The organism is Pseudoalteromonas sp. 2CM39R, from assembly GCF_023161845.1.
This window is the reverse complement of the sequence record NZ_JALNTM010000011.1, coordinates 1-57,671: the sequence shown is the minus strand read 5'-3', so window position 1 is coordinate 57,671 and position 57,671 is coordinate 1. Positions and strand designations below refer to the sequence as shown.

Below are 57,671 nucleotides of genomic sequence, written 5' to 3'. Positions count from 1 at the left end.
CTTTCAGCTTTATGAGTGGATTTTAAGCAAAATCACGATTTTAAATAAGATTAAAGTATTGTTTGTAGTAGTGATTGTATTTATTTATACGTTCTTAATGAACTAAATCAATTATTAATTGGACAAACTATTTATCCAAGACAATACTCTATGGGCATCTAATATAACAACAACAAAGTAACCTCTTAAGATGTAACAATCCTTTTGTGGTTAGCTTTTACATACATTTAGAATCACATACATTAGATAGCATCACTTAATGCCTATGCATTTATTTTTTCATTTGGGCTTAAAAAGAGAACTATTATGAAGCAGTTGGTAATAACTATTTTAGGGGAAGATCGCCCCGGTTTAGTAGAAAGTATTTCATCGGTTATATTAGAAAACCATGGCAATTGGTTAAGCAGTAATTTGAGTCACTTACTCGGGCACTTTGCAGGCATTATACAGGTTGAAGTGGCTGAAGAGCATTTACAGACATTTCAAAATGCGCTCAATGGGCTTCCTAAGTTAGATGTTCGCATTGAAAAGGGCAACACTGAAATTGAGCCTGTAGAGCTTGAGCAACTTAATTTTGTGATCACCGGTAACGATCGCCCTGGTATAGTGCAAGAGCTAGCAAGTGTTATTCGCCATAAAGGCGCGAACATTACAAACTTAAACTCTAGGCAGCAAAGTGCGCCAAACTGGGGAGTGCCTATATTTAGTGCTGTTGCCACCGTGAGCCTGCCTAACGGATTGAATAAAGAAGAAGTTATTAATGCACTTGAGTCAATTACGAGTGACTTAGTGGTTGATGTAGAGCAAAGTTAAATCAGCTCTATTATCATGAACACGAAAAAGGCGCTAATTATAGCGCCTTTTTTATGCATAACACCCAGTGTTACATGTCTGCATGACGATTAATACTTTGCATCATCTGCTTCAAACCTTGCTCTTCGAGCTGCAAGATCTCCCCTAGCTTTTCTTGAGCCTCTGGTGACTGCGCTTTATCTGCCAAATAACTGTATGCATTTAATACTTTTTGATGCTGCTGAGATAAATACTCTTGAATCGCTAGTTCATCTAGCTCATTACTGCGATCTAAATCAGTAAAGCTGATGATTTCTGAGTGCTCTGAAAAATATTCATAGCAGTATGTATCTAAAGTATTTATTTCAGTGATTGCTTTAAAGCCAATTAAATCCTCAGCGAGTTTTTTTTCATACTCAACACAATAATCGATTAACTGTTTGTTATGCTCTCCAAGTAAATCCCTTACGCTAAAAAAATTAGCCGCCATTTGTGTATGAAACTGAACGGTCCAATCGAACACTTCTTGAATTGTTTTAACTTGCATGTGCGTTCCTTACTTTTTAAAACCTATTGATTAAATAGAAGCGTGAATCATGCCAATAAGAAATGCAATAAAATCAGTAGATAAAGAAAGGATTGCCTAACTTGTACTGATATTTTCAGTACAAGTTACACAATCAGTGTAAATATTATAGGTTGCGCTTTCGCCACAATAAATACACAGCAGGCAATACCAGCAATGTTAAAACAATGGCGCTAAACATACCGCCAACCATGGGGGCGGCTATTCGGCTCATTACTTCACTACCCGTGCCTGTGCCATAAAGCACCGGTAATAAGCCAATCACTATGGTTGCCACTGTCATCATTACCGGACGTACTCGTAGACCCGCACCTTCTAGTATCGCCTGTTTAAGCTGCTCTATACTCAAGCTTTTACCCATTTTAGAAGCAGCCTCTACCTGCGCTTTATAGGCTTGGTTTAAATACACCAACATTATAACGCCTATTTCTACGGCCACCCCAGCAAGGGCAATAAAGCCGACCCCCACAGCAACAGAGAAGTTAAAGCCTTCTAAGTACATTAGCCAGATACCTCCTATCATCGCCAGTGGTAAAGTCGCCATAATAATAAATACCTCAGTGAAACTTCTAAAGTTAAGGTAAAGTAGCACTACAATAATGGCTAAGGTAAGCGGTAACACATAACTCAGTTTGGCTTTGGCACGCTCCATATATTCGTATTGCCCTGCCCAAGTTATAGAGTATCCAGCAGGTAAAATTAGCTGCTCGTTTAGTAATTGCTGAGCATTTGCTACATAACTACCAATATCTGTATCTTTAATATCAATAAAGCTCCAACCATTTAAACGGGCATTTTCACTTTTTATCCCAGGAGGGCCATCACTAATAAATACATCCGCCACATCAGCAAGTGCGATACGTTGACCCGTTGGAGTAACAATAGGTAAAAGCATCAGTTCTTCAGGGGAGTCACGGTACGCTTGCGGATAACGAATATTTACTGGATAGCGCTCTTGACCCTCAACCGTTTCAGTCACATTCATGCCGCCAATCGCGGTTGCGACTACTTGTTGCACATCAGCAATATTTAAACTGTAGCGCGCTGCTTTTTCACGGTTAATATCTACCTTAATATAACGTCCACCCGCTACACGCTCTGAGTAAACAGACGCCGTACCGGGAAGTTCTTTAAGTAACACCTCTATTTGTTGACCTATTTTTTGAATTTCATTCAAATTAGGGCCCGCGACTTTTATACCCACAGGGGTTTTAATCCCTGTAGCCAGCATATCTATCCGCGTTTTAATTGGCATTACCCAAGCGTTCGTCAGTCCAGGAAACTTAACTAAAGCATCCAGCTCTTGCTTGAGCTTTTCAGTTGTCATGCCTTCGCGCCACTGATCCTTAGGCTTAAACTGTATAAAGGTTTCAATCATGGTCAGTGGTGCCGGATCGGTTGCCGTTTCCGCTCGTCCAATTTTACCAAATACGGTTTTTACCTCGGGCACACTGGCAATCAATTTATCGGTTTGCTGCAATAGCTCGCGCGCTTTACCTATTGAAATTCCTGGGTAAGTAGTCGGCATATACATTAGATCCCCCTCATCAAGAGGTGGAATAAATTCACTGCCTATTTTATTTACCGGATAAAAGCCCACTAAAGTGATAACTAGCGCAATCAGCAAGGTGCTTTTTGGAAATTTTAGTACTAGGTTTAACAGCGGCTTATAACTATTTACCAGTAAACGGTTAACTGGATTTTTATTTTCAGATATCAACTTACCACGAATGAAATAACCCATCAGTACGGGTACTAAGGTAATTGCTAATCCAGCAGAAGCTGCCATTGCATAGGTTTTTGTATACGCCAATGGCGCAAACATTCGCCCTTCCTGAGCTTCTAAAATAAATACCGGCATAAAACTCACGGTAATTATTAATAAGCTAAAAAATAACGCAGGCCCAACTTCACTGGCAGAATCAATCACCACTTGCCAACGGTTTTCATCTGTTAGTGGCTTTTTCTCCATGTGCTTGTGCATGTTTTCAATCATCACAATCGCACCATCGGTCATAGCACCAATCGCTATAGCAATCCCGCCTAATGACATGATATTGGCGTTAATACCCTGCCAGTACATAATAATAAAAGCGGTGAGTATGCCTAACGGTAAGGTAATAATAGCCACCAATGATGAGCGTACATGGAATAAAAACACCACACACACTAAAGCCACTACAATAAGCTCTTCTATCAATTTAGAAGTGAGGTTATCAACTGCGTCTTTTATTAAATGAGAGCGGTCGTACACAGGTACAATTTCAACCCCCTCTGGTAGCCCTTTTTTAAGTGACTCTAATTTAGCTTTAACGAGCTCTATGGTTTTTTGCGCGTTTTCACCAAAACGCATAACCACTACGCCACCTGCCACCTCGCCTTCGCCGTTAAGTTCGGCAACACCGCGGCGCATTTGCGGACCTAAACGCACATTAGCAACATCACGTAACTGTAGTGCAGTACCGTTAGCGTTTATACCTAAAGGAATGGCTTCTAAATCAGCAACACTTTTTACGTAGCCAGTACTGGTGACCATGTATTCAGCTTCTGCCATCTCAACTACCGATGCACCCATTTCTTGATTGCCTTGCTTAATGGCAGTTTGAATAAGACTTAGCGGAATACCATAAGCACGAAGCTTATCGGGCTGAACGTTTACTTGGTATTGTTTGACCATGCCGCCTACCGATGCCACTTCGGACACACCGGGTACAGTTTGCAGTTCAAATTTTAAAAACCAATCTTGTAAACTGCGTAATTGGCTGATGTCATGCTTACCGGTGGTATCAGTGAGTGCATATAAATACACCCAGCCAACGCCGGTGGCATCGGGGCCAAGCTCTGCAATTGCCGTACTAGGCAAACGGGCAGATACTTGACTGAGATATTCCTGAACACGACTTCGTGCCCAGTATAAATCGGTGTCTTCGTCAAAAATAACGTACACGTAGGAGTCGCCAAAGAAAGAAAAACCGCGTACTGTTTGCGCCCTAGGTACCGATAGCATTGCCGTGGTAATCGGGAATGTAACCTGATCTTGCACTACTTGCGGCGCTTGCCCAGGATAAGATGTTTTAACAATAACCTGTACATCTGATAAGTCGGGTAAGGCATCTACAGGCGTGTTTTTTGCAGCAAACAAGCCGCCACCAACCAGTATTGCGGTCAGTAATAAAACAAAAAAACGGTTAACAACAGACCAGCGAATAATTGCAGTAATCATAACCACTCCTAGTGATGCTGACTGTGCGTAGCATGCACAGGCGTTATTGTATGAATCACAAATTCACCTTGCTCAATGCTAAAGGTAAAAGTAACTTCATCATTAGGCTTAAGCATCTCAGTCATTACATTTTTTGCTAGTATAAAGTCCATTGTTGCAGGTCCTCGGCCCCACTTTTCAATTGCCTCACGGCTGATATTCACAATACGATTATTAGCATCAATACTATTAATTACTCCATTCACAGTTGCCGTATTTGGGTTGGCATCACTCATTTGCATACTGTTATGCGCAACTGCTTGCATACGTTTAAAGTCAGAGTTTTTACTCGACTCTGAATCAATTAAAAACTGTGCTGAAGTAACCACTTCATCGTCTGCCATAACACCTGATAAAATTTCGGTATTAGCCGCATCACTTCGCCCTAAAGTTACCTCGACCGATTTAAAACGACCTTCCCCAAGTGCAACTACAACACGGTTTTGGCTACCAGTGCGAATAACAGCTTCTTTAGGTACGATTAACTGTTTTTCAGCTACTTGACTATGAATACTGACTTGAGCAAACATATTAGGCTTTAACTGATGGCCTTGGTTATCAAAGCGCAAACGCACTCTTAAAGTACGATTTTTAGCATCTAAGGTAGGGTAAATATAATCCACTTGCCCTTGCCAACGTTGACCACTTAAATAATCGAGTGTCATGGTTACAGGCAAGCCAACACGAATAAGTTCTGCTTGGCGCTCAAATACCTCAGCCTCAACCCATACTTCATCAAGCTGAGCAATACTCATCATTGAGGTATCAGGTTTAACATAAAATCCTTCACGAATATTAAGCTCATCAACAACACCACCTTGGCGAGCATAAAATGTTATGTTTTGCAGTACTTGCTGACCTTTTTGCAGACGTGAAATGAAGCCATCAGACACATTGAGCGATTTTAATCTGGCTTTAGCTGCACGAATTAGCACCGGATTATTACGCTTCAACGCTAAAACAAACTCTTCTTGTGCATTCACTAACTGTGGTGAATATAAGGTATAAAGTGGCTCATCTTGTTTAACCTGATCACCCGCGGCTTTAACGTATAAGGTTTCGACCCATCCTTCTACGCGCGGATGAATATGAATTAGCTGGTCTTGGTTGTATTGCACATAACCTACCGTGTTAACTTCATTTTCAAGTGCAGCAAACGCAACAGGGGCGGTACGCACACCTAAATTATTAATCACTGTGGGTGAAATTTGAATACTGCCAGGCCCTTCATTTGCGCCACTGTCTGACTCTTCGTAAACAGGCACTAAATCCATGCCCATGGGCGATAAACCAGGTTCATCTCGGCGATAATTACTATCCATAGGTGCCACCCAATAAAGCGGCTCTTTTTTGCTACTGGCTTTACTATCAGTTGGCATAGAGTGCTCACTAGGTAAGCTTAATAAAACCCCCGCAGTTAATGCCGCACTGCATATAGCCACCAGTGATAATTTTAAATTAGTATTCATAGCTCGGCTCCTGCTGTGGTGTATTTTTTAAGCTGGTATCATCAGCACTGGCGTAATAATTTAACCTCGCAATAATAATCTTTTGATCAACATGAATGTTTAGTGCGTCTATCTTGGCATTTAATTCACTAATACGCGCTTGCATCACATCTGAGAAATTACCATCATCGCGGGTATAGGCATTCAGGGTCGCTTGAGCTTGCTCAGCCATTTGCGGCAGTAGCTTGGTTTGATAAAGCTCAGCACGCTGATGAAGCCGTGCTAACTGACTAACTTCCTTAAAATACATTCCTTGTAGCTTTTTAAGGGCAATTAATTTTTGTGTTTTAGCTTCTTCGCTATCGGCAATGGCAGCATTTACAAGTTGATCTTGGCGATTATCGGTAAACAGCGGTAAATCAATACTTATACCCACAGAGAAAAGGTCTGCTCGCGAGCCACCCATTGGCATGTCATCACGATAACCGTACCCCATATTAACGCCAATTTGCGGTTTATAGCCTTGCTCAGCCACACTAATTTGAGTTTGCTTTGCCACTATTGCATTATCCATTGCCATAATTGCAGGGTGCTTTAATAGCATGGTCATTAATTGCTGATACTCTAACTCGGTGTAGTTTTTTAATGCTGTAAGCTCTGAAAAGTCATCACTGACAGGCTGGCTCAGCATATCGATAGGCAGCCATTGTGTTAGCCGCTTTTTAGCTCCTTGTAGCTGTTGCTCCAGTTGCATTAATTTATCTTCAAGGCGGGTTAACTCTAATTGCGCTCGAATAATATCTTGTTGGCGTGTTTTGCCCACCGAGCTTACATAGCTTGATTCTGTAATATCAATGAGCTGGGTAAACAAAGCTTTATCTTGCTCAATTAGTGCAATGCTTCGTTGCGCTCTATAAGCATTGAGCCATGACTCAGTAACTATGGTTTTTACTTGCGCGAGTCTATCTTTACGCAGCCAAGGCTCTGCTGCAGTTGACTGAGAAAGGGCCTTTTGTTGAAGTGCTAGGCTATCGCCTCGGCTCAGTGATTGGCTAATTCCCACCTTAAATTGGGTCATATTTTCTTGATCAAAAGCAAAACCATTAGTTGGTAGGTTCATTAACCCTAATGTAAGCACTGGATCAGGTAAGGTTCCTGCGGCAATACTTTTTGCTTCAATTGATGATTGTTTTTGCTTGCTAGCTTTAAGCCAGGGCTCATGGTTTAAGGCATAGTTAATTGCCTCATTTAAACCTAATTCAGCACTGTGTACAGAGACACTAATACTCAACAAGCTACTTATACACACGGATTTTAATACTGCGAAGTGATTCATCACTTGCTCCACTGAAATTTAAAAATAACGAATGAAAACGATTAAATTTATAAGCAGATAGATGACAATAAGCTAAATAACTAAATTTTAAATACACCTACCCTGCGATTATGCAGGCATAGGAGGACGGTAAAGAGAACGTGCAAAGTTAACTTGATGCTGTATTACAGCATGTTGCACTTTTTCAGAGGGTAATTTGGAGGCTATAAATAGTGAGTTTACATGCAAGGCTGAATGCGAACTACAAGCACTCATCGGGCAACTGCAATCTTGGGTTAACGTGCTTTGCTCACTACAGCAATCCATAGACATGGTTGTTGTATCAGCGTCGTCACTCATTGCCATCTTACTATGCTGCATCGATGCATGGGTTGCCATGTTCGTATGCGGCATATCACATACCATAGATACAGACGCAACGGCTTGACCCACAAAAGTGAGTAACAAAGTTAGCGTGAGTAAAATACAGTAAATACGTTGCAATGAATTAACCTAAAAATAAATAGACGTTTAAAGTTTATGGGAACTGTGTTTAAAACTCAATAATTAACTGGTTTTTACTACTGGCTTTATGAAGCTACTGGCCGCAATGGCGAACAAGCAATAGCCGGTAAAATACCAAAAACCAGTACCAAACTCAGCATGCATATTAAGTAAATCTTCTGAGTTCGCGTTTGCATTACCAGCCATGTAAGCCACTATTAATGCAATAACAAACACATCCACCATACTCCATTTACTTAAACCGATAATCACCTTACCAAGATTGTGCTTAAACGAAGTCTCCTTCAGCACACAATACAACAATTGAAGCAGCAGCTTAATTGTTGGGATCACCATTGAAAAAAACGCCACTAATATCGCCACTAAGTAGTTTTTGTTATCGGCCAGTTCGTTAACGGTGCCCCAAATACTGCGCGTTTTTTGATAAGCGCTGATCTCGCCTTCAAGTTTATCTAACCCCAACATACTCGAGATCATCATTAGCATATTACGGGTGTTTTGATTCCCTTCATCTGCCAACATTTCAATGCCCGCCTCAGCAAGTTTAGACTTATCAATTTTACCTTCCATACTCAGTACGGGCTGAGTCACCCCGGGAATTAATAAAGCTAAGGCAATTAAAATAGTGGTAATAGGTAAAAATAAACGCATGGTGTAATACTAAGTAAAATCAATATGTGCCAATCATACCCAAACGTTTTGCGTTAGTCTTGCTCAATAATGGTGGCTAATAACTCATCCGCATATTGGCGTGCATCCAACATGGCGCTAAATACGGTCTCAATATTCGAGGCTGGGCGAATAGTTTCTAACAACTTTTTAGCCAATTGCCAATTATCTTCCTCTACCGCTTTTATTAAATGTAAAGAATTACCCATCATGCCTTCAAAACTTAATAGTGCACCAGATAACTCAGCCCCTAAACTAAACTCTTTAGCAATAGCTTCCAGCTCCATATCTAAAATAGCATCAAGCACCGACATTAAGCCGACTAAATAACCTTGTTCTGCAATGACTTTTCCGCCTGGTTCTAAAATTATTTGCATGAACTGCGCTCGACATAAGCCTAAACGAGTAAGTTCACTGGGCTTGTCTGAGCCAAGTTCGCTTAGCGCCAATACTCGTACAAACTTTCTAATAGAATCTTCCCCTAAATACACAACCGCCTGAGGAATAGACGTTATCACTAAATTTTTATTAGCAGAGCGAGCATTCACTAGTTTTAGGACGCGTGCAGTCAAACCGACATCTTTAGAAATGCGTAGATTAATTTCATTAAAGTCTAAATCTGTGCGGGATGTGCAACGCAGTAAGTCTAAAACAGCCATTTTTAGAGGTTCGATACTGTTGTAACTTAACATTTCTGGATGTGCAAAAAAGAACCCTTGAAAATAATCGCATCCAGCCTCTTTAAGCTGCCTAAATTCATCATAGGTTTCAATTCGCTCTACCACTATTTTAATATTAGGAAAATTGCGTTTGAGCTTTTTCAGCAACATGCTGGTTTTTATTACGGGCTCTTCAACTTCAAGCTTAATATAATCAACCAAACTGAGTAATGGTTGCCATTTTTCATGTGAGTCGTAGTCATCTAATGCAAATACATATCCTGCTTTTTTTAACTCTGTCACTCTCTCAACAACAAGCTCTATATTTTCAGTACGCTCAACAATTTCAATTACAGTATTCTCAGGCTGTAATAATTTAGGCAAATCCTCTAAAAGCCCCTCGCTCGATAAATTAATAAACGCAGTTTGATTGAGCGTTAGCTTTTCTATGCCAACCAGCATTAGCGCATTAAAAAAAAGTCGCCCAGTGGCTTGCCCGTCAGTTGTTCCTACAGGAAAAGCATTATTAAATGAATCGCGATAGAGCAACTCATAAGCAAAAATACTTTTATCACCGTCAAAAATTGGTTGCCTAGCAATATATTGAGTAACCAAAATAGATGAATTTTTTACCTCTAGATTATTTGGCATTAACCTTCCTACTTAACAGTGATGTCATCATTATTTTTTATTATTTAACCAGTATAGTGAAACTTTAAAGACTTGCTGCAATTTTAATTAGATTAAAAACAAACAAATAAGACTAAATTTATAACCCTAGAGCAGAATTATTAGTATCCTCATTTTTTATAGGGTTTTTGAGTTTACAACTGCTCTAAGCATACCCAAAGGTTATGGTTATAAGGTATAATGCGATTATTAATTTTTTATAAACTCACAAAAAAGAGTCCCTTATATGAGCATTGAACAAGCCTTAATAGAACGTAGCAGTAACCAATGTGAACTCTGCGCAGCAACAGACAACCTAACTGTATACGAAGTTCCTCCTGTTACCGAAGCTCATTCAGATAAATGCATCTACACCTGTCAAACGTGTAAAGATCAAATTGAAGGCAATAGCGATTTAACCCCGACCCATTGGCATTGCTTAAATGACAGTATGTGGAGTCAAACACCTGCGGTACAAGTTGTTGCTTATCGCATGCTGACTCAGTTAGCAGCTGATAACGGATGGGCACAAGACGCGCTAGATATGATTTACCTTGAAGAAGACACATTAACATGGGCGCAGCAAGCGCTTGCTGAAGATGATGATATTAAACACATTGATAGCAATGGTGTAGTACTACAAGCTGGCGACACCGTCACGTTAATAAAAGATTTAGATGTGAAAGGTAGCAGCTTAACAGCAAAGCGCGGTACAGCCGTGCGCAATATTGGCTTAACCAGCAACCCTGAACATATTGAAGGACGTGTTGATGGACAGCGTATTGTAATTTTAACTAAATACGTAAAAAAATAAGTAATAAATCAAGGCGCCTAGCGCCTTTTTTATATCTCGACTTTCTTTATTTGCTAGTTAAGCAATGATTAAGCAATTCAACCGTATGCTAGCGACCTTATACCATACTCCATCAAGGAACTCTTATGTTCTCATCGAAGCCAAATTCAATGTTAAAGTCGATTGCAGGCTTGTGTTTTCTAGCAAGTGGCACACTTATGCTGAGCGCATGTAACGATGACACAGCGCAGCAAAATAGTGCTGTGGCGCAAACAATGACCACCTTACCTGTGCAAGTTAGTTACTTAGATCGCAGCCTAATTGCGCCTAATTCACAGCTAACCGTTACCTTGGTTGATGTGTCAAAAATGGATGTGGCAGCAACGGTTATCTCTGAGCAGGTAATTGATTTAGTAGGCGCACCGCCTTATAAAGTAGAGCTTGAGTATAACCTTGAAAAGATTGACCCAACTCACCGCTATAGCGTGCGTGCAACCATTAATAATCAAGGAAACTTGCTATACACCAGCACAACGAGTAACCCGCCTTTTGATAATACGGCCTCATCAGAGCCTTTAGAGATTATTGTTTCAAAAGTAGCGCCAAAGCCAGACGTTGACTTAGTAAACACCTATTTCAAAGCCGTTTCAATCGATGGCAACCCCGTTGTAGTGAATACTAAAGAGCCATTTATTCAGTTTAATAGTGATAACACTGTACACGGCTTTTTAGGATGTAATAACTTTAATGGCGGTTATGAAGTATCGAAGCAAGCAGTAACTTTTACGCAGTTAGCTACCACGCAAAAAATGTGTCATGACAATATGGAACAAGAAAGCGCGATGGCGGCTGTGCTTCAGGCAGCAACGCAATGGCAAATTAATGGTGAAAAATTAGTATTACAAAATGAGGCAGGCAACCAACTTGCTACCTTTAACGCTATTTACTTTTGATTAAGAACGTAACAATACCCCACATATAAGCAAATAAATAAGCCCAGTTAAACTAGGGTCTGTTGATTTTTCAAGGTTAAATTTGCAGCAGTCTGTTTGGTATTTAGGCAAGGCAGAGCCTATGTGGTGTGGTTATTCCCCATTAAATAGGCGATAACGCAGCATCAATGCCAAACAGGCGCTGCCCGAAGGGTTCTGCCTAGGGGCGATTTACTCTTTGTTGCTCGGTTTTTACTTAGCCCACTAGGTTACAAACCTCGCGCCGCGATTAAACCGCCCCTAGTTTGAACAAATTTTAATCCGCAAAGGTCAACAGGCCCTAGGCTTATTTATTTTTATTCGGCGACTAGCTGCTCGCTACGGTAAAAACCACTAGGCTTACTCAACAAGCTTACTAGTTCAGGTAACACGTCATCCATAGTTTGTTTCAGCTTCCATGGTGGATTTATCACTATCATTCCAGAGGCGGTCATACCATGTACTTCTGTGTCTGCTTCGGTACCTAATTCAAATAATTGAATATTTTTAATTCCCGCGTCAATTAAACCCTGCTCCATATTATCAATACGTTCTCTGTCCACAACCGGATACCAAATCATATATGTACCCGTCGCAAAGCGTTGGTGGGCTTTGACAATGGTTTGTACTACCGTATTGTAATCGTCTTTTATTTCATAAGGTGGGTCTATTAACACACAGGCTCTGCGCGAAGCTGGCGGTAATAAACCAATTAAGCCCGCAAACCCATTTTCGCCGCGTACTCGAATAGAGCGCTTACCTTGCATGTTTTCTTCAAGTAATACCAAATCTCGCGGATGCAACTCAAAAAACCAGCCCTTATCTTCGCGGCGCAAAAAGTGTTCGGCGATTTTTGGTGAACCTGGGTAAAACGCCAGAGACGAACTTTCATTAAACGATTTTATTAACTCAATGTAGTCGTTTAAGGCACCGTGCTGACTGGTATGTTGCCAAAGTTTTTCTATGCCATCTTGGTACTCTTGGGTTTTTTGCGCGTCTGGTGCTGCCAGCTCAAAAAAACCAGCACCCGAATGCGTATCGATATAGTCAAGCGGCTTATCTTTTATTGTTTGATAACCCAGCACTTGCGCTAACACTAAATGTTTAAGTACATCGGCAGGGTTACCCGCATGAAAGGAGTGTCTGTAACTAAGCATTATTTATTTTCGCCATACGCTGTTTAATAAAATTAGTGAACCATAAAGCACACTGCTTTGGCAATCGTCACAGCAAAAGCGGGTGTTTACGTGAACCATTTCTGAATGAAAAAGCCAATAGCATGAATTATCCCTTAACATAGAATAAAAATCACCTAAAACCAGCGTAAATGCTGGCAAATAAACACACTTTGCTTTACATTTGCATGACATTAATTACAGTTATATGAGCGCATTTATGAACAACAATACTCTTCAACAACTCGAACAACTGATCGACCAACTAATTACCCGTAATAATCAGTTGCAAACTGATATTACAGAGCTTAAAGAGCAAAACAGTAAACTGCTTGATGAAAATGAGTTATTACAGTTAGAAGCCCTTGAAAATGAAGAAAAACAAAAAGATGCAAGCACCACCTTGTCGTCATTATTAGATAAATTACAAAGCGCACAACAGGCAAGCTAATGTCTGAGCTGCAAAACCAGCGAGTCACTGTTGAATTGCTTGGTAAAGAGCAGCAATTTGCTTGTCCGGCTGGGCAAGAAGAGGCACTAAAAGCGGCCGCCAAAAATCTGAATGATTTAGTTGAACAAATGAAACAACGTTCAACTGTCAGAAACGATCAAAAAGCATTACTTATGGCTGCTTTGAATTTAAGCCACGAATTGCTTGAAGCAAAAACTCAAAAATCAGTTGAGCTTGAGCATCAAGATCAATTGATTGATAAGTTAAGTCAATACTTAAGCTCAAACTCTGAACACACTAAATAAAAGCGCATTTTGCGCTTTTATTGTTTTTACCGTAAAAATATAGCTAGAGAAAAAGATGCAACCACTTTTAACTAAAGCTCAAAAAATAGGTAAGTGCTTACTGCCTTTAATCTGTCTATTTATACATACAAAAAGCAATGCAGCAGTTGAGTGGCAATCGTTATCGGCTAATATTCAATTTATCAAGCAGCCAGATAGGTTACGTTTTTACGACTCTAATCAAGTGTTAATTCAGGGCAGTGAGTGTGCCTTACTGGTAGATGCCAGTGGTAACTTTGCAGCAGTAGAACAACTGGTTACCGAACTAAAACAACAGCTAAAGACGCCTTTATGTTACTTAGTTGCCACTCATTTTCATGACGATCACTTGCTGGGCATGGCGGTTATGCAGCATTACTTCCCAGACGCAAAACTGATTTCTCACCAACAAGTCGCTAACGACTTTTCGCGTTATCAGCAAGCATTAACAGATAAGCTAGAGGGGTTCGAGAAAAGCATTGAGCTGAGCTATCAGCGATTAGCCACCTTACCCGATGCAGAGCAAGCTCAATGGCGAGAAAAGCTCACTCGCGCTAAAACACGCTTATTTCGCTGGCAGAATTATCAACTAACACCACCAAAAATGAGTATTAGTGAGCCTAAAACATTAGATTTAGGAAATTATGTATTAACTATCAACCCGCATCAGGCACATACTAATGGCGATCTAACACTGCTTGCCGACAAAGGTAAAACCTTAATAGGTGGTGATATCATTGACTGGCTTCCCTACCCTGGGCATGGCGAGCTTAAACAATGGCAAAGTTTATTAAAAAAATATATAAATAATAATTCGCTGTCACTTTTTGTTCCTGGCCATGGCAATTTAGTCGATAAAGTTAAATTAAAACAGTCACTCACGTTTTTAGAAGCAATTACGGAGCAGGTTAAAAATAACCCTGAAGCCAGTATTGAGCAATTACAAAAAAAATTCCCAAGTGAAGTACTAAAACCTTACCAACAAGAACCACTTGATATAAAATCAAGTAACTTATTTTTGCAATCGGGATTACTTCGCGCTAAAAACAGTCAATAACTGAACACAATGGATTGTGTTAAAATATGGAAATATATTTTTTAAAAAGGAACAAAATGCGTCACCTGATCTTATGCTTTGCCATTGTATTGCTATGTAGCTGTAAAATCACACAGCCAGAGATCATTGCGCCTGTAGTCCCTGCACCTGTAGAGCAAAAAACCGCACAATCAAACACGCCGAACTCTACAAACACCAAAAAAATCATTAATAAAAAAACAATACCTAAAGCCCTAAAAGTAACTCAACCAACTGACTTATGGGCACATATTGCTGATAATTTACATTTACCGGTTGAGCAAAATCAGGCGTTAAAGAAACGCATTAACTGGTATTTAAAACAACCGAATTATTTAAAAATAGTGTCTCGCCGTGCAGAGCCTTTTTTATATCATATCGTAAAAAAAGTAGAGCAAAAGCAGCTCCCTATGGAACTGGCATTACTGCCATTTGTAGAAAGTGGCTTTAGACCTACCGCCCGCTCAAGTGAGCACGCTGTGGGTGTGTGGCAACTGGTTGCAGCAACTGCACATCATTTTGGGGTTAAATCAGATCAATGGTACGACGGACGCCAAGATGTATTGGCCTCAACCGATGCAGCACTAGATTACTTAAGCTATTTACATAAACGTTTTGATGGTAATTGGTTGCATGCACTTGCGGCCTATAACACCGGTGAAGGCCGAGTTAAACGTGCTATAAAACGCAATCAAAAACGAGGGAAGTCAACTGACTTTTGGGCACTAACCCTACCAAAAGAAACCGCTGACTATGTACCAAAACTATTAGCATTAAGCTATTTAGTAAAACACCCTAAGGCAAAATTTAAACGCCCAAAGCTTCCTTATAAAGCACTGACCACCTCGTTAAATGTGGCAAAACAGTTCGATTTTTCAATTATGGCCAAGCTCTCTGGTATGGGTGTAAAACAGCTACATGCTCTTAATCGGGGTTATTTAAAAAACCAAAGTTCCCCCCATGGCCCGCATACTTTATTGCTTCCTATTGAGCAACAAGCTTTACTAAAAAACCGTTTTTTTAAAGCCAATTTTGCAGGCGAATACATAGTCAAAAAAAATGACACACTATACGGTATTGCTAGGCATTTTGGCTTGCCTTTAAAGGCACTAAAACAGCTCAATAATAAGCAAAATAACTTTATTGGTGTTGGCGAAAAACTTATTTTAGGAGAGCCTCAAACGTTACCTGAATCGCTCACTATTAACTATAAAATAAGCCCTTATCTGGAACAAAAAGAGCCCGTCATTCCAACCATCGAGGTAGATTACCACGTTAAACCCGGTGATAACCTGTGGAATATAAGTCAGTTGTATGGCGTTGCTCATAGCGATTTAGCACGTTGGAATAAGTTATCAGCATCTAGCGTATTAAAGCCTGGGACTCAGTTAGTTTTATTTATACCCCAAGCTGCGACACCTAAAACCACACCGGCTAAAAAAGATCTGTTACTCGACTTACAAAATACATTAAATCATCCCCGTTAAGTTTCTAAAGCGCAGTATTTCGCGTAAAATTGCTTTTTAATTTATTTAAATCTTAAAGAGACATGCATGCAAATCAGTAAAAATTCGGCCGTTGAATTTCATTACACCCTTAGCGAAGCCGGTGAACAAATAGAAAGTAGCCTTAACGACGCGCCATTAAGTTACATTCACGGCAGCGAAGGCATGCTACCCGGTTTAGAAACCGCACTTGAAGGTAAAACTGCTGGTGATAAATTTAGCGTAACGTTATCTCCAAGTGAATCATACGGCGAGCGTGTTGATGATTTAATTCAGCGCATTCCGCTTAAGCATTTACAAGGCGATGTAAAAGTGTGGAAGCCAGGTATGACTGCAATGGTGCAATCAAATCAGGGTCGCCATCAAGTGACTATCGTAAAAGTAGGCCGCTTTAATGCTGATTGTGATTTAAACCACCCATTTGCTGGTAAAACGCTGACCTTTGATGTTGAGGTTGTATCAGTTCGTGAAGCAACAAGCGAAGAAATCTCTCATGGCCACGTTCATGCTGAAGGTGGTTGCGGCCACGCACATTAATTGCTAATTAGAGGAACAAGTATGTCAAAAGTTGCAATAGTAACCGGTGGCTCTAAAGGCATTGGCTTTGCTGTGGTACAGCGATTATTAACTAACGGCTATCAGGTTCATAACTTAGATATTGAGCCAAGTGAGAGTGGTGTTTTTCATCAATGTGATGTTAGTGATGTAACCGCCGTACGCCAGTGTATACAGGCTATTATTGAAAAAACACAACGTATTGATGTACTTGTTTCAAACGCTGGTAAGCATCTAAGTGCCACAATTGAGCACACCGATGAAGCGACATTCGATGCGTTAATGGCACTGAATGTTAAAGGTGCGTACGCGGCTATACAAAGCGTATTACCAACAATGAAAGCACAAAAAAATGGCGCTATTGTGTTAATTGCCTCAGATCAGGCCATTATAGGCAAACAAAATTCATTTGCTTATAACTTAACTAAGCACGCATTGGCTTCAATGGCTAAAACCACCGCCTTGGATTACGCAAGCTTTAATATTCGCGCTAATGCAGTGTGCCCTGGCACCATAGAAACGCCGTTATTTCATAATGCAATTGATGCATATTGTAAAAGAAGTGGTGCTAACAAAGCCGATATTGTTGCAGAAGAAGCCGCCTTACAACCGCTCAACCGTTTAGGTCAAGCCGATGAAGTTGCTGCACTGGTAAACTTTTTAGTAAGTGCAGATGCCAGCTTTATTACTGGTAGCTTACAACGTATTGATGGCGGCTACACAGCACAATGAGCACTAAAATTATTGACCCGCATCTGCACTTTTTTAATTTGCTGGAGGGTCAATACACTTGGCTACAAGGTGCGAACCCACCAGCTTGGTCTAACTTAGATAAAATAAAGCAGCCCATCAGCGTTGCTGAACTGATCAAAAGTACTAACTTTGAACTCGCAGGTTTAGTGCACATAGAAGCTGGGTTTGATAATAACCAGCCAGTTAAAGAATTAAACTGGTTAGCCAAACATATTAAAACTATACCTTATAAAGCAATTAGCTTTGCAACAATTAACCAGTCAAATAACGCATTTAAACTAGCACTTCAGCAGCTAGATCATCACTCTCTTGTAGGCATTAGAGATATCACTGAAGGTCATGATGCCGAGCGCTTATTGAGCCCTCATTGTCTCGATAACCTGCGGCACTTGAGCCAATTAAAGCTGCATTTTGAAGCCCAATTTGAAGTAGAAAACCTCAACATCACTGAGCGGCTCATTTCTTATGCCAACCAAGTTAGTGGTTTACAAATAATCATTAATCACGCAGGGCTTGCACACAACCTTGCTAACTGGGCAACTGCAATTGAACTACTTGCAAAACAGCCTAATGTTGCGATTAAGTTTTCAGGTTTTGAATTACTCATGCTTAATAGCGAGCAGCAAAACCAATGTTTTAAACATATTTTAAAGCATTTTGGTTTGCAAAGAGTGATGTTTGCTAGCAACTTCCCCGTGTGCCAAATTAATATTAACTACAACGAGTTATGGCAACATTATCGCAGCCTGTGTAGCGACGATCTTACATGGCAATATTTGAGTTACAAAAATGCTGCAAGCCTCTATCAACTCTAAATGAAAACCGCTATATTTAGCTCAACAGTTTAAAAAACGAGCATGCGTATGGCCATTTTTAATTCATCTTCTCTTAAATACACATTACTCCCTTTTTCACTAGCCGCTTTATTAACAGGTTGTGGTGGTGGAGGTAGCGACAATGCGACCAACCCAACAACTGATAATAGCGGCTGGACCTCAGGTGTATTTGCCAGTTCAGGGCAATTTAAAGGTCAATGCCAAGCAATTAATGAAAAAAACTGGCTACGCTCTTGGAGTAACGAAACCTACCTATGGTATGACGAAATTATTGATACCAACCCTGCATTAACGTCAGGGGTTATTGATTACTTTAATACTTTAAAAACGGAGCAACTGACTGAGTCAGGTGCGAAAAAAGATAACTTTCACTTTAGTTTGCCGACCGATGAGTGGCAAAGACAAAATCAATCCGGCCTAAGCTTTGGTTATGGCTTTAATATAAAAATAATTGCCGGTAGCGCGCCACGCCAAGCAGTTGTTAGCTACACCGAACCAAATACCCCAGCTAGTAATCAAAATATTATTCGTGGTTTTGAGCTTTTAGAAGTTGATGGCGTTGATTTTATTAACACCACCTCATCGAGCGAGGTAGGTATTATCAATGCAGGTTTATTCCCCGAGCAAACCGGTAAAGTTACCGAATTTGTATTTAGGGATATCAGCACTAATGAAAACCGCACAGTGACACTCACGTCTCAAAACATCGAATCGCAACCAGTAATGAATGTTCGTACCGATTTAGTCGCTGGTGATGTTGGTTATTTTCAATTTAATAGCCACAACGCCATAGCCGAAACACAGCTTTACAACGCCTTTAACCAACTCGCTGCCAGTAGCATTAAAGATTTAGTCATTGACGTGCGCTATAACGGGGGGGGATTATTACAAATGGCTAGCCAAGTAAGCTACATGGTGGGGGGCAGTAACACTCAAGGTAAAATATTTGAACGAACCATATTTAATGATAAATACCCTAATACCAACCCCGTCACAGGCCAAGCACTGACGCCGATGCCTTTTACAAATCGTTTTATCGGCTTTGAAAATAATCCTGCAATTGTAGCGGGCACGCCGTTACCCACCTTAAACTTAGAACGGGTATTTGTACTTACCACCAGCAGTACCTGCTCGGCTAGTGAGGCTATCATTAACGGGCTGCGCGGAGCAGATGTTGAAATTATTCAGATAGGCGCAGGCACCTGCGGTAAACCGTATGGTTTTTACCCTACCGACAACTGCGACACCACTTATTTTACTATTCAATTTACTGGCGAAAATAACAAAGGTTTTGGTGAATATTCAGATGGCTTTGCACCGCAAAATACCATTGATGACGCACGCCAACCGGTTCGCATTGCTGGGTGCGCTGTTGCCGATGATTTTACTAAGCGCTTAGGTGATGCTAGTGAAAGCTTATTAAGTACAGCGCTGAGCTATAGAGAAAACGGCAGTTGCCCTGCCCCAAGCTCAATAAATAGTGTTCTTGGTTTTGCCCCCACTATCGCCACCGATATGCCCGAAGTAAAAGATATGCGAGTTCAAACCATGCTAGAACAAAATATTATTCTTAGTGATAACATGAGATAAGCAATGAACATATTATTAGCAATAAGCATGACTGCAGCGACATTAGGGTTAACGGGTTGCTTAGCGCAAAGCTCAGAACCGACACCTAAGCTACAGCATGCGTTACTAATTGAGCCGAATAGCGCTAAAGTAGCCGATGCGATTACGCAACTGCTACATAGCTCACAGGTTCAATTAACCGACGACGTTTTTGTAACCTCAAGCACAGTTACCCTTGAGCAACTTAATCACAAAGATCCTCAGGGAAATCCGATTATGGGCAAGCAGCTTAATATGCCGGATCAGTTTGAACTGATGATTAAGGGAGAGCGCTGTTTTGTTCGCCATCTTGATAGCAAAGCAACCATCGAACTAAAACAGGTACTTTGTAAAATAAATCCACAGCGATAAAAAAGCCGGTCAGTGAGTTATCACTTACCGGCTATTCTTAAATAGGGCTATTTATTTTATTTCTACACGTTGTGAACGCATTACAATTTCATCGTTAAGCTCAATCCCAAGACCTGGTTCTTCTGATACTTCAAAAAAGCCATTTTTAGGTTGTGGATCTTGTAAGCACAGCTCTCTGTTCCACTTTTTAATCGCATAAGTATGATGTTCATGAATTAAAAAGTTAGGGATTGCTGTTTCTAAATGTAATGCTGCCGCGGTTGCAACCGGCCCACCACACACGTGTGCCTGAATACGCACGTCAAAAATATCTGCGTAATCACATACTTTTTTAGTTTCAGTAAAGCCACCACATAAACCAATATCTGGCTGTAGTACATCAATGCTTTGATCTTCTAAATATGGACGCACGCCCCAACGGTTATATAAGCGCTCGCCGCCTGCAATAGGCACAGCCACTTTATCAGCCACTTTGGCATGTAATGAGTGGTTTAAATAATTCACCGGCTCTTCAAAATACATACAATCAAATTCTTCTGCAATCTCACCAATTTGAATTGCTGATGTCGCACCAGGTAAACTGTGGCATTCAAAAATAATGTCAACTTCATCACCCACAGCTTCACGAATAGCCTGCATACGAGCGCGGTATAGTTTCATTTCTGGGCGAGAAATAATATTTGTGCGATCGTAATAGGTGTTGCCATCTTTATCGTATTGAATTGGGTCAACCTTTACCGCGTCATAACCTTCAGCTACTGCTTTTAGTGCCGCTTCGGCATATTCTTGTGGCTGGACCAGCGCTTTAAACTCACTGTCCCAGTCAAACTGCAACTGCGATGCATAAGTACGTAGTTTGTCGTTAACTTTACCACCAAGCAACTGATAAACAGGTAAACCCAATGCTTTACCTTTTATATCCCAAAGCGCAGTATCAATCGCACTCATTGCAGCATAAACCACCGGCCCACCGCCTAAACCCCAAAAGCTTTCACGCAACATACGTGACCATAGTTTTTCAGTTTGAAACGGGTCATGGCCAATTAAAAAGGCATCTGCCATTTCTTTGATCATCGCAGCGGCAGCACTGTGACCTAAGTCATACGCAAGACCGGCTTCACCTACACCGCTAATCCCTTCATCGGTATGAATGCGAACAAATACCGGCGTCCATGCAGGACGCTCAGGACAATGAATGTCAAAGACTTCAACGCGATTTACTTTCATAAAAAATTCCTTATTAACCTCTATCGGTTATTTTGCAAAACTTGGGTCAAGACGATACGCTTTTCGTAACATGGCAGGCCATGCTAGCTGCCCCCCAGTACTGCCGCTGTGAACAACGTTCGCTTGATTATAAATGTTATCAATAATAGCTTGTGGTACTGCAATCGCTTCTTGTGCACTTGATTGAATAGCTAACTGTATTTCACAGGCACGTTGAAGGTCATAAAAGCGCATAAACGCATCACCAACTGTTGGCCCTACCGTTAAGCCGCCATGATTCACCAATAGCATATGATTGGTGCTACCTAAATCTGTTTGCAGGCGTTTACGCTCATCATCATTCACCGCTAGGCCTTCATAACCATGGTATGACAGAGAGGGTAATGAAAACATCGAATACTGACTTAACGGTAACAGCCCTTCTTTTTGTGTTGCAACTGCAATGGTTTCTTTAGTGTGTAGGTGTATTACACAATGGGCATCCTCGCGTACTTCATGAATGGCACTGTGAATGGTGAACCCCGCAGGGTTAATATCAAATGGAGTATCGTCAATAATGCGGCCATTTAAATCAACTTTAACTAAGTTAGATGCAGTGATCTCATCAAACGTTAAACCGAACGCGTTTACTAAATAATGATCCGTACTTGGTAGGCGAGCAGAAAGGTGCGTATAGATTAAATCCCCCCAACGAAAATGGTCAACTAATCGATAACATGCAGCTAAATCAACACGTAGTTGCCACTCTTGTTCTGACACTTTATTTTTTAAATCGAGCTGGGGTAAATCAAACATAACAAGCCTTTTAAAACACAGCATAGCGCTAGTGATTGTAGATGTTTAGAAGTCTAAATGAGTATTCGCATGATGGCAATCACCAAATAAAAAAGCCACACAAAGGTGTGGCTCTTTTAAGGTCTCGTTAGCGATTATTGTACTTTTGATAGGTAATCGGCAATCGCTTCAAACTCTTCATCAGTCACAGTCGCAACCATTGCTTTCATTGCCATAGACATACCGTTGTTACGAGCGCCTGACTTAATGTCTTTCATTTGCGCTACTAAATACTCTTTGTTTTGACCATTTAGCTTAGGGTACATCGCCATGATAGGTGCTTTACCATCTGCACCATGACATGTTTGACAGTTTTTAGCGGTATAAAGTGCTGCGCCATCAGCAGCGGCGGCTGAAAATGAAAAACTTGCGGCTAAACCAATACCCGCGCCTAATAAAAGTGTTTTTATCTTGCTCATTGTATTTACTCTTCTTTTTTACGGTTAAAAAAAACGGTTGTGATAATTGTAGTCAATAAATCTTTAAAAAGCATACGTCCTTGATAAGGTTTGACGATCAATCAGAACAAATACGTGTATCCCTCATAAAACAAATATTAGCTTGCCTTAGCTGAGCAGATACTTAATAACACCTTACCAAATAAGATCGTCTGGTACTTCAAAATCAGCGTACGGATCGTCTTCGTCCTTGGCTTTGTTCTCAGGTTCAACATGAAACACAATATACTTTTCATCAACCTCAGCCACTTTGCGTGCAGGCTCGTCTTCTAACACGTAAAACTGGCCTTCTAATACACAAATTGCTAAACGTCCGCCCGAGAGCGCCTTTTGCGTTTGCTCATTCACATCAAGGCCCTTTACTTTATTTTCATAAGTAAAGTTAAAGGTACGCTCACCACGAATTGACTCTTGATTGTGATGCTCTAAAATTTGCTTAACACGGGCTACCTGTTCACGTTGCTTTAATTCTTCTTGGCGCGTTTTGTTAAGCTCTTCGGCTTTTTGCTGCTGCTCAAGCTTGGTTTGCTGAATATGCTTTTGCAAATCATTTGGGTTGCTTGTCGCTCCCTTCTTTTGCTTTTTCTGTTGCTTGCGCTTTTCTGATTTAGCAACTTTGGCTTTATGTGATGTTGTTAAACCAGCTTGGAGCAATTGCTCTTGTAGTGACCCCATGGCGTGTTCCCACTAAAAACGAATATTAATGCTATTTTAATCACCAACGAGCGTAAATAACAGCGCTATTGGTATTAATCTAACAAACTACTGAAAACAAAGCATGATTTAGCGCAATAAAGGTTAATTTATGAAAACCCTAGCAGTTTTGTATATAATGCGACTCAACTAATAAGCAATGTTAACGGCAGTCAATGCGCTTATCTCACTTACTCCTTTGTTCTGTTTTTATTTTTTTTGTCTTATACGCACCACAGCCATTATTAAGTTTATTTGCCACCGAATTTAATGTAGCGCCTGCCATTGCAGGCAGCTTAATGACTGCCACTATGCTGCCTTTAGCCATTGCCCCTTTGGTGTATGGGTTGTTTCTAGCCAAGCGAAACCCATTATTAATTTTACGCATCGCAATGTTATTACTCGGTGTCGGCTGTTTATTATTTATTTATGCCCCTAGTTTTGAGCTACTGTTACTTGTTCGGTTTTTACAAGGGCTGACTTTACCTGCCGCTTTAACCGCAATGACCAGTTATATTGGTATGAGCTATCAAGCCGATACATTACAAAAAAATATGACTCTTTATATTGGTAGTACTATTGTCGGTGGTTATTTTGGCCGAGTATTGGCTGCGCTCTTTAGCGACTTGTGGTCATGGCAAAGTTTTTATTACTTAATTGCTGCCATGTTGATAATACTCGCGCTTAGCATTCCCCATAAACGCTTTGTCCTGAGTAGCTCTAGTGAGGTGTTATCACCTTTAGATTATATGAAACAACTTAAAGAAGGCTCGGTACTTAAACTTTATGGTGCCATATTTTGTATGTTTTTTTGCTTTGCCGCATTATTAAACTACTTGCCTTTTATTTTAAAAAATACCTTTTTAATTAATAACACCCGCGACATTGGCTTAGTTTATAGTGGTTATTTAATTGGCGCGTTAGCCTCTATTTTTACCCCGTGGTTATTAAAAAAAATGACCTCAGCTTGGCGCTTATTGGCATTGGTATTCCTGTTTTATAACCTCAGTATTGTGTTATTAATGAGTCATTCACTGATGTTGTTTTTAATTGCATTCACACTCTTTTGTGGCGCTATGTTTGTAATTCATTCAACAGCGGCACCATTGGTTAATAAAATTAGTCACGCTCCACCGAGTGTTACTAATGGTTGTTACGTGTCATTTTATTATAGCGGTGGCGCACTAGGATCGTTATTACCTGGGGTGGTTTATCAAGCACACGGGCAAACCGCATTTATGGCAACACTTCTTGCGGTTTGCTTATGTGGGCTGGGTCTTATTTTGTGGGCTCAGCGCGAGGGTAAAAACATCACCCGCGGCTGATGTTCAGTAAAATCAAAAAAACGCAGTAAATCAGGCTTAGTTAATAACCATGTTTGGGTGTTTTCAAATGGATGGCAATGAAATAAATCGCCAAACCAAATATCCTGATCAAGCCAAAGCGTTACATCTCGTTGCTTATCGTTCATTAAGCTGAGCATTGACACACAACCTGGTGCAACTTTTAAGTACTTAGCCAAGCGCTCATTAGAGGCAAACCCTAAACGCGATAGCCCTTGCTGTTTAGACAACGATTTTAAATCGAGTTGTTTATCATGCGCGGTGATCACTAAAAAATGGCGCTTACCTTCGTTATCTCGCAAAAATAGATTTTTTAAACGTGTTCCTGGGCGATTCACCATCAGCTCGTCAGCATCTAAGCTACCATGCAACGCTGGATGCTCAATCACATCATAGTTAATATCAAGTTGGGCTAACACCACCGCTAATTTTTGTTTATCCGCTAACATACTACAAACAACGCCCTCTTAATTGCACACTTAAATCTCGCCATAGCACTTCGTTTATTTCATGCTTATCTGCACAATAGTTACGTTGTGCAAGCTCTTTATTAAGAAACTCTACCGCTTGATCTTCTAATTGTAACTTAAGCACGCTCGACTCTTCAAAATGCTCTTGTTCGGCAAAACGCTTAACATCGCTTCGGGTTAGCTTTTTATTAATATTAATTTGCTCGCGGCTCTTAGCCTTTACAGAGACCACATAGGCAAAAAGCTTATTACCTTGATCATCAACGGTGTCATAAAATTGTTGATTATTAATTTCATAGGGAGGCTCATCTACCGAGCTGGCACAGCCAAAAAGAAAAATCATGAAAACTAAAGCGTATTTTTTCATTATGTATTGTCGTTTTAGTAAATATTGAGGCCGAGTTTAACAAAAATTAGTTAAAACGGAAAAATTTGTGAAAAAATACTTGACCGAAAACGTAAAAATATTTAAAGTTCACCCCGCTTAAGACTCAGCACTTAAGCATTTACAGTACATGTAAATTAGGAATGTGGGGCTATAGCTCAGCTGGGAGAGCGCCTGCCTTGCACGCAGGAGGTCAGCAGTTCGATCCTGCTTAGCTCCACCACTTTCCTACCCTCTCCTTTAAGTAATATCCTTATTTTTATATTCTAAATAAACTTCTCTGTTAATAATGCTTTGTATTTTTTAATCTCTTTGTTTGCTTAAGTGTTTAATTTTGCTAAATCGAGATCAAAAATGCCGAGCAAAGCCCGGCATTTTTATTATTTATTGAGTTGGGTTAGTTATTCGCGAACTTGACCAACACCATTAACTAAATATTTTTCAGTGGTTAATGACTCAAGTCCCATAGGGCCATAAGCATGTAACTTAGTCGTTGCAATACCAATCTCTGCACCTAAGCCTAGTTGTGAGCCATCAGAAAAGCGTGATGACGCATTAACCATAACAACCGACGCATCAACACTACGTTGGAATAACTCTGCCGCCGCATCGTCCTTAGTACAGATAACTTCAGTATGATTTGAACCGAATTGAGCAATGTGCTCAACGGCTGCATCAAAACTTGGCACAATACGAATTGCTAACTCTAAGTCTAAGTACTCTTCACCAAATTCGTTATCAGCAAGTACAGTGGCATTATCAAAATATTCAGCCGCTTTGGCGTCAGCATTAATTTTTACACCTTCTTGACGAAGTACAACTGCACACAGATTTAAAAACTCATCAGCTACATCTTGGTGTACCACTAAACCCTCAAGTGCATTACATACACCAGTACGCTGAGTCTTACCATTAAGCAGTAAATTTAGTGCTACTTCTAAATCAGCATCTTTATCTACATATAAATGACAAACGCCTTTAAAATGCTGAATAACAGGGATTGTGCTGTTTTCAGTAACATAGTTAATTAGGCCTTCACCACCACGAGGGATGATTAAGTCAATGCTATCGCGTTGTTGCATCAACTCCATTAGTAAAGCACGGTCAGGATCAGGAATCACTGAAATTAGCGCAGTTGGTAGACCATGTTTTGTAAGCACGCTATGCATTACACTGGCAATGGCTTGTGAGCTTTTCAGCGCTTCTTTACCACCGCGTAAAATAACACCGTTACCTGACTTAAAGCACAATGCACCTGCGTCAGCCGTTACATTAGGACGCGCTTCATAAATCATACATACTACGCCAAGTGGTACACGCATTTTACGAATTTTAATACCATTTGGGCGTTCAGTAATGTCACGTAACTGGCCAACAGGATCATCTAATGAAACAATCACTTCGATACCCTCAGCCATGGCTTCAATACGCTCATCATTCAATGTTAAACGGTCAATCATTGATGCTGCTAAATTATTGTCGCGAGCTGCGCTTAGGTCACTCTCATTTTCTTTGATTATAAATTCTTTTTGCTCTCTTAATGCCGCTGCCATATCGGTTAACACTTTGTTTTTAGTCTCGGTATCGAGTAAAGCAAGTGTATGTGCAGCCTTTGCTGCCTGGCGTGATATATCCGTAATTAAACTCATGACTTCTCCAATAATGCGATATCTTTTTCTGAAATAATTGGTCCAATTGAATCCTGCATTTTTTCGCTGAATTCACTCTGCTCGTTATCTGCAATAAAGTTTAACAAGCAGCTACTGTAATTTGCTGTGGCTTTAGCTAAACGCGTACCATCTTCACTGCGAACTAAGATAGTATCGCCCACAGCAAACTCGCCATGTACTTCTCTGATCTCATCGCCACGTAAGCAACCGTCTTCACCTTCTAATGAGTCATCAAATGACCCTTCAACAACGACTTCCCCCTGCTCATTGGCGGTATGTGTCATCCAGTGAATAGAATCTTGCATTGGTTTTTCATAAGGCAAGAATACGCTACCTGGGTTTTCACCGGCTAACAAGCGAGTAAAGGTTTCTTCTTTAAAGCCATTAATAATGTAAGTTGCAATACCATGTGAAGTGGCTTTCTCTGCCGCTTCAATCTTGGTTTTCATACCACCTGTACCTACCGCACTGGTAGCACATCCTGCCATAGCATAAATAGAATCATCAATTGATTTTATTTCAGGCAATAATACGGCATCGTCATGCAGATTTGGGTTTTTATCATACAAGCCATCTACATCAGAGAAAATCATTAATGCATCTGCATCAGCGGCTGCTGCAACCATGGCTGATAAATTATCGTTATCACCCACTTTTAAATCATCTGTTGTTACTGCATCATTTTCATTAATGATAGGTAGCACGCCGTGTTCTAGCAATGTAAATACGGTTTCACGGATACTCTGGTAACGCTCACGGTCACGTAAATCACCATGAGTTAATAATAGCTGTGCTGATGGAAAATCAAAGAAACGATCCCACATGGCCATCATTTCTGTTTGCCCTGCTGCAGCCATCGCTTTTTTCATTACCACTGAACGAGGTTGGTCTGATGGAAATAAATGTGAGCCAGCCGCTACAGAACCAGATGAAACTAAAATAACCTCAATTCCACGTGCGCGACAGCGAACAATAAACTGTGCGATGGTTAATAAATAACGTGAACGACAGCCATCTTGATCGGGTGCAATTAAGGCACTGCCCACTTTAAGTACGATACGTCGCCAATTTAACTTTTGCATAAGTGCTCAACTTTCCATTTAATTTGTATTCATCACATAGATGAATGAAACCAGGTCGCCATGTTTATAAACACAGCGTCGAATTTATTTATCATTGCCCACACTTTTTACACACACGTACACCGTCTCTAAAACTAGCGTTTTAAATTGAGATGCAAAAAATAAATAGTATTAACCCAATAAATAAATCGGATCGTACTAACTAAAAAAATATAAAGTGTTGTTTATGTATCGCTGTAAAAAGCTGTGTGCGGCCTTTTTATTAACAACATACATAGAGCCTCTTAAGTCTGGTACACCAACAGATAGGGTGATGACTTAAGGACCGAGATTTAATCGCCACGATGGGGATTAAATATTGAAAGGTAATAGTTCAACTCAAACTTTTATTTATCTGCATTGAGCAAATAAACACTTTGAGCAAAACCATACCAAAGAGTACGGTAAATGATATTGTGTGTTCAAATATAACAAAACAAAGCAAAAACAATCAGTAAGAGAGTTAAGATGTTTATATCTAACATAATCTATGTATTTAAACTACAAACTTGATTAGATAACTAATTATTCGAACACGAAGTATAATACGTTAAAGTAGCTGCTTAGATCAAGGCTAAAATTCAAGCTGAATAGGTCGACACTACTAAAGCTAGTGTTTTTTGTATTAAGTATCATGTGGTTAGACTACTATAAATATGAATTATATAGACTATAAATTTGATAACATTTTAGAGAATGACGTTAACACTAAATAAATAAGTATTATTTATTAGCTAAATTGAATTTACACGTGTATACCCACTGTATTACTGGTAGGTAACAGTTATACTTTTAAACATTATTAATATTAAGGAGTTTTTACTCTATGTCAGCAATTTATATAGCCGGTATTGCATTGTGTTCGGTGCTAGCCCAATGGGTCGCCTGGGCGTTCAGAGTACCCGCTATTCTGTTTTTGTTGCTTACTGGGCTTTTATTAGGGCCATTTAGTGGCGTATTAGACCCAGATGCCTTATTAGGCGATTTACTTTTTCCTGTGGTGTCTTTAAGCGTTGCTGTGATTTTATTTGAAGGGTCTTTAACACTGCATTTTCGGGAGCTTAAAGGGATCAGTAAAGTCGTAAGAAACCTCTGCTCTATTGGTATGCTTATGACCTGTGTCGTTATCAGCTTAAGTGCCTATTGGTTATTAGAGTTAAATTGGCGAGTCGCAGCAGTACTTGGCGCTGTGCTTGTTGTAACGGGACCAACGGTTATTGCGCCACTGCTTAACTCAATGCGACCCACTCAAGATATTGACCGTATTTTACGCTGGGAAGGCATAGTCATAGATCCTATTGGCGCTTTATTTGCGGTATTAGTATTTGAAGCTGTGATGTTAGTTGGCCAAGGTGAAGTACTTAGCCACACTATAATTGCACTAGTTAAAACCGTTGGGGTTGGTTTAAGTATTGGTGTGGTTTCGGGTTGGATCACAACGCAACTGATGCGCCGCGAATGGTTGCCATTTGAGCTACATAAATTTGGCATTTTAGCGTTAGTGTTAATTAGCTTTTCGATTTCAAACCATTTAAGTCATGAGTCAGGATTATTGGCCGTAACTGTATTTGGTATTTGGTTAGCTAATCAAGATGACCTAGAAATAGATTCGGTGCTTGAGTTTAAAGAAGATCTGTCGATGATTTTGATCTCAACCTTGTTTATTTTACTCGCTGCCAGATTACAACTATCTGACTTAATGATGCTAGATAGCGACGTGTTTATATTTTTAGCTATTGTGCTATTTATTGCGCGCCCGTTGTGTATTGCTATTTCAACCTTTGGCACCGATTTACCAATGAAGTCTCGCTTGGTGCTGGCTTGGATTGCGCCTCGCGGTATAGTTGCTGCAGCCGTAGGCTCTGTATTTGCGTTAAGTATGATAGAAGCCGGTGTAGCCGATGCTGAGAAAATGGTGCCATTGATATTCACGGTTATTATCGTCACTGTGGTACTGCAAAGCTTAACGGCTATCCCTGTTGCTAAGTTGCTAGGGGTGCGCCAGCCCTCCCCTAATACTATTTTAATTATTGGTGCCAACCATGTATCTCGTGCTATTGCTCGTGGTTTAAAGGAACAAAACATTCCCGTTCACTTATCAGATCCTGCTTGGGAAAACTGTAAAATGGCACGTATGGATGGTTTGCCTTGTTATTACGGTAATCCACAATCTGAGCATGCTGAACGCTATTTACCTTTAACCACTATTCGCAGTGTTTTAGCGCTTTCACCTAATCGTCATCATAACGCATTAGGGGTGCAGTATTTTTCTCATTTATTGAATGAAAAAAATGTATTTTCACTTCGCTCATCGTCATCACATGCTAAAGCAAATAAAGACAGCGCGACGTTCTTATCACGACAAATTCTGTTTGGTGAAAACGGAGCATATGCACGCTTAAGCAGCGTTATTGCCAAAGGCGGTAAAGTGAGTGCAACACGAATATCTGAAGAATTTAGCTGGCAGCAGTATTTAGAAATGAACCCTGAAGCAATTCCACTGTTTATTCTCAAAGGGGATAAAGACAGTGATGAAGACGCTCCAGTGAAAATGAGGCCTTTTACTAGTGATATGGAAAAGCCACCACAAGAGGGTGAACGAGTAGTTGCATTGCAACCGCCTAAAATATCGCTATTAAAAGATCCTGCCAATAACAAAGTCAAAGACAATAAAAAAGACGAGTAATAACTAAAAAAAGCGAGAGTGCGGCAAAAGCACTCTCGCTTTTTTACATAGGTAAGCGCGCGCGGGTAACGACACTGGCTGGCATTTTTTCAGCAAGTTTAGTTAATGCTCTCTCTATTTTTTTATGTGTCGCTTTATCAGCTACCGTGGTGTTAAACAGCCAACGATAAGCATCTTCGAAATCTCTTGGACTTCCATAACCTTGATTAAACAAACCAACTAATCGTAATTGCGCTTTTAAGTTGCCTTGCGCTGACGCCTCACGTAAGTAGGTTATTGCCATGGTTTTGTCTTTTTGGACCAACTGCCCAACGTCGTAGTAGCGACCTAGTTGCTCTAATGCAGCCGCTAAGCCCTGCTCAGCCGCTTTTTTCATGTAATACACACCTAAAGCAACATCGCGCTCAACACACACTTTATAAGCGAGCATATCACCGTATAGGAATTGATATGATGGCAATGCCATTTTATTGGCTCGCGCTTCTATATCTTGCACTAACTGGCAATTATCTGCCTTTACGCGCGCTAGATGAGTGTTCTCATTAATTAAAGCTATTAACTCAGATTCAGTATACAGCGGCACAGCTGCAGGACTTTCTTCAGCTAAGCTATTGCTTATATTGAATAAAGTAAGTGTAAGTAGTGATAATGACCACACTGAGCAACGAGAAGATAAACGCATATTAACCACTTTAAAAATAAACTTACCAAATAATATACAAAGATCGTTCCACTATTAATAGCGTCACTTTTCTGCAGACATAAAAAAAGCTGCGCATGGCAGCTTTTTTTCAACATAAACCCAATTATGCAAATGGGCTACGAAGTATCATCGTTTCAACACGATCAGGACCTGTAGAGATAATATCAACAGGTACTCCAGTGATTTCTTCAATACGTTTAATGTAATCAATTGCCGCTTTAGGTAAGCCTTCAAGTGATGTTACACCCACTGTATTTTCAGACCAGCCAGGCATTTCTTCGTATACTGGCGTTACTTTATCGTAACCTTCAGCTGCTAATGGCGTCACGTTAGTCACAGTACCATCTTCAAGCTTATAACCAGTACAGATTTTAAGTGTTTCTAAACCATCTAAAACGTCAAGTTTAGTTAAACAAAATCCTGAAATGCTGTTGATTTGGACTGCACGGCGCATAGCCACGGCATCTAACCAACCTGTACGACGTAAACGACCTGTAGTAGCACCAAACTCATGACCTTTGTCACCTAAATGCTTACCGACTGGGTCTTGCTTATCAAGACCGTCGTAAAGCTCTGTAGGGAAAGGACCTGAACCTACACGTGTTGTGTACGCTTTAATGATACCTAGCACATAATCAAGGTGTAATGGGCCAAAACCCGCACCTGTAGCAACGCCACCAGCGGTGGTGTTTGAAGATGTTACATAAGGGTAAGTACCATGATCGATATCAAGTAGTGTACCTTGAGCACCTTCAAATAAGATGTTGTCACCGGCGTTACGCGTTTGATCTAAAAGCTCAGTTACATCAACTACCATTGCTTTTAAAATGTCAGCAACAGCCATTGCATCATCAAACGTTTTTTGGAAGTCAACAGCGTCTACTTTGTAGTAGTTCACTAATGTGAAGTTGTGGTATTCCAATACTTCTTTTAACTTAGTAGCAAATAATTCAGGATTGAATAAATCACCAACACGTAAACCACGACGTGCTACTTTATCTTCGTACGCTGGACCGATACCACGACCCGTTGTACCGATTGGTTTATCGCCACGCGCAGTTTCGCGAGCTACATCTAATGCAACATGGAAAGGCAATATTAGCGGACATGCTTCACTGATTAAAAGACGTTCACGTACAGGTACGCCACGCTCTTCAAGCATGCCAATTTCTTTCATTAGCGCTTCTGGTGATAAAACAACACCATTACCAATCACACATTTAACATTGTCACGTAATACACCCGATGGAATAAGGTGTAGAACTGTCTTTTCACCGTCGATCACTAAAGTATGGCCTGCGTTATGACCACCTTGATAACGAACTACTAAAGATGCTTTATCTGTAAGGAGGTCAACTACCTTACCCTTACCTTCGTCACCCCATTGGGTGCCTAGTACAACAACGTTTTTACCCATTGCAAATTCACTTAGAGAAAATTAGGACGAGATTTTACCAGAAAACTAAAGCAATGTTCACCCCGTTTAGCTTATTTTTTCCTCGTGCGGGTAGTAAACATCAGTGTTTCGTTAATAATCACATAAATAACAGTCATTTATAAACTTAAAATTCAGATAACAAAAAGCCCTGCAATTGCAGGGCTTTCAAGTTTAACTAAAGCTATGATTACTGAGCTTTCGCGCCTTTCATGTATTGGAAGAAGTCGCTATCCGGTGATAACACCATCACGTCTTGCTTGCCTTTGAAAGTTTGCTTATAAGCTTCTAAAGAGCGAACAAAGCTAAAAAACTCAGGGTCTTTATTGTAAGCACTAGCGTAAATCGCAGCAGCGTCAGCATCACCTTGACCACGAACAGAACGAGCATTACGTTCGGCGTCGGCAAGCATTACTGTTACGCGACGGTCAACACCTGCACGAATTGTTTCTGCTTTTTCCTGACCTTCAGAGCGGTGCTCTTTAGCAACTGCAGTTCGCTCAGCGCGCATACGTTGGTAAATAGAGCTACTCACCTCTTGTGGTAAGTTAATTTGCTTAACACGCACATCAAGTACTTCAATACCCAGCTCACTAGCACTTTCAGATGCTTGTACTAACGCTTCTTCCATCAGCTCGCTACGCTCACCAGATACAATTTCACGAATAGTACGCGTACCAAAGTTAGTACGTAGGCCATTATTTACTTTTTGCTTAAGCAGTGTTTCAGCGTATTGCTTGTCACCACGTGCACGCAGGTAAAAAGAGCTAAAATCGTTTACGCGCCATTTTACAAACGAATCAACGATTAAGTCTTTTTTCTCGCTAGTTACAAAGCGATCCGGTGTGCCATCTAGTGTTTGAATACGTGCATCAATACGACGTACTTGACTAAAAAATGGGACTTTTAAGTGTAAACCCGGGCCATAAACTACTGCCTCATCGTCGCTGTCTTTTTGCACTTTACTAAATAAAAGTACAATCGCTTTTTGACCTTCAGAGACCACGAACACCGACGAGAAAGACATCACAATGGCGGCTAATAGGATTACTAAACTAAAGTTTTTCATTGCTCTTATCTCCCGTCGTTAAAGCGATCATTGTTAAAGCGATCGTTACCACTATTAACTGTGCTGTTGCGTGACGTATTTACCTTGTTACGTAAATCGTTGATATCGCTAGAGCTAGGTAAAGCAATACGTGTTGATGAACCCTGTTTTTCCATGATTTTATCAAGTGGTAAGTACATCATATTGTTGCCGCCTTTAACATCAACCAACACTTTAGAGCTATTACCTAGCACTTCTTGCATCGTGTCTATGTATAAACGCTCACGTGTTACTTCTTTAGCTGCTTGGTATTCTGGAAGTAATTTCTCAAAGCGAGCCACTTCACCTTGCGCTTCTAAAGTAATACGTTCTTGGTAACCTTCAGCTTCTTGCGTCATACGAGTCACTTGACCACGCGCACGCGGTTCAATTTCACGGGCATACGCTTCTGCTTCACGAATAAAGCGTTGCTCATCCTCTTGGGCCGCAATTGCATCATCAAACGCATCTTTAACTTCCATTGGTGGACGAGAGTCCTTGAAGTTAACGTCAGTTACGATTAAACCTAAGTTGTAAGGTTCGATGATTTGATTTAGCTCATCCCAAGTATTTTGACGTACAACTTCACGGCCGTTTGTCAGTACTTGGTCCATTTTTGAATGACCAACAACATAACGCAGCGCACTATCTAATGCTTCTTCAAGGCTGCTGTCAGCGTTAGTGACACTAAACTTATATAAGTAAGGGTCGATTACTCGATACTGTACTTCAAATTCAACGCTTACTACGTTTTCATCTTCGGTTAGCATAAAGCCTGATGCTGATAACGAGCGAACAGCTTCGATATCGACTGGAATAACCGTTTCAACAAAGGTCATTTTCCAACGCAAGCCAGGATCTGCAATTCGGTCAAACTTACCAAATTGAAGAACGACGCCGCGCTCAGCTTCTTTCACCGTATAAATACCGCTTAACGCCCATACAATTGCAGCGATAATAAGTACAAATGAAATACCGGCTCCGCCAAGTCCACCGCCGCTACCATTGCCGGATTTTTTACCGCCAAATAAGCCGTTAAACTTGTTACTGAATTTGCGGAACACCTCGTCTAAATCAGGTGGGCCTTGATCACGTCCGCCTTTGTTATTCCACGGATCTTTGTCATTGCCATTATTACCCGGTTCATTCCAGGCCATAGCTATACTCCATTGTTATCTAAATAAATTCGGAAATTGTGTTAAATCTAACAAATCTTCTGCGTTTCTTATACTAAAACCGACATTAATCTTGCAGTTTTTAATCTCAGCTAATAAAACTTTCAATTTCAGGGCCAAAATCTTTAATTAAACGGTTCCACTCAATCATAGGCAATCGTACATCAAGCAACCAATTACCTTGTTCATCAAACCGCTCATTGTGTACTGCACTTAAATTAAATAGTGATGCTCTTAAACGCCCATATTGTGGTGCGAGTAATAACGTTTCATTAAGCATTTGCTTAGCGAGTAAATCGCTAATAGCTTCACTAAGTAATTCACAGCCTTCGCCAGTTTTTGCAGATAGCCATACCCTTATAGGTTGGCCCTCGTCATCACGATCAATACGTGGCGTTACCTCATCCAGCGCATCAATTTTATTATAAACTAATAACTGCGGTACCTCGTCGGCTTCAATTTCTTTGAGGACTTCTTGTACCTGTTCAATATTTTCTTTTCGGCGAGGATCAGCTACATCTATCACATGCAGTTGTAAATCGGCTTCACGCGTCTCGGTCAGAGTTGCTTTAAATGCAGCCACCAAATCATGCGGTAAGTGTCGAATAAACCCTACAGTATCGGCTAAAATAACAGAACCAACATCACCAATATCGAGTTTACGCAGTGTTGGATCTAGTGTGGCGAATAGCTGATCGGCTGCATATACATCTGAATCGGTAATATAGTTAAACAGTGTTGATTTTCCGGCATTGGTATAGCCGACCAGCGACACTGTTGGAATTTCATTACGCGTACGAGCACGTCGACCTTGTTCACGCTGTACAGCGACTTTAGCAAGTCGAGCTCGAATATTTTTAATACGTGCACGCAATAAACGTCGATCGGTTTCTAGCTGCGTTTCACCAGGACCACGTAAGCCTATCCCCCCTTTTTGACGCTCAAGGTGGGTCCAACCACGAATTAAACGTGTAGACATGTGGCGAAGCTGAGCCAGCTCTACTTGGAGTTTACCTTCATGAGTACGGGCACGCTGAGCAAAAATATCAAGAATAAGTGTTGTTCTATCAAGTACCCGACATTGACAAACACGCTCTAAATTGCGTTCTTGAGACGGGCTCAACTGATGGTTAAAAATGACAACATCGGCATTGTGGATTTTGACAATTTCAGCTATTTCTTCCGCTTTGCCGGTACCGACAAATAGTTTGGGATGTGGTGCTTGACGGCTGCCTTGCACAACCGCCAAACTACTAACACCAGCAGAAGATACCAACATTTCTAATTCATGAAGATCTTCGCGATCCCCATCTTTAGGTAGGTCGATATGGACTAAAATTGCCTGTTCGCCAGATTCATAGCGGTCAAACAAGCATTACGCTCCTAATTTAAAAGTTTCCTGGTTCCGTTTCTTCAGTGTCTTCATTTCCCTGTACACCTTGGAAGTTGACTGCGCGTGCAGGTACAACTGTTGAAATTGCATGTTTATACACCATTTGATTAACAGTGTTTTCCAGTAAAATTACAAATTGGTCAAATGACTGAATTTTACCTTGTAATTTTATGCCATTTACCAAAAAAATTGATACTGGAATGCGCTCGCGGCGTAATGCATTTAAAAATGGGTCTTGTAACGATTGGCCTTTTGCCATGTTATTATTCCTTCGTTCTAGGTGTTATTATAATTAAGTGGCTGAACTAATTTAATAAAGCTAAATTTTGTCCAGCTACTACTAGCTTAGCGAACTTACTACACGATGCAAGTTTTCTTCATCACCGGTTGTTAACCACGTAACGTCAGGCCAACTTCTTAACCACGTTAATTGACGCTTAGCCAATTGACGAGTGGCAGCAATACCGCGAAAAACCATTTCATCATGGTCTATTTCACCCGCAAGGTAATCCCACATCTGTCTATAACCTACACAACGAATAGAAGGCATATTGGGATGTAAATCCTCACGTAGATATAGGGTCGAAACTTCTTTTTCAAACCCCTGTTCAATCATTATTTTAAACCTTTCTGCAATTCGCTGATGTAACTCTTTACGATCATCTGGAGCAATAGCAAATTGATGAAAAGTATAGGGTAAAGGTGGCTGTTTTTGCTTTTGCAATTCAGTCATTGTTTTACCTGTTATACGGTAAACCTCTAAAGCGCGATTAATTCGTTGTGAATCATTTTCACTCATCTTTTTCGCAGCTTGTGGATCTACTTTTAATAGCTCTTGATATAAATGTGGCCAACCGTACTGTTTCGCCTGTACTTCAAGCTCAGCTCTTATCTGCTCATCAGCCTCTGGTAGAGGGGATAATCCATCAATAAGGGCTTTAAAGTACATCATTGTACCTCCAACCAGTACAGGCACTTTACCTTGTTGATGAAATTTATCAATTTTTTCTATCGCATCGCGTCTAAAATCAGCTACTGAATAGGTTTCGCTTGGGTCGAGTAAATCAATTAGGTGATGGGGTGCACGTGCTAGTTCGTCGGCATCCGGTTTAGCGGTACCAATATCCATACCTTTATAAACCAGTGCCGAATCAACGCTGATAATTTCAGTATTTAAATGCTCACACAGTGAAATTGCCAATGCTGTTTTACCAGCAGCGGTGGGGCCCATTAAAAATATGACCGGTAAATTACTCAACACGAATACCCTAATTAAATTGCGCTAGATAAGACTTTAGATCTATTTTAACTGCTTTTTCACGTAAACGTTCAATTGTTTGCGCATTATTTTGTAAGCGAGTTTGCTGTACTGCAAAGGCTTTACTGGCATAGAACCGTGTAGGTATTACATTTACCTGCCACGCTAGCCACTGTTCAATACTTTCTAACTGAGCTTTACACCCATCAAGTAAGGCATCTACCGCGGTACTCACGTCAAGTAAGTACAAGCAAACAGGCAACTTTTTAACCATAACAAATTGTTTTTCAATTAAAAGTTCAAAGCCAAGCAAAGTAAACCATGATTGTTGCGTAGCCAGCAGTTCGGTATCTTGTTTTGAGACATTGACCCGTACGGGTAATAACAATGCTTTGCCCTCAAGGCTGCCTTGCTCCTTAATTTGTGCAAGCCAATCATCCGCTAGCGCATATTTAAAGTGTGAACAATAAAGTTGGTTTTCATCATTAAACACACAAGCGCCCTGTTCAATGGTTATTATATCGACAGTACGAAGCGCTGTATCTGATACTTGAGTCTCATCTGATTGCACAAATGGTGCTGGATTATCAAAGTGATGTGCTTGCTGCTCACTCACACCTTGATAAAACGCATTTACGTCATGGTAATTTCGACTTTCAGCACGTTGTTGATTACCTGTACCTTGAGTTGCAGCACTATAAGTTGTGCTATGCGCTGAAGATGACCGACTAGGCTGTAATGACGACTTAGGGTAATCAAACGGTTCACTACTGGTAGTAGTGTGTGCATTAAATGCAGCCACTGGTGGGCTATTATCATTAGCTTCACTGGAGTTTGAAAACTCAGCTTGCAGGGGCACAACAACTTGTTTTACCGCTTGCAAAATAAAGTCGTGTACTAAGCGCCCTTGATGAAAGCGCACCTCATGTTTAGCAGGATGAACGTTTACATCCACTTGACGTGGATCTATATCAATATAAATCACAAACCCGGGTAACTCTTGCTCACCGCTGACTTCCTCAAATGCTTGGCGAATAGCGTGCAAAATAAGTTTATCGCGCATCATACGATTATTTACATAGGTGTACTGTGTGGTATTGGCCGAGCCAACCGGCAGCACCCAGCCATGTAGTTGCAGCCCTGCTTCACCTGATTGAATATGCAGTCCCTGTTCTGCAAACGCTTTACCCGCCACTTGGGCAACTCGTGTAATCGCTTGAGCAGGATCGGTTTTAGCGCGATACTGCCGCACCACTTTTTCGTTATGGGTTAACGTAATTGATACGTCAAAACGACTCAGCGCAATCCGCTTTATAAGCTCATCAATATGGCTAAACTCAGTTTTTTCGGTACGTAAAAACTTACGCCGTGCTGGGGTATTAAAAAATAAATCTTTTACTTCAATTGTGGTACCGCTGGGATGTGCCACAGGCTTTACCTCTACGGCCATATCTCTGCCTTGCGCAAAGGCTTGCCAAGCGGCTTCTTGCTGTTCAGGCTTAGAGCTTAAGGTTAAGCGAGATACCGAGCTAATAGACGCGAGAGCTTCGCCTCTAAAGCCTAAAGAGCAAATATTTTCTAAGTCATCGAGCGACTTTAGTTTACTGGTAGCATGGCGAGAAAGCGCTAATGTGAGCTCCTCTTTTGCAATGCCTGAACCATTATCACGAATTCGAATCAGCTTATGACCACCGCGTTCAATATCTATTTGAATACGTGTCGCACCTGCATCTAGGCTATTTTCTACTAACTCTTTAACCACCGACGCGGGACGCTCAACAACTTCACCCGCCGCAATTTGGTTTGCCAAGCGCGCAGGTAATATTTCAATACTCATAAAAACCTTAAATGTTGTGCGCTTTTAAAATTAACTCTGAGGAATATCAAGTTCCTGGCCAATAAATAGCGTATTTGAACTGAGCTTATTAACCTGTTTTATTTTACTGATACTAACGCCATATCGACCTGCCAACATACTCAGTGACTCCCCCGGACGTACCTTGTGCTTTGTTGGGTATTGAGACTTTAATGACGCAAACAGTGAGTCGTCAGGCGGGTTGCGTAAATAGTAATTTTTAATTGAGGTAAACATCGCTTTCGCCAAACGCTCTTGGTGATTGGCGCTTTTTAGTAGTCGTTCTTCACGAGGATTAGAGATAAACCCAGTTTCAACCAAAATAGACGGAATATCTGGCGACTTCAATACTGCAAGGCTGGCATGTTGCGGTGCCTTTTTGTGCATTTTTGCTACTTTTTTTAATTCTTTTATCACTTCATCTGCAACACTTAGCCCTGTTTTCATGGAATGATCCATCGACATATCAAGCAAGGCTTGTGCTAAGTACTTTTCATTTGCAGCATCTTTAATTACATCGGCAGCACCGCCAAGTAACTCTGAGTGTTTTTCTTTATCCTCAATCCATTTACCAATTTCCGAATTGGCACGTCGCAGCGACAACACCCATACAGAAGCACCATTGGGTCCCGGACTGGTAAACGCATCTGCATGAATAGAGACAAAAAAATCGGCTTTTTTCTGGCGAGCGCGATTAGTTCGTGTATTAAGTTTAACAAAGTAATCGCCACTGCGAACCATACGCGAAATCATGCCTCGCTCAGCATCAATCATGCGCTCTAAACGCTTGGCAATCTGCAAAGTGATGTCTTTTTCGTAAGTACCTGATGGGCCAATGGAACCTGGGTCTTCACCACCATGGCCTGCATCAATAGCAATTACAATATCGCGCTCTTGGCTTAACTGGCGTTTTTTAGCCGCCGTTTGTGCCGGACTAACCGCCCCTTTTGATTGGCTTTTGTCGTATAAGTCGACCACCAACCTGTTTTTATAAGGGCCTGTGGGGGCAAGTGCAAATATAACCGGTTTAACTGGCCCATTTAATTCAAACACTAAACGCACGCTGCGTTTATTTTTAGGTTTTGAGTAACGTAACTTGCTAACAATTTGATGTTTTGGTGGCACACCTGGCAATTTTTTTAATTCATCAGTGTTTTCTAAATCAACCACTAAACGACTTGGGTTTTTTAGCATAAAGTAACTGAAGTCGGGTTTATCATCGAGATCAAACACCACCCGAGTGCTATCAGGTGATGGCCAGACACGCACACTATTAATAGTGTTTTGCGCCCACAATGGCAAGCTCACTGTAAAAACCATGAGGTAAATAAAAAGTTTAACTAAACCACGACTCATTTTGATAATCACTGCCTTAACTATTTTATTATCTATTATTTAGTTTTTTGACAATTGCTACACCACGCTCACTCGCACTGTTAATAACAATTTTACGCTCATCACCTACATAACTTAGCGTAGCATTTAGATCGGGAACAGGAATAAATTCTCCGCCTTTTTCCGGCCACTCAACAATACAAGTTGCCGTTTCTGAAAAATAATCGCGAATCCCCATAAATTCAAGCTCTTCTGGGTCACCTAATCGGTATAAGTCAAAGTGATAAACATTGCCACGCACAAGCTCGTAGGGTTCAACTAGTGTATAAGTGGGACTTTTAACCTTACCTGTATGACCAAAACCTTGCACTATACCGCGAGTAAATGTCGTTTTACCGGCCCCTAAGTCACCATGCAAATAAATAACTGCGCCCTGCTCTATTATGGCAGCTAATTTATTACCCATAGCAACAGTGGCATTTTCATCGACTAAATGAAAATGAAAATTAAAACTACACGACATGATTACCTCAAAATTTACGAAAAGCGCATATTTGTTAATCATACCAGATTATTTATTTAAGGTGATACTGCCTCTTTTTTAAAGATAAAAAAACCGGCTTAAGCCGGTTTTTAATTAGCATGGACTTTACAGTCCTAATTTCTTCTCAAGGTAGTGGATATTTGTGCCACCATTTTTGAAGTTTTCATCTGCAAGAATACGTTTATGCAGTGGCGTATTGGTTTTAATACCATCGATAACGAGTTCATTAAGCGCATTACGTGCTCGGGCGATAGCGACATCACGATTTTCACCGTAAGTGATCAGCTTACCAATCATAGAATCGTAATGTGGAGGAACGGTGTAGTCAGCGTAAATATGACTGTCCCAACGAATACCTAAACCACCAGCTGGATGAAAACGGGTGATCTTACCTGGCGATGGAATAAAGGTTTCTGGGTCTTCAGCATTAATACGACACTCAATAGCGTGGCCACGAATAACAACGTCGTCTTGAGTGAATGATAATGGCTGACCAGCGGCAATTTTTAGCTGCTCTTTGATTAAATCCACACCGGTAACCATTTCAGTCACTGGGTGTTCAACCTGAATACGGGTATTCATTTCAATGAAGTAAAACTCGCCGTTTTCGTATAAAAACTCAAACGTACCTGCACCACGATAACCAATTTCAATACACGCACGTGTACAACGCTCACCAATGAACTTACGTACTTCTGCAGTAATCCCTGGTGCTGGTGCTTCTTCAACTACTTTTTGGTGACGACGCTGCATTGAACAATCACGCTCACCTAAGTGAACCGCATTGCCTTGACCATCGGCCAATACTTGCACTTCAATGTGGCGTGGGTTTTCAAGGAATTTTTCCATGTAAACCATGCTGTTGCCAAAGAACTGCTTAGCTTCTTGCTGCGTAAGCGCAATCGAGTTGATTAACTCAGCCTCGTTGCGTACAACACGCATACCACGACCACCGCCGCCGCCAGCTGCTTTAATAATTACCGGGTAACCAATACGCTTAGCAATTTGCATGTTGCGTTCTTTATCATCCGATACCGGACCATCAGAGCCAGGTACACAAGGAACACCCGCTTTACGCATCGCTTCGATTGCCGATACTTTATCGCCCATTAGACGAATAGTATCGCCACGAGGACCGATAAATACAAAGCCACTTTGCTCAACTTGGTCGGCAAAGTCTGCATTTTCAGCAAGAAAACCATAACCTGGGTGGATAGCGACTGCATCAGTAATTTCTGCTGCGGCAATAATGCGTGGAATGTCTAAGTAACTTTCAGTTGCTGCTGGTTTACCAATACAGATGGTTTCATCTGCTAGTAATACGTGCTTAAGATCGCGATCCGCCGTTGAATGCACAGCAACCGTTTTGATCCCAAGCTCTTTGCAGGCGCGCAATATACGAAGTGCAATTTCACCTCGGTTTGCAATGACTACTTTATCTAACATGAGAGTTGGCCTTTTACGTTGCGCTATTATTCAATGATGAATAAAGGTTGATCAAATTCTACTGGCTCGCCGTTTTCTACTAAGATAGCTTTTACTGTACCGGCTTTATCTGACTCAATTTGGTTCATCATTTTCATTGCTTCAACGATACATAGCGTGTCGCCAACTTTAACCTGAGAGCCCACTTCAACATATGCTGGTGCTTCTGGAGAAGCTGCTGCGTAAAAAGAACCTACCATAGGTGATTTAACTTGATGACCTGTAGGGCCTGCAGGTGCTTCAGACTCTACGGCTGCAGGTGCTGATGGTGCAGTCGCGGCTGGAGCAGGTGCTGCTGGGGCGTATTGTTGAGGTGCGAATTGCGCGTACGCAGGACCGGCACTCATGTTATTACGGTTAATACGTACTGATTCTTCACCTTCAGTGATTTCTAGTTCTGCAATACCTGATTCTTCTACTAATTCAATTAGTTTTTTGATCTTGCGAATATCCATAAACGGCCCGCCTATTAGTTTGTTAGTTTAAATTTAGTTTGAGTTTTGCAATCGGCTGACTGCTGCATTTAAAGCAGCGTGATAACCCATTGCACCTAATCCACAAATAACGCCTTGCGCCACATCAGAAAAATAAGAATGATGGCGAAACGTTTCACGTGCATGCACATTACTTAAGTGCACTTCAAAAAACGGAATATCAACGCTTAGCAATGCATCACGTAATGCGACGCTTGTGTGCGTAAATGCTGCAGGGTTAATTATTATGTAATCAACCGCTTGCCAAGCATCATGAATGCGTTCAATGAGCGCTTGTTCACTATTACTTTGAAAATGCGTTAACTCCACACCTAAACTATTAGCAGCGCTGTTTAACTCGCTCACAATATGCTCTAAAGAATGCGAACCGTACTTATCAGGTTCACGCTTTCCTAGCATGTTTAAATTTGGGCCATTTATAACTAAAATCTTTAATTTTGCAGCCATAATACGCGATATATCCTATAAGTAATGAGTTAAGCGGTTACCAACTAGTTTTTCTCTAAAAAGTAAGCAGAAAAAAGTAAGATAGCAACAATTTCTCACGTTAACCAACTATTATAGTGATTTCGAAGTAAATAGCAGCAAAATACTGGTCTAATCTCTATTTTGGGGACTATCTTAAGGGGGAGAATAGTGGCACAACATTACCAATCATGTTGTGCCATAAAGAATGGTTATTCAGCGCTGGCACGCACTGCAGCTAGGTGCTTAGCAAAATCATCTGCATTTAAAAAGCCAGTTACACGTTGTGTACTTAACTCTTCACCTTGAGTATTGAAGAATAAAATACTCGGTAAACCAAACACTGAATATGCTTCCATTAGCTCAATTGTTTCATTATCGCTTTGGGTTAAGTCAATTTGAATCAGTTGATAATGACTAAACTCACTTTGCACTTGCGGATCAGGAAATGTGTAATGCTCAAACTCTTTACACGCTACACACCAGTCAGCGTATAAGTCCACCATTACCATACGACCCTCACTATTTGCTTGTGAAACTGCTTGCTTCAACTCGGCTAAGTTAGCAACGTGCTTAAACTCATTGCTTTGCGTGGTTGTTTGCAAGCTCACGTTTTGTGTTGGCCAAAAATAATTTTTGGTTAAATTAAAGCCCGTAAGCACTAATAAAACAGCAATAACCCACAATAAGGTTTTTAATTTACCTTGTGCTTGGGCGCTTTGCCAATGATGAAAATAAAGCGCTGTGGCGATAGCTAATAGACCTGCTAATAGTAAAATTATCTCGATATCGATAATTCGCTCTAACAAAATAAGTGGCACAACTAACATAATAAAACCAAATAAGGTCTTAACTTGTTCCATCCATCCGCCAGCTTTCGGTAATAACTTACCTCCCGATGTACCAAGGAGTAACAACGGTAAACCCATTCCTAGGCTAAGTACATAAAGCGTTAGTCCACCGACTAAGTAATCGCCGCTTTGTGCCACAAATAATAATGCGGCTGATAAAGGCGCAGTGGTACAAGGTGATGCAATAAGCCCTGATAAAACCCCCATCAGGAATACTCCAATGTAGTTACCGCCTTTTTGATTGTTACTCACTTGGGTTAGCTTGTTCATCATGCCGCTGGGTAACTTTATTTCGTACCAACCGAACATCGACATAGCCAACAACACAAACAATAAGCTAAAACTTATCAATACATATGGGTGCTGTAAGTAACCTTGTACTTGTCCGCCTAATGCAGCAACCACTAACCCCAATGCGGCATAGGTAACCGCCATACCTTGAATATAAACAAATGATAGGGCAAATGCTTTTTTGGTAGACAGGTTCTTTTGACCCGCAATTAAGCTAGATAAAATAGGAAACATCGGAAATACACAGGGTGTAAATGCCAAACCTACGCCCACAGCAAAAAATATAGCTAAATTAACCATTAAGCTTTGGCTGGCTAACTGCTCTGTAAAGGTGAGCTCTTTCTCGGGTGTTGCTGTAGTAACAGGTTTTTCTATAGGTTGGCTAAGTGCCGCAAATGCACTACTTGCTGCTGTATTTTCATTAGTATTAGTTTCACTTGCCAGTACACTTAATGGAATGCTGATGATTTCAGGTGGATAACACAGCCCTGCTTTTGCACAACCTTGATAACGCACCTTAACAACGCCATCTTCACTGACATTACTCAACTTGCTAATAACGCTGATAGAATTAAAAAACACCTCAGTTTTGCCAAAAAACTCATCTTCAATTATTTCACCAGAGCCCAACTCAGGCACGTCAATGCTGGCACCTTTGGCAATAATTTCTATTTTGTCTTTATATAGATAATAGTCATCAGCGATATCCCAACCAACAAATAACGTACTGCCTTGCTGGTCAAAATCAAATACAAACGCTTCATTGACTGGTAAAAATGTATGTTGAGTAGGTTTGAGAAAATCTTCAAGGGTATTTTGTGTTGCCCAAGCAGGCGCCATTAAAACACTTAATAAAAAAAATAAAATAAAGCGCATTAATGAAGTACCTCATCCATCCAATTAAAGTAAGCCAAGTTACCCGTTGCCACATCAACAACTTGTATTTCTGGTACTTCGTAGCTGTGAAGATCTTTTAAGGTTAAAAACACATCGTTCATTTTGTCAGCTTTGGTTTTAATTAGTAGCTTCACTTCTGTTGCTTCAGCTACTTCACCTTCCCATATGTAAATAGAACTCATGGCCGGTAAAATATTTACACAAGCGGCTAGTTTCTTTTCTATTAGCGCCATAGCTAATAAACGGGCTTCATCGTTATCTTTGCAAGTGGTAAAAATAAGTTTAAATTGCGTTGTCATAGTGAACCTTTACTTGTTTACGGGGGTCTAGCCCCATAGTAGCTGATAGCGGGTGTAATGTGTAGACACGAACTCTGTCTACATTTTGGGTCTTTGTAGTAAATTGATTTAGACCCGCCACCTGTAACTTTACTAACATTAAAGTTTATTACTTACTCTTATTAGCTTGAAAATAGACCCGACAACCCTCACTTATATTTCATTAGCACCTTAATAAGTGTCATTTTTTTAGAGAGTCTTATGTTTAGAATTTTATTTTTGCTGTTTATCATCATCCCAATTATTGAAATTGCCTTACTAATTCAGGTTAGTGACGTGATAGGTGGCTTCGCAACAATTGCTTTAGTGGTACTAACCGCGATTGTGGGTGCGAAAATGGTGAAACAGCAAGGAATGGGCGCACTACAAAACGTACAAGTGCAAATGGCTCAAGGGCAAATGCCGGCTAAAGAGTTGTTTACGGGTATTTGTGTGATTATTGCTGGCGTACTTTTACTAACACCCGGCATTATGACGGATGTATTTGGCCTACTGCTTCTTACTCCAGCTATTCGCAATAAATTAGCCGCAGGGCTTGCCAGCCAAGCAACGGTGAGAATGAGCGCGAGTATGCATCAAACAGGTACTTCAGGATTTTCACAACCTCATCAATCAATGCATCATGAGCAAGATGAAAACCGTCCCAATACTATAGATGGTGAATACGAGCGAAAAGATTAAAAATTTATCATTTTTTCTCTTGGAATTTTTCACTCTACCCCCATTAATGAAAGCAAATTAGATACACTTTTTTCTGTACTGTTCAGAAACTGTTAGGAGAACTAAAAACATGAACATTCGTCCTTTACAAGATCGCGTAATCATCAAGCGTCTAGAAGAAGAAACCAAGTCTGCTGGCGGTATTGTATTAACTGGCTCTGCAGCTGAAAAATCAACTCGTGGAGAAGTTGTTGCCGTAGGTAATGGTCGCGTTTTAGAAAACGGTGACGTTCGCGCGTTAGAAGTGAAAGCCGGTGACACTGTGTTATTTGGCTCATATGTTGAAAAAACTGAAAAGATCGAAGGTCAAGAATACCTGATCATGCGTGAAGATAATATTTTAGGCATTGTAGGCTAAACCTACTTTTCGTTTAACACACATTTTAAGAATTTAGAGGAAATTAAACATGGCAGCAAAAGAAGTACTGTTTGCAGGCGACGCACGTGCAAAAATGCTAACTGGCGTAAACATTTTAGCAAACGCAGTAAAAGTAACATTGGGCCCTAAAGGTCGTAACGTTGTACTAGACAAATCATTTGGCTCCCCAGTAATCACTAAAGATGGTGTATCTGTAGCTAAAGAAATCGAACTTGAAGACAAGTTTGAAAACATGGGCGCACAAATGGTTAAAGAAGTAGCGTCTAAAGCAAATGATGCTGCTGGTGACGGTACCACTACCGCAACTGTGCTTGCTCAATCTATTGTTAACGAAGGCCTTAAAGCGGTTGCTGCGGGTATGAACCCAATGGATCTTAAGCGCGGTATTGATAAAGCAATCATTGCTGCAACAGCAGAACTTAAAGCTCTTTCTGTTCCATGTTCTGATACTAAAGCAATTGCACAAGTAGGTACTATTTCAGCTAACTCTGATAAAGAGATTGGTGAAATCATTGCTGATGCAATGGAAAAAGTAGGCCGTAATACTGGTGTTATCACGGTTGAAGAAGGTCAATCACTTGAAAACGAACTAGATGTTGTAGAAGGCATGCAGTTTGACCGTGGTTACTTATCTCCATACTTCATCAACAACGCTGAAAAAGGCGCAGTTGAACTAGATAACCCATTTATCTTACTTGTAGATAAAAAAATATCTAACATCCGTGAATTATTACCAACATTAGAAGCGGTTGCAAAAGCAAGCAAGCCTCTACTAATCATCGCAGAAGACCTTGAAGGTGAAGCGTTAGCGACACTAGTAGTGAATAACATGCGTGGTATTGTAAAAGTATCAGCGGTTAAAGCACCTGGCTTTGGCGATCGTCGTAAAGCAATGCTACAGGATATCGCGGTATTAACTGGCGGTACTGTAATTTCTGAAGAAATCGGCCTTGAACTTGAAAAAGCAACAGTTGAAGACTTAGGTACAGCTAAGCGCGTAGTAATCACTAAAGATGATACAACAATCATTGATGGTGCTGGTGAAGAAGACGGTATCAACGGTCGTGTTGCTCAAATCAAAGCACAAATTGAAGAAGCGACTTCTGACTACGATAAAGAAAAGCTACAAGAGCGCATGGCTAAGTTAGCTGGCGGTGTTGCTGTAATCAAAGTAGGTGCCGCTACTGAAATTGAAATGAAAGAGAAAAAAGACCGTGTTGAAGATGCATTACATGCAACTCGCGCAGCGGTTGAAGAAGGTGTAGTACCAGGTGGTGGTGTTGCATTAGTACGTGCTGCTAGCAAGCTAGTTGAGCTACTTGGCGACAATGAAGACCAAAACCACGGTATTAAAGTGGCACTTCGTGCGATGGAAGCACCACTTCGTCAAATCGTTACAAACGCAGGCGATGAAGCATCAGTTGTTATTAACGCAGTTAAAGGCGGAGAAGGTAACTACGGTTACAATGCAGCCACTGGCGAATACAGCGACATGATTGAAATGGGTATCCTAGATCCAACGAAAGTAACGCGCTCTGCATTACAATTTGCAGGATCGATTGCTGGTCTAATGATCACTACAGAGGCTATGGTTGCTGAAATTCCTAAAGAAGAAGCAGCTGGTGCACCTGATATGGGTGGCATGGGCGGCATGGGTGGAATGGGCGGCATGATGTAATCATCATTACCCATATTAACCATTGATTTATAAGGGTTTATCCACTCTACGTAGAGACATATGTAGAGACATGGATAAACCCTTTTGTATACTTAGGTATACACCTGCCCTACTTTCCTATTCTACCTTGCAAATAAAACTAGTTCTTCAGGCTCTCTTTTAAGTTATTTAGATTAGCTCACTGCCCACATTAAGCTATAGGGGGGAGTGTTGGGGGTGCTAAAGCACCTTTGCGATTGCATCGACTCACTACGCTTAAAAAAAACGTGTTTTATATTTATCTGTTTTTTGCTTTTTAATACTTCAGGAAGGAATCTATTGCTTTTCCTAATCAAAAATAATCGCACCTTGTGCATGGCTTAATGTATATTGGTCAATCTGTAAAACACAGTTCAAATTAGGAGGTCATCATGTCCAAGGGATTAGGACAATGGAAAAACACATTAAACCCTGCGCAGGTAGCAGAAGGTATGAATGCGGCAAATAAAAATGCCAAGCGTCTTCTTACTGACGCTGAAATATTATTTAAATTAGGTCGTTATCCTTCTGCAATTTCTTTGGCTATATTATCAATTGAAGAGTCAGGTAAGAGTGATATTTTAAGACAATTAGCGGTTGCTAAAAATGGCGATGAGGTAAAGCAAGCTTGGAAAGCATATAGGTTACATACACAAAAGAATGCTAGCTGGATCTTTCCGTCTTTGGTTCAAGCTGGAGGTTCGAAGCTGGATGACTTTTTAAATATGTATGAAAAAGATGCAGAGCATCCTAGACTTCTAGATAACTTAAAACAAATAGGCTTTTATACTGATTGCCTTGGCAAAGCTAATTGGTCAGTCCCTGAAGAAGTCATAGATAAAAAAAATACCAAAGAAATCATATCTGTCGCAAAACTATTACTTAACAAAAAAGATACCACAGTTCGTGAGATTGAACTTTGGATCAAGCACTTAAAGCCAGTCTGGAATACGCCTGAGAAAGTAGTAAAAGTAGCTTTATTAGAGTGGTTTAATGAAATGAAGAGTGAGGGGTTAATAACTGAAGGAGAATATTCATTCAAAGACTTCATAGGGTTGTGAACACGTACTCTCATCTCTTCTAAAACTGTTGTGTACACCAAGGAAACCACACTGTACACATGTGTACACTAGGCTCTATTTCCTTATAAAGACTATGTGCGGCCTTCCTTTGATGGTTATTCAACGACATCTAGAAGGCGTCATATGAGCTTTCAGGTATTGATACGCCATCCCAATTATCTGGCGCTTCGTCACTCTCTAACGTTCCTGCTTGCTCAAGCCATTTATCCCTTCTGGTAATAGAAATCCCAAGGGTAGAGCCTCTAGCAGTTTTACGTAGGGCTTCCCTAAAGTTATCTTCACCTACAGATTCTATTAGGCTATCTATCTTGGTATATGCCTCTTCTATTAGATAATGTCTGTATTCTTCATTATCCATATCCTTAGGGGTGTAGCTTTTTCCTGAGACAATATCAGAGAGCCTTCTAATCTTTGGAAATCCTCTTGCATCCCAAGTGGAGCTTTTAGCTGCCTCTGTATATCTATTCTCGAGGTTTTTTTGCAGCTGGCGGGTAAAACTATCAAGAGAGCTATAATCTTCCAGCTTACCTTGAATAGCTTCTGCACAAGCTCTAAGGGCTCTCATTACATGGTTTGCTTGTCCTCGACTGCAGCCAATAAGCTTTGTAAGCTCACTAACACTGTAATCATATTTTCCAGCTATCACTAATGATCTAAACTTAGACTGATTGACTTCGTCCTTAGTAACCCCTACACCATGCCCTTGGTTAACTTCTTGAGCCGCAAGGAAAGCCTCTGTGTATGTTCTGTTTCTAATTAGCCTAGCTTTTACCCTAAAATCATCACATTTAGCTTTGTCCATGTACTCTAAGGATGCACTAATACGATGAAAACCATCTATAACAAGCTTCTTTCCAGAAACCTCGAACACAGTTATTGGTTGCTTTATTCCTACTCCATTGTGAAGGTCGTCTAAAATTTCTTTTGATTGGCTCTCTTGCTTAAGCTCTTGAGCGCGTCTTGTATTCTTATCTCTAATTAAATTAGTGTCTCGCCCTTGCATAGCAGGGTCTAAAATCACTTCTCTTGGGTTAATGTCTATAAAACTACTATCAGACATGTATTGGTTCATGGAGGCTTCTCTATCGCTTCTAGAGCTCTTTGTACTGTGGAAAGGGAAACACCAACCTCTTTAGCTATTTTACGCAAAGATATACCCTGAGAGCGTAATAGTCTGATTTGCTGGTGGTTAGTCTTATTGGTAGGACGGCCACGGTATTTACCAGCAGCCTTGGCTTTTTCGATGCCTTCCTGCCTTCTCTCTTGAATCATAGATAACTCGAATTGAGCAACTGCCCCCAACATACTCAGCATTAACTCAGACATTGGGTCAGAGCCACCAGCTTTAAAGCAGAGGCCTTCCTTATGAAACTTCACTTTGACCCCTCTACCATTCCAATCAGTAACAATCTGCTTCAAGTCTAAGAGGTTACGTGCAAGTCTATCAATGCTATGGATATGTACAGTGTCACCTTCCCTGATGTATTCCTTTAGCTCATTTAAGGCTGGTCGTTGAGCAGAGCCGCCACTACATTTATCAACAAACTTCTTTGTAAAACTAATCTCTACGTCAGCAAGTTGTCGTTCCGTGTTTTGGTCTGTAGAAGAGACCCTCATATAAGCTATGTGTGCCAAATCCTGTACTCGTTTAATTCTAAGAGGCGGGAAATAATAATGTGGTCTTAATTTAAAGTAAACCCTAACAGGTACTGTTTGATCACGTTATGACCATACCTGTTTAGGTATACTTAAAAGAGTACAAAGTCTTAAAAGCTAAATATATTTGAATTGAACGTCACATAGACTTTATCTTTGATGCTCTCAGGGGCGTTGCGACCAAATATCCTCTCAATGAGTTCGTTTCTTCTTCTTTCTCCGCGAGCCGCATTAAGCTTTCTAATAGCTGGGTTATACTCAAATATTACTAGCCTAATATCTTTTTCTCGTACCTGATTCGCAATAAGTTCCCACCAAACTTCATCTGTTACACCTAGAGATGATCCAAATATACAAATCACGTCAGCTTCTTCTATTAATTTTTCGCAAGCTAGCTCGACCCCATGCCTTAAAACTAGGTTGCAATCAGGTTTTATAAATTGGTTTGTAATATCTGCATCATCTTGGAAGAATTCATTATGGATCTGAGAGCTGTCATTAACTCCCAATACCATATCAGTGTTTACTGACCCGTGGACATGGAACATAGAATTTAACACGTAATCTTTATTTCTAATGATCATCTTTTGCTGTATGTTCCAGTGCTCGTTTGATTCATCTTCCAACCCTAGAATCGTTTCAAAACTATTTGTATAATTAAAGTTAATTAGATTAAAAGCATTAGTACTTGATGAGAGGGTTTCATAAAAATTCTGGAGTTTAGCTCTATCTCTAGAGCCCATAAATCTCTCTGGCATAAACAAATGTTTGAGGAGGTTGCCTCTAAGGTTGTTTAAGTTTTTCTCTTGGGTACTTTTAAAATTTTGTTGTACGCTTTTCAAATACTCAGCAAGGTCATCTAAGATATTATCTATAAGTACGTCAAACTCATCAACGGAAGATACTTGCTGTAAGTATTCTCCCAGCGAGAGTTCTAAGTCCGACCACTTGTCAGTGCTATTCATCTCATCTGTTAAATGGTTTTTAAATTTTACCAGTACTTTATTTTCTGTGGGCTTTGTTAGGTAATAGTCGTAAAAATCTGAGTACCGCGTATGCAACCCTAAATTAATGTCAAAACCGTTCCCTGTTAGATAAACAGTATTCATAATCTTCTATTAGTCCCATATAATTTGCTGTTTTATCTTATATTAAAGAAAATTAATAAATTGTTCAGCTATTGTTCACTACTTTGTTAAACTTAACTCATGCACAAACAAAACATTTCATTATTTACTTGTATGTGAGCATTAATACAGCCAGTCCCTTTCTATAACTACAGCCGCTCTTTCAGCGTTTTCACAAAGCTTTCTCAATTCTTCACCTTTAGAGTAATAGCCATAAGTCATTGTCTTACCACCTTTATGACCTACAGCAAAAGCCGCACTACTTTCGTCTATACCAGCTCTTTGATAAGCCGTACTCATGTGCACCCTAAATGAATGAAATGTTCGACTTTTATCCTTCGTCACATTAGCTGATTTATAGTTACTAAAGACTCTTGAGGCTTGTTTACCATCCATTCCAATGATGCTTTGACCTACTTCAGAAGCCTCCAAACGCCTCTTTACGATGCCATGAACCCTCTTAGGAAGTGGAACAGTTCTAGTCGCTGATGCTGTCTTACCCTTTCTTATATATAACGCCATTAGCTCACCCTCGATATACACATCATCTTTAGTTACAGCACAAATTTCAGATATACGACACCCAGTGAATAAACCTAAATAAACGAGAGCTTTGATACCTTCATTTTCAGAGTCAGCCCAGCTAATTATTTCGCAAATTTCCTCACGACTGAATAGCTGCTTCTTTTCAATAGTCTTGTCTGCTTCATAATGAGTAAGTATGTGAGAGTCGAAAGGGTTCTCGCGTTTATCAATTTCTGCAATTCTCCACGCATGCTCGTAGATACTTTTCAATCTACTCAAGTGACCCTTAACTGTACTTACTGCTACCTCCTGAATGAGTTCGTCTATAAAACTAATCACCTGCTTTCTTTCAATACCCATTAGCGGCATATCGTGTACGTTTAGGTGCCTCAAGAAACGACTAGCGGTAGACTTCATTTTGACTATAGTATCTTGGTTTCTCTGTTTGTTTTTACGCAACCAATCATTAAGAGCTTCTCTCATGGAATAGGTATACTTTACAGGTATTGTCCCAGTCTTAACTGCTTTAGCTGCTTCTTGTCGTATCTCTGGGTGTTCTTCTGTTCCAACCAAAATAGAGTCTTCAAGCTGATAATATGGTTCATACCTATCACCCCTAGCATCGCGCTTTGCTTGCTCCAAGTTATTATAGAAGCTCATAAAGGTACTACGCCCACCATCAATAGCTTGTTCCTTTTGAACAGCTAACTGCCCTAACAAACTGTCTCTACGTAACCTAGCAGTCTTAATACAGCTCGTTTGAAGTGACTTTACGTAAATCTCTTTACCGTCATATAAGTGCCTAACTTCCTTAGGTATTCTTATTTGAAACATCCAGACATCACGATTCTTACGTTTTTTAAGGTATTTGTTATTACTAGCTTCTGCCATTGTTGAATATACCCAATAGTGGAGACCAATGTAGAGACAAATAATACCACAACCCTTTATTTACAGTACATACAGAGGCTTAAGGCAGATTTGGAAGGCATGATGTAATCATCCCCTAAACACTTAGCTCAAATAAAAACCCAGCTTCGGCTGGGTTTTTAGCAATAGAAATAAAATAAATTCACTAAACAACAATAAAATTAACTCAGTGTATTCCAATGCAACTGAGTTCCTGCAAGCTATACCAGAGTAAATTTTATTTAACATGATTAAGGATATTAAGTTGAATACAAAACCTGAAATTGTCATTTCATCGCTGGATGCAGATAGGTTGTATGCACTGATGGAGTCGTTGCCTGCAAACAGCTTTGCGGGTGAAAAAGAGCTTGAAGCAGAACTTGCACGAGCCAGCATAGTTGAGCCGCACGAAATTCCCGCAACCGTGGTAACCATGAATTCAACTGTGAACTTTGTTGTTGAATCTACAGGCGAAGAGTTTACTTTAACGCTTGTTTACCCAAAAAATATTGACTCAATTGGCGACAAAATATCAATCTTAGCCCCTGTAGGTAGTGCATTACTTGGCCTTTCACAAGGAGATCAAATTGAATGGCCAAAGCCTGGCGGTGGATTAGTAACAGTAACCATCAAAGAAGTTACTTATCAGCCTGAAAGAGCTGGTGAGCTTCACAGATAGTAGCCAAAACAAGCAGCGAAGACATTAGCTAGCACAGCCAGTCACTGCTGCTTTTACTATTTATGATTGAGCAGTGCTCTTACATGCGCAAATAAGTCACTGGCTAACATTCCTCTTTGCCCTGATTGTTCACAGGCTCTATCACCCGCCTTTGCATGTAACACAACGCCATAACATGCTGCCTCACTGGTATTTAATCCTTGAGCCATTAACGCCCCAATTATACCACTAAGCACATCACCACTTCCTCCTACAGCCAAACCAGGGTTACCATTTTCACATATCCAAGTATGCTCGGTATTATCGATTAGCGTACCTGCGCCCTTTAAAATAGAGGTCGCTGCGAAGTTGATCGCACATTGTCGAGCATAATAAAAACGATCAGACTCAACCTCAGAGGTAGTTAAGTTTAATAACCGTGCAGCCTCTGCAGGATGAGGCGTTAGCACGGTATTATTTAATTTATGAGAAGATGATTGCTTAGCTAATAAGTTTAAGGCGTCTGCATCAATAACAGTAGGGATATTGTTTTGCTGGCAATAACGGATTGCCTGATCAAAGGTTTTTTGGGCCCATTCATCTTGGCCTAAACCTGGACCGATAACTACACACGTTGACCATGCTAGGGCATCATCCAAGTGTTCACTAGTTACCATAAGCTCTGGTCGCCCGATGCTCACAGGTAAAACGGCATGTTCATGGGTATACACTTTTACCATTCCAGCACCAGACCTTAATCCACTTTCAGCACTTAATCTAATAGCTCCTGCAGAGCCGTGGTTTCCTCCTATACATAATAACTTTCCATGACTACCTTTATGGCTACTCACTGAGCGCTCAGGCAAAGGTTTAAAGCTGTCTATATTGATAATCTGAGCAGAAGGGGTGGCTAATTTCATAAATTGCTCGCCAATACCTAACTCATCGAAATACAACTGCCCGGCATGCTGCTTTCCTTTAGCCGTGGTGAGTCCTTGCTTTATCCCAACTAATGTCATTGTTTTGGTGGCCATAATGGCTGTTCCTTGAGGACAGCCTGTATCTGCATTAATACCTGACGGCACATCAATACTCAGTATAGGTTTAGTGCTTTCATTTACCGCTTTAATAATAGTAGCAACATTATCGCGTACCGTATTCTCAAGACCAGTGCCGAGTAATGCATCAATTATCACATCACACTCATCGAGTGCATCAGCGCTAAAGTTACAAATTTCACCACCGGCATCAATCCATTGCTTTTGTGCTTTTGCTGCATCTCCGGATAAGGCTTTATTCGGATTAATCGCGCAAACAACTACATGCCGATCTGCTTGTTTGATTAACCGAGCTACCTCATAACCATCTCCAGCATTATTTCCATTACCTGTAATAACTAACGTTTGTTTTGCATTAAAGGTTTTCCAACAGCAAAAAACAGCCTCCGCGGCACGCTGCATCAGCGTGTAAAGGTCTGCGCCGGTAGTATGGACTGCTTGTTCTTCATACCCTTTTATTTGTTTTGACAAATAGGTCAATTGCTCGCACTTAGGTGGCGTTAGTAGTAATGACATAAACAGCTCAATTTAATAAGAATACTTAATTTCATTTTGGGCTTTATAAATTCTTTTTCAAGTAAAACATAGTTATGTAATCTATAAGGCTTTATTTAAGGAGCTATTAATTTTATATAACGAGGATAACCATACAAGAGAAGTTAATAGGAGGTCAGCGTAAAGCAGGGCTTATTTTACCTAAAGCCGGATGCTTTGCACTTCTCTTACATTTGGAGTCGGTGTGCTACTTCGAAGCGACAGCACAGTAGAATGTTGTACTACCCACAGCGCTAGAGAGTACATAATTAATGCTAGACTCTTCTTTATTCGCCGGGAGTCGCTTCGCTCGCCCAACCTACGTGATAGTGCTGGGTGAGTGTGTGCTTTTCACTTTTCTGCAGACGTAAAAAAGCCCGACTCTTTCGAATCGGGCTTTCTCTTATTTGGAGCCTGGTAATGTCCTACTTTCACATAACAAATGCTACACTATCATCGGCGCTGTTTCGTTTCACTACTGAGTTCGGCATG

General features: G+C 40.6%; 55 protein-coding genes and 1 tRNA gene. 20 read left to right on the top strand and 36 right to left on the bottom strand.

Translation table 11 applies throughout. The annotated features are described in order from the left end of the window. Positions 1-306 precede the first annotated feature (306 nt). Positions 307-813 (top strand): glycine cleavage system protein R, encoded by a 507-nt coding sequence (locus tag MTF66_RS22725; RefSeq protein ID WP_010391731.1) that lies wholly within the window; start codon positions 307-309, stop codon positions 811-813. A gap of 70 nt (positions 814-883) precedes the next feature. Here MTF66_RS22725 and MTF66_RS22720 read toward each other — a convergent pair whose 3' ends face one another. The 7 genes from MTF66_RS22720 to MTF66_RS22690 form a co-directional block, all read right to left on the bottom strand. Beyond that, positions 884-1,339: a hypothetical protein gene (locus MTF66_RS22720; RefSeq protein ID WP_010391728.1), complete on the bottom strand. Its 456-nt coding sequence runs from the start codon at positions 1,337-1,339 to the stop codon at positions 884-886. Between the two features lie 145 nt (positions 1,340-1,484). Then, complete coding sequence (locus MTF66_RS22715) at positions 1,485-4,601, bottom strand: efflux RND transporter permease subunit (RefSeq protein WP_138622354.1); 3,117 nt, start codon at positions 4,599-4,601, stop codon at positions 1,485-1,487. Between the two features lie 8 nt (positions 4,602-4,609). Beyond that, positions 4,610-6,109: an efflux RND transporter periplasmic adaptor subunit gene (locus MTF66_RS22710; RefSeq protein WP_138622356.1), complete on the bottom strand. Its 1,500-nt coding sequence runs from the start codon at positions 6,107-6,109 to the stop codon at positions 4,610-4,612. After that, positions 6,099-7,424, bottom strand: a complete 1,326-nt coding sequence (locus MTF66_RS22705) for a TolC family protein (RefSeq protein ID WP_248528903.1) — start codon at positions 7,422-7,424, stop codon at positions 6,099-6,101. Before MTF66_RS22705 ends, MTF66_RS22710 begins: the two co-directional genes overlap by 11 nt. A 108-nt stretch (positions 7,425-7,532) precedes the next feature. Further along, on the bottom strand, positions 7,533-7,907 hold the full coding sequence (locus MTF66_RS22700) for a hypothetical protein (RefSeq protein ID WP_075169911.1): 375 nt from the start codon (positions 7,905-7,907) through the stop codon (positions 7,533-7,535). 63 nt (positions 7,908-7,970) lie between these two features. Continuing rightward, positions 7,971-8,579, bottom strand: a complete 609-nt coding sequence (locus MTF66_RS22695) for a paraquat-inducible protein A (RefSeq protein WP_010391723.1) — start codon at positions 8,577-8,579, stop codon at positions 7,971-7,973. Positions 8,580-8,632: 53 nt separating this feature from the next. Beyond that, on the bottom strand, positions 8,633-9,907 hold the full coding sequence (locus tag MTF66_RS22690; RefSeq protein ID WP_138622360.1) for an EAL and HDOD domain-containing protein: 1,275 nt from the start codon (positions 9,905-9,907) through the stop codon (positions 8,633-8,635). A gap of 265 nt (positions 9,908-10,172) precedes the next feature. Here MTF66_RS22690 and MTF66_RS22685 point away from each other — a divergent pair, with 265 nt between their 5' ends. Then, the gene (locus MTF66_RS22685; RefSeq protein WP_010391720.1) at positions 10,173-10,739 is read left to right on the top strand and encodes an alkylphosphonate utilization protein; all 567 of its coding nucleotides are present in this window, start codon (positions 10,173-10,175) and stop codon (positions 10,737-10,739) included. A gap of 125 nt (positions 10,740-10,864) precedes the next feature. Then, positions 10,865-11,671 carry an META domain-containing protein gene (locus tag MTF66_RS22680; protein WP_138571268.1) on the top strand — a complete coding sequence of 269 codons (807 nt, stop codon included), beginning with the start codon at positions 10,865-10,867 and terminating at the stop codon, positions 11,669-11,671. A gap of 335 nt (positions 11,672-12,006) precedes the next feature. Here the strand turns inward: MTF66_RS22680 and MTF66_RS22675 are convergent, their stop codons facing one another. Beyond that, complete coding sequence (locus MTF66_RS22675) at positions 12,007-12,846, bottom strand: 23S rRNA (adenine(2030)-N(6))-methyltransferase RlmJ (protein WP_248528901.1); 840 nt, start codon at positions 12,844-12,846, stop codon at positions 12,007-12,009. A gap of 238 nt (positions 12,847-13,084) precedes the next feature. Here MTF66_RS22675 and MTF66_RS22670 point away from each other — a divergent pair, with 238 nt between their 5' ends. The 9 genes from MTF66_RS22670 (at position 13,085) to MTF66_RS22630 (ending at position 20,342) form a co-directional block, all read left to right on the top strand. Beyond that, positions 13,085-13,315 carry a hypothetical protein gene (locus tag MTF66_RS22670; RefSeq protein WP_008113449.1) on the top strand — a complete coding sequence of 77 codons (231 nt, stop codon included), beginning with the start codon at positions 13,085-13,087 and terminating at the stop codon, positions 13,313-13,315. Next, positions 13,315-13,620 carry a cell division protein ZapA gene (locus MTF66_RS22665; RefSeq protein WP_010391716.1) on the top strand — a complete coding sequence of 102 codons (306 nt, stop codon included), beginning with the start codon at positions 13,315-13,317 and terminating at the stop codon, positions 13,618-13,620. The genes MTF66_RS22670 and MTF66_RS22665 overlap by 1 nt, the downstream gene beginning before the upstream one ends. A gap of 55 nt (positions 13,621-13,675) precedes the next feature. Further along, a complete protein-coding gene (locus MTF66_RS22660) occupies positions 13,676-14,695 on the top strand; it encodes an MBL fold metallo-hydrolase (RefSeq protein ID WP_054202645.1) in 1,020 nt (339 codons plus the stop codon). Between the two features lie 56 nt (positions 14,696-14,751). Beyond that, on the top strand, positions 14,752-16,200 hold the full coding sequence (locus tag MTF66_RS22655; RefSeq protein WP_138622659.1) for a transglycosylase SLT domain-containing protein: 1,449 nt from the start codon (positions 14,752-14,754) through the stop codon (positions 16,198-16,200). 66 nt (positions 16,201-16,266) lie between these two features. Then, positions 16,267-16,755 (top strand): peptidylprolyl isomerase, encoded by a 489-nt coding sequence (locus tag MTF66_RS22650; RefSeq protein ID WP_054202647.1) that lies wholly within the window; start codon positions 16,267-16,269, stop codon positions 16,753-16,755. A 21-nt stretch (positions 16,756-16,776) separates the two neighbouring features. Beyond that, entirely contained in the window at positions 16,777-17,505 is a 729-nt protein-coding gene (locus MTF66_RS22645; RefSeq protein WP_248528899.1) for an SDR family NAD(P)-dependent oxidoreductase, read from the top strand. Then, positions 17,502-18,341 (top strand): amidohydrolase, encoded by an 840-nt coding sequence (locus MTF66_RS22640; protein WP_248528897.1) that lies wholly within the window; start codon positions 17,502-17,504, stop codon positions 18,339-18,341. The genes MTF66_RS22645 and MTF66_RS22640 overlap by 4 nt, the downstream gene beginning before the upstream one ends. 48 nt (positions 18,342-18,389) lie before the next feature. Continuing rightward, positions 18,390-19,952 (top strand): S41 family peptidase, encoded by a 1,563-nt coding sequence (locus tag MTF66_RS22635; RefSeq protein WP_138622661.1) that lies wholly within the window; start codon positions 18,390-18,392, stop codon positions 19,950-19,952. A 3-nt stretch (positions 19,953-19,955) separates the two neighbouring features. Beyond that, positions 19,956-20,342 (top strand): hypothetical protein, encoded by a 387-nt coding sequence (locus MTF66_RS22630; protein WP_054202651.1) that lies wholly within the window; start codon positions 19,956-19,958, stop codon positions 20,340-20,342. A gap of 51 nt (positions 20,343-20,393) precedes the next feature. Here MTF66_RS22630 and MTF66_RS22625 read toward each other — a convergent pair whose 3' ends face one another. From MTF66_RS22625 to MTF66_RS22610, 4 genes are all read right to left on the bottom strand, one after another. Next, on the bottom strand, positions 20,394-21,569 hold the full coding sequence (locus MTF66_RS22625; RefSeq protein ID WP_054202652.1) for a mandelate racemase/muconate lactonizing enzyme family protein: 1,176 nt from the start codon (positions 21,567-21,569) through the stop codon (positions 20,394-20,396). Positions 21,570-21,596: 27 nt separating this feature from the next. Further along, the gene (locus MTF66_RS22620; RefSeq protein ID WP_248528895.1) at positions 21,597-22,364 is read right to left on the bottom strand and encodes a class II aldolase/adducin family protein; all 768 of its coding nucleotides are present in this window, start codon (positions 22,362-22,364) and stop codon (positions 21,597-21,599) included. Positions 22,365-22,498: 134 nt separating this feature from the next. Further along, positions 22,499-22,822 carry a c-type cytochrome gene (locus MTF66_RS22615; RefSeq protein WP_036980337.1) on the bottom strand — a complete coding sequence of 108 codons (324 nt, stop codon included), beginning with the start codon at positions 22,820-22,822 and terminating at the stop codon, positions 22,499-22,501. Positions 22,823-22,996: 174 nt separating this feature from the next. Continuing rightward, entirely contained in the window at positions 22,997-23,536 is a 540-nt protein-coding gene (locus tag MTF66_RS22610; protein WP_036980338.1) for a DUF2058 domain-containing protein, read from the bottom strand. A gap of 194 nt (positions 23,537-23,730) precedes the next feature. Here MTF66_RS22610 and MTF66_RS22605 point away from each other — a divergent pair, with 194 nt between their 5' ends. Further along, positions 23,731-24,879 carry an MFS transporter gene (locus tag MTF66_RS22605; protein ID WP_138622663.1) on the top strand — a complete coding sequence of 383 codons (1,149 nt, stop codon included), beginning with the start codon at positions 23,731-23,733 and terminating at the stop codon, positions 24,877-24,879. Here MTF66_RS22605 and MTF66_RS22600 read toward each other — a convergent pair. Together MTF66_RS22600 and MTF66_RS22595 are read right to left on the bottom strand one after the other, a co-directional pair. After that, complete coding sequence (locus tag MTF66_RS22600) at positions 24,846-25,346, bottom strand: prolyl-tRNA synthetase associated domain-containing protein (protein ID WP_138622665.1); 501 nt, start codon at positions 25,344-25,346, stop codon at positions 24,846-24,848. The two genes, MTF66_RS22605 and MTF66_RS22600, sit on opposite strands and share 34 nt — an antisense overlap. 1 nt (position 25,347) lies before the next feature. Continuing rightward, a complete protein-coding gene (locus tag MTF66_RS22595; protein ID WP_138622667.1) occupies positions 25,348-25,734 on the bottom strand; it encodes a hypothetical protein in 387 nt (128 codons plus the stop codon). Between the two features lie 165 nt (positions 25,735-25,899). Here MTF66_RS22595 and MTF66_RS22590 point away from each other — a divergent pair. Continuing rightward, positions 25,900-25,975, top strand: a tRNA-Ala gene (locus MTF66_RS22590). Between the two features lie 178 nt (positions 25,976-26,153). On the opposite strand, the gene MTF66_RS22585 is transcribed toward MTF66_RS22590, so the two are convergent. Both MTF66_RS22585 and proB read right to left on the bottom strand, forming a co-directional pair. After that, positions 26,154-27,401 (bottom strand): glutamate-5-semialdehyde dehydrogenase, encoded by a 1,248-nt coding sequence (locus MTF66_RS22585; protein WP_010391694.1) that lies wholly within the window; start codon positions 27,399-27,401, stop codon positions 26,154-26,156. Beyond that, complete coding sequence (gene proB / locus MTF66_RS22580; RefSeq protein ID WP_010391693.1) at positions 27,398-28,504, bottom strand: glutamate 5-kinase; 1,107 nt, start codon at positions 28,502-28,504, stop codon at positions 27,398-27,400. Before proB ends, MTF66_RS22585 begins: the two co-directional genes overlap by 4 nt. Positions 28,505-29,369: 865 nt before the next feature. On the opposite strand from proB, the gene MTF66_RS22575 reads away from it, so the two are divergent. Beyond that, positions 29,370-31,229, top strand: coding sequence for a sodium:proton antiporter (locus tag MTF66_RS22575; protein ID WP_010391691.1), 1,860 nt, complete (start codon positions 29,370-29,372; stop codon positions 31,227-31,229). A 43-nt stretch (positions 31,230-31,272) separates the two neighbouring features. Here the strand turns inward: MTF66_RS22575 and MTF66_RS22570 are convergent, their stop codons facing one another. The 15 genes from MTF66_RS22570 to cutA form a co-directional block, all read right to left on the bottom strand. After that, a complete protein-coding gene (locus MTF66_RS22570; RefSeq protein WP_138571260.1) occupies positions 31,273-31,911 on the bottom strand; it encodes a tetratricopeptide repeat protein in 639 nt (212 codons plus the stop codon). A gap of 124 nt (positions 31,912-32,035) precedes the next feature. Continuing rightward, positions 32,036-33,349: an adenylosuccinate synthase gene (locus tag MTF66_RS22565; protein ID WP_010391689.1), complete on the bottom strand. Its 1,314-nt coding sequence runs from the start codon at positions 33,347-33,349 to the stop codon at positions 32,036-32,038. Between the two features lie 208 nt (positions 33,350-33,557). Beyond that, positions 33,558-34,436, bottom strand: a complete 879-nt coding sequence (hflC, locus tag MTF66_RS22560; protein ID WP_010391687.1) for a protease modulator HflC — start codon at positions 34,434-34,436, stop codon at positions 33,558-33,560. A gap of 5 nt (positions 34,437-34,441) precedes the next feature. Continuing rightward, the gene (gene hflK / locus MTF66_RS22555) at positions 34,442-35,611 is read right to left on the bottom strand and encodes an FtsH protease activity modulator HflK (protein ID WP_010391686.1); all 1,170 of its coding nucleotides are present in this window, start codon (positions 35,609-35,611) and stop codon (positions 34,442-34,444) included. A 106-nt stretch (positions 35,612-35,717) separates the two neighbouring features. After that, positions 35,718-37,001 carry a ribosome rescue GTPase HflX gene (gene hflX / locus MTF66_RS22550; RefSeq protein ID WP_010391685.1) on the bottom strand — a complete coding sequence of 428 codons (1,284 nt, stop codon included), beginning with the start codon at positions 36,999-37,001 and terminating at the stop codon, positions 35,718-35,720. A gap of 16 nt (positions 37,002-37,017) precedes the next feature. Further along, a complete protein-coding gene (gene hfq / locus MTF66_RS22545) occupies positions 37,018-37,281 on the bottom strand; it encodes an RNA chaperone Hfq (protein ID WP_008113494.1) in 264 nt (87 codons plus the stop codon). 81 nt (positions 37,282-37,362) lie between these two features. Next, positions 37,363-38,280 carry a tRNA (adenosine(37)-N6)-dimethylallyltransferase MiaA gene (miaA, locus tag MTF66_RS22540; protein WP_054202670.1) on the bottom strand — a complete coding sequence of 306 codons (918 nt, stop codon included), beginning with the start codon at positions 38,278-38,280 and terminating at the stop codon, positions 37,363-37,365. Between the two features lie 10 nt (positions 38,281-38,290). Continuing rightward, complete coding sequence (mutL, locus tag MTF66_RS22535; protein WP_138571259.1) at positions 38,291-40,117, bottom strand: DNA mismatch repair endonuclease MutL; 1,827 nt, start codon at positions 40,115-40,117, stop codon at positions 38,291-38,293. Positions 40,118-40,147: 30 nt separating this feature from the next. Then, positions 40,148-41,491 carry an N-acetylmuramoyl-L-alanine amidase gene (locus tag MTF66_RS22530; RefSeq protein ID WP_138604967.1) on the bottom strand — a complete coding sequence of 448 codons (1,344 nt, stop codon included), beginning with the start codon at positions 41,489-41,491 and terminating at the stop codon, positions 40,148-40,150. 28 nt (positions 41,492-41,519) lie between these two features. After that, a complete protein-coding gene (tsaE, locus tag MTF66_RS22525) occupies positions 41,520-41,993 on the bottom strand; it encodes a tRNA (adenosine(37)-N6)-threonylcarbamoyltransferase complex ATPase subunit type 1 TsaE (protein WP_248528893.1) in 474 nt (157 codons plus the stop codon). 126 nt (positions 41,994-42,119) lie between these two features. Further along, entirely contained in the window at positions 42,120-43,460 is a 1,341-nt protein-coding gene (gene accC, locus MTF66_RS22520; RefSeq protein WP_013466031.1) for an acetyl-CoA carboxylase biotin carboxylase subunit, read from the bottom strand. Positions 43,461-43,486: 26 nt separating this feature from the next. Then, the gene (gene accB / locus MTF66_RS22515; protein WP_010391678.1) at positions 43,487-43,954 is read right to left on the bottom strand and encodes an acetyl-CoA carboxylase biotin carboxyl carrier protein; all 468 of its coding nucleotides are present in this window, start codon (positions 43,952-43,954) and stop codon (positions 43,487-43,489) included. 33 nt (positions 43,955-43,987) lie between these two features. Beyond that, positions 43,988-44,440 carry a type II 3-dehydroquinate dehydratase gene (aroQ, locus tag MTF66_RS22510; protein WP_010391676.1) on the bottom strand — a complete coding sequence of 151 codons (453 nt, stop codon included), beginning with the start codon at positions 44,438-44,440 and terminating at the stop codon, positions 43,988-43,990. Positions 44,441-44,670: 230 nt separating this feature from the next. Beyond that, positions 44,671-46,476, bottom strand: a complete 1,806-nt coding sequence (locus tag MTF66_RS22505; protein ID WP_248528891.1) for a protein-disulfide reductase DsbD — start codon at positions 46,474-46,476, stop codon at positions 44,671-44,673. Beyond that, positions 46,476-46,796, bottom strand: a complete 321-nt coding sequence (cutA, locus tag MTF66_RS22500; RefSeq protein ID WP_010391672.1) for a divalent-cation tolerance protein CutA — start codon at positions 46,794-46,796, stop codon at positions 46,476-46,478. The genes MTF66_RS22505 and cutA overlap by 1 nt, the downstream gene beginning before the upstream one ends. 240 nt (positions 46,797-47,036) lie before the next feature. Between cutA and MTF66_RS22495 the strand changes: the two genes are divergently transcribed. From MTF66_RS22495 to MTF66_RS22480, 4 genes are all read left to right on the top strand, one after another. Beyond that, a complete protein-coding gene (locus MTF66_RS22495; protein ID WP_010391671.1) occupies positions 47,037-47,516 on the top strand; it encodes an FxsA family protein in 480 nt (159 codons plus the stop codon). A gap of 109 nt (positions 47,517-47,625) precedes the next feature. After that, positions 47,626-47,913, top strand: coding sequence for a co-chaperone GroES (locus MTF66_RS22490; RefSeq protein ID WP_008113511.1), 288 nt, complete (start codon positions 47,626-47,628; stop codon positions 47,911-47,913). A gap of 49 nt (positions 47,914-47,962) precedes the next feature. Next, a complete protein-coding gene (gene groL, locus MTF66_RS22485) occupies positions 47,963-49,612 on the top strand; it encodes a chaperonin GroEL (RefSeq protein WP_054202663.1) in 1,650 nt (549 codons plus the stop codon). A 410-nt stretch (positions 49,613-50,022) separates the two neighbouring features. Further along, positions 50,023-50,691 carry an AbiV family abortive infection protein gene (locus MTF66_RS22480; protein ID WP_248528889.1) on the top strand — a complete coding sequence of 223 codons (669 nt, stop codon included), beginning with the start codon at positions 50,023-50,025 and terminating at the stop codon, positions 50,689-50,691. Between the two features lie 130 nt (positions 50,692-50,821). Here the strand turns inward: MTF66_RS22480 and MTF66_RS22475 are convergent, their stop codons facing one another. The 4 genes from MTF66_RS22475 to MTF66_RS22460 all read right to left on the bottom strand — a co-directional run bounded on the left by MTF66_RS22475 (position 50,822) and on the right by MTF66_RS22460 (position 54,911). Next, the gene (locus MTF66_RS22475) at positions 50,822-51,772 is read right to left on the bottom strand and encodes a hypothetical protein (RefSeq protein WP_248528887.1); all 951 of its coding nucleotides are present in this window, start codon (positions 51,770-51,772) and stop codon (positions 50,822-50,824) included. An 8-nt stretch (positions 51,773-51,780) separates the two neighbouring features. Further along, positions 51,781-52,347 (bottom strand): recombinase family protein, encoded by a 567-nt coding sequence (locus tag MTF66_RS22470; protein WP_248528885.1) that lies wholly within the window; start codon positions 52,345-52,347, stop codon positions 51,781-51,783. A 131-nt stretch (positions 52,348-52,478) separates the two neighbouring features. Then, positions 52,479-53,477, bottom strand: a complete 999-nt coding sequence (locus MTF66_RS22465; protein ID WP_248528884.1) for an AbiH family protein — start codon at positions 53,475-53,477, stop codon at positions 52,479-52,481. 141 nt (positions 53,478-53,618) lie between these two features. Continuing rightward, complete coding sequence (locus MTF66_RS22460) at positions 53,619-54,911, bottom strand: site-specific integrase (protein ID WP_248528882.1); 1,293 nt, start codon at positions 54,909-54,911, stop codon at positions 53,619-53,621. Positions 54,912-55,194: 283 nt separating this feature from the next. Here MTF66_RS22460 and rnk point away from each other — a divergent pair, with 283 nt between their 5' ends. Next, positions 55,195-55,608 carry a nucleoside diphosphate kinase regulator gene (rnk, locus tag MTF66_RS22455; RefSeq protein WP_138571257.1) on the top strand — a complete coding sequence of 138 codons (414 nt, stop codon included), beginning with the start codon at positions 55,195-55,197 and terminating at the stop codon, positions 55,606-55,608. Between the two features lie 56 nt (positions 55,609-55,664). Here the strand turns inward: rnk and MTF66_RS22450 are convergent, their stop codons facing one another. Continuing rightward, positions 55,665-57,161 (bottom strand): NAD(P)H-hydrate dehydratase, encoded by a 1,497-nt coding sequence (locus MTF66_RS22450; protein WP_138571256.1) that lies wholly within the window; start codon positions 57,159-57,161, stop codon positions 55,665-55,667. Positions 57,162-57,671: the final 510 nt, after the last annotated feature.

What these genes read in the sequence shown, in the direction of transcription:
- MTF66_RS22725 (WP_010391731.1), top strand. Translation starts at nt 307, where the DNA reads ATGAAGCAGTTGGTAATAACTATTTTAGGGGAAGATCGCCCCGGTTTA.
- MTF66_RS22720 (WP_010391728.1), bottom strand. Translation starts at nt 1,339, where the DNA reads ATGCAAGTTAAAACAATTCAAGAAGTGTTCGATTGGACCGTTCAGTTT.
- MTF66_RS22715 (WP_138622354.1), bottom strand. Translation starts at nt 4,601, where the DNA reads ATGATTACTGCAATTATTCGCTGGTCTGTTGTTAACCGTTTTTTTGTT.
- MTF66_RS22710 (WP_138622356.1), bottom strand. Translation starts at nt 6,109, where the DNA reads ATGAATACTAATTTAAAATTATCACTGGTGGCTATATGCAGTGCGGCA.
- MTF66_RS22705 (WP_248528903.1), bottom strand. Translation starts at nt 7,424, where the DNA reads ATGAATCACTTCGCAGTATTAAAATCCGTGTGTATAAGTAGCTTGTTG.
- MTF66_RS22695 (WP_010391723.1), bottom strand. Translation starts at nt 8,579, where the DNA reads ATGCGTTTATTTTTACCTATTACCACTATTTTAATTGCCTTAGCTTTA.
- MTF66_RS22690 (WP_138622360.1), bottom strand. Translation starts at nt 9,907, where the DNA reads ATGCCAAATAATCTAGAGGTAAAAAATTCATCTATTTTGGTTACTCAA.
- MTF66_RS22685 (WP_010391720.1), top strand. Translation starts at nt 10,173, where the DNA reads ATGAGCATTGAACAAGCCTTAATAGAACGTAGCAGTAACCAATGTGAA.
- MTF66_RS22680 (WP_138571268.1), top strand. Translation starts at nt 10,865, where the DNA reads ATGTTCTCATCGAAGCCAAATTCAATGTTAAAGTCGATTGCAGGCTTG.
- MTF66_RS22675 (WP_248528901.1), bottom strand. Translation starts at nt 12,846, where the DNA reads ATGCTTAGTTACAGACACTCCTTTCATGCGGGTAACCCTGCCGATGTA.
- MTF66_RS22670 (WP_008113449.1), top strand. Translation starts at nt 13,085, where the DNA reads ATGAACAACAATACTCTTCAACAACTCGAACAACTGATCGACCAACTA.
- MTF66_RS22665 (WP_010391716.1), top strand. Translation starts at nt 13,315, where the DNA reads ATGTCTGAGCTGCAAAACCAGCGAGTCACTGTTGAATTGCTTGGTAAA.
- MTF66_RS22660 (WP_054202645.1), top strand. Translation starts at nt 13,676, where the DNA reads ATGCAACCACTTTTAACTAAAGCTCAAAAAATAGGTAAGTGCTTACTG.
- MTF66_RS22655 (WP_138622659.1), top strand. Translation starts at nt 14,752, where the DNA reads ATGCGTCACCTGATCTTATGCTTTGCCATTGTATTGCTATGTAGCTGT.
- MTF66_RS22650 (WP_054202647.1), top strand. Translation starts at nt 16,267, where the DNA reads ATGCAAATCAGTAAAAATTCGGCCGTTGAATTTCATTACACCCTTAGC.
- MTF66_RS22645 (WP_248528899.1), top strand. Translation starts at nt 16,777, where the DNA reads ATGTCAAAAGTTGCAATAGTAACCGGTGGCTCTAAAGGCATTGGCTTT.
- MTF66_RS22640 (WP_248528897.1), top strand. Translation starts at nt 17,502, where the DNA reads ATGAGCACTAAAATTATTGACCCGCATCTGCACTTTTTTAATTTGCTG.
- MTF66_RS22635 (WP_138622661.1), top strand. Translation starts at nt 18,390, where the DNA reads ATGGCCATTTTTAATTCATCTTCTCTTAAATACACATTACTCCCTTTT.
- MTF66_RS22630 (WP_054202651.1), top strand. Translation starts at nt 19,956, where the DNA reads ATGAACATATTATTAGCAATAAGCATGACTGCAGCGACATTAGGGTTA.
- MTF66_RS22625 (WP_054202652.1), bottom strand. Translation starts at nt 21,569, where the DNA reads ATGAAAGTAAATCGCGTTGAAGTCTTTGACATTCATTGTCCTGAGCGT.
- MTF66_RS22620 (WP_248528895.1), bottom strand. Translation starts at nt 22,364, where the DNA reads ATGTTTGATTTACCCCAGCTCGATTTAAAAAATAAAGTGTCAGAACAA.
- MTF66_RS22615 (WP_036980337.1), bottom strand. Translation starts at nt 22,822, where the DNA reads ATGAGCAAGATAAAAACACTTTTATTAGGCGCGGGTATTGGTTTAGCC.
- MTF66_RS22610 (WP_036980338.1), bottom strand. Translation starts at nt 23,536, where the DNA reads ATGGGGTCACTACAAGAGCAATTGCTCCAAGCTGGTTTAACAACATCA.
- MTF66_RS22605 (WP_138622663.1), top strand. Translation starts at nt 23,731, where the DNA reads ATGCGCTTATCTCACTTACTCCTTTGTTCTGTTTTTATTTTTTTTGTC.
- MTF66_RS22600 (WP_138622665.1), bottom strand. Translation starts at nt 25,346, where the DNA reads ATGTTAGCGGATAAACAAAAATTAGCGGTGGTGTTAGCCCAACTTGAT.
- MTF66_RS22595 (WP_138622667.1), bottom strand. Translation starts at nt 25,734, where the DNA reads ATGAAAAAATACGCTTTAGTTTTCATGATTTTTCTTTTTGGCTGTGCC.
- MTF66_RS22585 (WP_010391694.1), bottom strand. Translation starts at nt 27,401, where the DNA reads ATGAGTTTAATTACGGATATATCACGCCAGGCAGCAAAGGCTGCACAT.
- proB (WP_010391693.1), bottom strand. Translation starts at nt 28,504, where the DNA reads ATGCAAAAGTTAAATTGGCGACGTATCGTACTTAAAGTGGGCAGTGCC.
- MTF66_RS22575 (WP_010391691.1), top strand. Translation starts at nt 29,370, where the DNA reads ATGTCAGCAATTTATATAGCCGGTATTGCATTGTGTTCGGTGCTAGCC.
- MTF66_RS22570 (WP_138571260.1), bottom strand. Translation starts at nt 31,911, where the DNA reads ATGCGTTTATCTTCTCGTTGCTCAGTGTGGTCATTATCACTACTTACA.
- MTF66_RS22565 (WP_010391689.1), bottom strand. Translation starts at nt 33,349, where the DNA reads ATGGGTAAAAACGTTGTTGTACTAGGCACCCAATGGGGTGACGAAGGT.
- hflC (WP_010391687.1), bottom strand. Translation starts at nt 34,436, where the DNA reads ATGAAAAACTTTAGTTTAGTAATCCTATTAGCCGCCATTGTGATGTCT.
- hflK (WP_010391686.1), bottom strand. Translation starts at nt 35,611, where the DNA reads ATGGCCTGGAATGAACCGGGTAATAATGGCAATGACAAAGATCCGTGG.
- hfq (WP_008113494.1), bottom strand. Translation starts at nt 37,281, where the DNA reads ATGGCAAAAGGCCAATCGTTACAAGACCCATTTTTAAATGCATTACGC.
- mutL (WP_138571259.1), bottom strand. Translation starts at nt 40,117, where the DNA reads ATGAGTATTGAAATATTACCTGCGCGCTTGGCAAACCAAATTGCGGCG.
- MTF66_RS22530 (WP_138604967.1), bottom strand. Translation starts at nt 41,491, where the DNA reads ATGAGTCGTGGTTTAGTTAAACTTTTTATTTACCTCATGGTTTTTACA.
- tsaE (WP_248528893.1), bottom strand. Translation starts at nt 41,993, where the DNA reads ATGTCGTGTAGTTTTAATTTTCATTTTCATTTAGTCGATGAAAATGCC.
- accC (WP_013466031.1), bottom strand. Translation starts at nt 43,460, where the DNA reads ATGTTAGATAAAGTAGTCATTGCAAACCGAGGTGAAATTGCACTTCGT.
- accB (WP_010391678.1), bottom strand. Translation starts at nt 43,954, where the DNA reads ATGGATATTCGCAAGATCAAAAAACTAATTGAATTAGTAGAAGAATCA.
- aroQ (WP_010391676.1), bottom strand. Translation starts at nt 44,440, where the DNA reads ATGGCTGCAAAATTAAAGATTTTAGTTATAAATGGCCCAAATTTAAAC.
- MTF66_RS22505 (WP_248528891.1), bottom strand. Translation starts at nt 46,476, where the DNA reads ATGCGCTTTATTTTATTTTTTTTATTAAGTGTTTTAATGGCGCCTGCT.
- cutA (WP_010391672.1), bottom strand. Translation starts at nt 46,796, where the DNA reads ATGACAACGCAATTTAAACTTATTTTTACCACTTGCAAAGATAACGAT.
- MTF66_RS22495 (WP_010391671.1), top strand. Translation starts at nt 47,037, where the DNA reads ATGTTTAGAATTTTATTTTTGCTGTTTATCATCATCCCAATTATTGAA.
- MTF66_RS22490 (WP_008113511.1), top strand. Translation starts at nt 47,626, where the DNA reads ATGAACATTCGTCCTTTACAAGATCGCGTAATCATCAAGCGTCTAGAA.
- groL (WP_054202663.1), top strand. Translation starts at nt 47,963, where the DNA reads ATGGCAGCAAAAGAAGTACTGTTTGCAGGCGACGCACGTGCAAAAATG.
- MTF66_RS22480 (WP_248528889.1), top strand. Translation starts at nt 50,023, where the DNA reads ATGTCCAAGGGATTAGGACAATGGAAAAACACATTAAACCCTGCGCAG.
- MTF66_RS22475 (WP_248528887.1), bottom strand. Translation starts at nt 51,772, where the DNA reads ATGTCTGATAGTAGTTTTATAGACATTAACCCAAGAGAAGTGATTTTA.
- MTF66_RS22465 (WP_248528884.1), bottom strand. Translation starts at nt 53,477, where the DNA reads ATGAATACTGTTTATCTAACAGGGAACGGTTTTGACATTAATTTAGGG.
- MTF66_RS22460 (WP_248528882.1), bottom strand. Translation starts at nt 54,911, where the DNA reads ATGGCAGAAGCTAGTAATAACAAATACCTTAAAAAACGTAAGAATCGT.
- MTF66_RS22450 (WP_138571256.1), bottom strand. Translation starts at nt 57,161, where the DNA reads ATGTCATTACTACTAACGCCACCTAAGTGCGAGCAATTGACCTATTTG.